Source organism: Paraburkholderia sp. RL17-368-BIF-A (assembly GCF_046054045.1).
GTDB classification, from domain to species: domain Bacteria; phylum Pseudomonadota; class Gammaproteobacteria; order Burkholderiales; family Burkholderiaceae; genus Paraburkholderia; species Paraburkholderia graminis.
Genome location: NZ_JARESN010000024.1, coordinates 1 through 56,311 on the forward strand (window position 1 = coordinate 1; position 56,311 = coordinate 56,311).

A 56,311-nucleotide genomic window follows, 5' to 3' on the forward strand; every position below is an offset into this window, starting at 1 on the left:
GCCGCCCTTTCTGTTTTTCGCGCGTTGTTTTGACGTGCCGCTTTTGACGTTCGTTGCCGCAAAAACGCCGGCTTATCGGAAACCCAGCGCGACGCGTCCCATCTGGTCGATGCCCACCGTGAAGAGGCGCGCAAAGAACGGAATCATGTTCGGGGTCATCAGTTGCAGAAGCAGCATACCGATCAGCATGGTGAGCGGAAAGCCGATCTGGAATACACCGATTTGCGGCGCCGCGCGGTTCAGGATGCCGAGCGCGAGGTTGGTGATGAGGAGCGCCGCGACCACCGGCAACGACAGCAGAAGCCCCGCCGAGAAAATCGTGCTGCCGAAGTTGGCGAGCGTGCGCCAGCCAGGCGAGCCAAGAATATTCGCCGACACGGGCAGCGTATTGAAAGTAGCCAGCAGCGCGCTGATCATCTGCAGATGACCGTCGATCACGAGGAACACCAGCATCGCGATCGTGTACATGTAGGTCGACAGCACCTGGCTCGAACTGCTCGCTTGCGCATCGAAGAAGGTGGCGAAGCCGAGCCCCATGCCGAGGCCGACGAAGTCGCCCGTTGCGCTGATCGCCTGAAACACGATCTGCATCGTCATGCCGAGCGCGATGCCGATCAGGAACTGGTTGACGATGATCCACACGCCCTCGGCGGAAAACACCGTGACTTGCGGCAACGCGCCGAGCGTCGGCGCGACGATGATCGTGACGAAAGCCGCCAGGCCGATCTTCACGCGCAGCGGCAGCGAGCGGTTGCCGAGCACCGGCGCGGTTGCGACCAGCGCGAGGATACGCACGAACGGCCACAGAAACGCGGTGAGCCAGGCGTTCAGTTGCGCGTAGGTGACGGAAAACATGGCGGCGTCGTAGCTCGATGCAGGAAGGACAACGCGGCGCTCAGTTGACGAGCGTCGGAATGTTGGTGAGAGTCTGGCGCAGATAGTCGAGCATCGTGGTGAGCATCCACGGACCGGCGATCACCATCGTGACCGCGATCGCGAGCAGTTTCGGAATGAACGACAGCGTCGATTCATTGATCTGCGTGGCGGCCTGGAACAGGCTCACCACGAGACCGACCACCAGCGCGACGAGCAGAAGCGGGGCGGCGAGCAGCAGGCCGACATACATGGCCTGGTGCGCGAGTGTCATGACGGATTCTGAATTCATGGCGATTCAACCGGAAGCATCGACAACGTAAGGGACGTGAACAACAACGCGAGCGCGCGTTGTTTAAACAAAACTTTGCGCGAGCGAGCCGAGCAGCAATTGCCAGCCGTCGACAAGCACGAACAGCATCAGCTTGAACGGCAGCGAAATCGTCGCGGGCGACACCATCATCATGCCCATCGACATCAGCACACTCGCCACCACCATGTCGATGATGAGAAACGGAATGAAGATCGTGAAGCCGATCTGGAAACCCGTCTTCAGTTCGCTCGTGACGAACGACGGCACCAGCAGCGACAGCGGCACATCTTCGGGACCTTGCATCGGCGCCGCGTGCGAGATGCGTGCGAACAGTGCGAGATCGCTTTCGCGCGTCTGACGCAGCATGAACGTCTTGAACGGCGCGAGGCCGCGGCTCACGGCCGTTTCCATCGGCATGGTGCCTTCGGAGAAGGGCTTGTAGCCGTCGGTATAAGCCTTGTCGAGCACCGGCGACATCACGAACAGCGTGAGAAAGAGCGCGAGGCCGACCAGCACCTGGTTAGGCGGCGTGGTCGTCGTGCCGAGCGCCTGGCGCAGCAGCGAGAGCACGATGATGATGCGCGTGAAGCTCGTCATCATCAGCACCATCGCGGGCAGGAACGACAGCATCGTGAGCAGCAGCATCGTCTGCACGCTCAGCGAATACGTGGTGCCGCCGTTCGGACCAGGACTCGTGTTGAAGGCCGGCAAGCCGGCGGTTTGCGCGAACGAAAGCGTCGGCAGCGCGAGCATTATCGCGGGCAACACCACGGGCAACGCGACGGGTGCCGCGCGGCGCAAGCCGCGAACTGCTGCGCGGGCGGCGCGGGAGGTCATCGACGTGTATGAGTTGCTCGAGGATGGCGCGCTCTGCGCCGATTGAAGACTGAACTGCATTACCGAACCCCGTTGCCTTGCCCGTTGAAACGTTTGCTCACTTCGCCTTTCAAGGCGTCGCGAAAGCGCTGGCCGAAGCTGCCAGACAATGTGGTGCCGCTCGCGCCGCTGCTGCCGGTGCCACCTGTTCCGCCCGGCGTGCCCGCTTGCGCGTTGCCGACCGTATCGATCGCGACCGAGCCGGCCGGCATCGTATGAAGCAGACGCACGTTGCCCGGCGCCGCGCCGAGTACGAGCCACGTATCGCCGATCTCGACGACCGCGACGCGCTCCTTGCCGCCGAGCGATGCGCCGCCGACCGTTTTCACGAGCCCGCTGCGGCTGCCCGGCTGCAAGCCGAAGCGGCGTGCGAGCCACGCGCAGCCGAACACCAGACCGATCACGACCACGAGGCCGACGATCGTTTGCAATACCGCGCCGACGCCGAGCGCCGGAACCGCAGTGCCCGCGCCGACCGTCGACGCCATCTTCGCTGCGTTGTTGACCGCGTTGATGTCGGCCGCGTGCGCGGCGAGCGGAGCGCAGAGCGCGCCGAAGCAGGCCGTTGCCGACAGCAGCGCGCGCATTGCCAGGCTGGATACGCGACGCGACGAAGGCAATACGGCGCAAACGACTGCCGGTTTCATCGATTCAACTTCCGGATACGTTCTGACGGCGTGATGATGTCGGTCAGGCGAATACCGAACTTGTCGTTCACCACCACGACTTCACCTTGCGCGATCAGGCAGCCGTTGACGAGCACGTCCATCGGCTCGCCGGCCATGCCGTCCAGTTCCACGACCGAACCTTGCGCGAGTTGCAGCAGGTTGCGGATCGCGAGCTTGGTGCGGCCGAGTTCGACGGTCATCTGGACGGGAATATCCAGAATCATGTCGATGTCGTTGCGCGTCGTGGTCGGCGCCACTTTCGACAGCGGCTGGAACACGCCGGCCGTGGTCGCGCTGATTTCGCTAGTGTTGTCGTTCTGCTCGGCGAGCGCGCTTGCCCAGTCGGCGAGCGCCGCTTCGTCCTCGGCGCTCGCCGCGTCGGCGGCAACCTGCGCCGCGGCGGCGCTCAGCGCTTCCTCGGGCTTTGCGTTCAGATCACTCATATCCACCTTCCTTCATCGTGTCGGCTGCGCTGATCATCTTCTGCACGCGCAACGCGTATTGACCATTGAAAATTCCGTAGCCGCATTCCATCACCGGCACGCCGTCGACTTTCGCCGTGATGTGCTCGGGGATGTTGATCGGCAGAACATCGCCTTTGCGCATGTTCAGGATCTGTTCGAACGTGATCGGCACCTGCGCGAGGTCGGCGGTCAGTTCGACTTCCGCCGCCTGCACCTGCTGCGACAGCACGCGGACCCAGCGGCGGTCGACTTCGAGCGCCTCGCCCTGGATCGGCGACGAGAGGATGTCGCGGATCGGTTCGATCATCGAGTACGGCATGCAGATGTGCAGCGTGCCGCCCGTCGTGCCGAACTCGATCGAGAACTGCGTGACGATGACGATTTCGTTCGGCGTCGCGACGTTCGCGAACTGCGTGTGCATTTCCGAGCGCATGTATTCGAACTGCAGCGGACGCACGCTTTTCCACGACGCCGCGTAGTGTTCGAACGTCAGGTTCAGCAGCTTCATGATGATGCGCTGCTCGGTCTGCGTGAAATCGCGGCCTTCCACTCGAGTGTGGAAACGCCCGTCGCCGCCGAACAGATTGTCGACCACGAAGAACACCAGGTTCGGGTCGAACACGAACAGCGACGTGCCGCGCAACGGCTTGATGTGGACCAGGTTCAGGTTGGTCGGGATCGGCAGGTTGCGGGTGAACTCGCTGTACTTCTGCACCTTCACCGGACCGACGGAGATTTCCGCCGAACGCCGCATGAAGTTGAAGATGCCGACGCGCAAGAGTCGCGCGAAGCGGTCGTTAATGATTTCGAGGCCGGGCATCCGGCCGCGGACGATCCGTTCCTGCGTCGCGATGTTGTAGGGACGTACGCCTACACGCTCGCTTTGCTCGGCTTCAGAGTCGGACTCGCCGGTTACGCCTTTGAGGAGGGCATCGACCTCCTCCTGGGACATGAACTCTTCGTGGCCCATTCCTTATTCCTCGTGCATACCGTGACGTTGGATGATGGCAGTGCGCAAGCGCGTCACTGCACGACGAATTCGGTGAACAGCACGTCCTGGACGTGGACCGGCGCCGCGCCCTTGTCGGTCGGCTGCTCGATCAGCGTGCGCAGTTCGGTGGCGAGCGCGTGCTTGCCTTCGAGCGGCGCCAGTTCATCGGGATGATGGTTCGACAGCGCGAGCAGAATGCGGCTGCGGATTTCCGGCATGTGCTCGGTGAGCTCCGGCGTCGTCTTCGGATCGGTGAGCTTGAGCGTGAGGCCGATGCGCAGGAAGTGCTGCTGGCCGTCGTCCGACTGGAGATTGACCGTCATCGATTCGAGCGGGAAAAACGTGGGTGCCGGAGCGGGCGCCGGCGCGGCTGCCGTGGCGGCGGCCGGAGCGCGCTTCGACATGAAGAACCACACGCCTGCGCCGGTCGCGCCCGCGGCGACGACAGCGATGAGGGCGATCAGGATGATGCGTTTCATGGGGCCCGGGGAAGCGGGCGCGACTTGCTGATTTGCGGGAGTGGTAGCCATGAGGTTTGCTGTGCTTGCCGTTAGTGCTGGTGATAGTGATTGTTGTTGATTTGCCTGCGGCGCGATGGGTCGAACAGAAGGGTTAATGCGGGCTATCTCTGGTTTTTGGGCCCTGCGGGCCGGCTTTGGTTTTTTGTTGGTCTGGATGGGGGTTGGGGGTTTTTTTGTTAACCCCTTTGGCCTTTCCTTGATTTCGCGGTGGTCTATTGGCGTTGCCCCTGTGCGGGGCGGCACTCACTTTCTTTGCCGCCGCAAAGAAAGTAAGCAAAGAAAGCGGGCTCACACCGCCAGCTTGTAGATGGCGCCCCCCGGGTCGCAGAGCGCAGTGGCGCGTCTTACATCCGTGTCCTCGCGCATTCGGCGCTCGTGACAAGGCAGTCATGCTTCCCGCCTCGCACTGCGTGCTCGCCGGAAGGGTTCGCTTACACCGCTCGCTTGCGTTTTTGCGCGGTGGGGCCATCGGCTTCGCCTCGGCGACGCGCCGTCGGGGGGGGATCGTTTTGCCCTGGCCGAAACCTTAAGTGCCTGCGTTCCAATCGAGCATTTGGGGCGAGGCGGCGGTGGAACGCAGAAAAGCGTGAGATGCCGCGATGGTTCGCGGCGCGGGAAACCGCAGAACCCTCGCGACGACTCGCGGCCCGCGACACGGCCGAACGAGCGATGGTTTTGGGAACGACCGCTGCGGCGCGCGAAGCGTCGCCGGAAGAATGACTGCCTTGTCACGAACGTCGAATGCGCGAGGACACGGATGTCAGGCGTGCCACTGCGCTCTGCGAACCGGAGGAGCCATCTAAAAGCTGGCGGAGTGAGCCCGCTTTCTTTGCTTACTTTCTTTGCGGCGGCAAAGAAAGTGAGTGCCGCCCCGCACAGGGGCAACGCCAATAGACCACCATGAAATCAAGGAAAGGCCAAAGCGAGCCAGTGGGACCCACTTATAAGCCACCGGTGCTTTGCGGCGGCAAAGAAAGTGAGTGCCGCCCCGCACAGGGGCAACGCGAAATAGACCACCGCGAAATCAAGGAAAGGCCAAAGGGGTAAAAAACAGCGCCCCCGGCAAAGCAAAAGCTCAGGCAAACGTATCCACAAGCCCAACACTACGCCGCCCACCGGCATCACCAGCAGCCACAACCACCCCGGCCCCGGCGGCCCCAGCCTCACCCCCAAAACCCCGCGCGGAGCGCCCCCCGCCAGAACTGGCACTCTGCTGCTGCTGCCCACCCTGCCGCCCAAACCCATCACTGACACTCGCGCTGCCGAGCCCAATCCCATTCGCCTCCATAGCCTCGCGCAGCTTCGGCAAAGCGGCCTCAACCGCCTCCCGCACCTGCTGATGCTGCGAAACAAACAACGCATGCGCATGGTTATCGGCGACCTGCAGCACAACCTGCAAAGGCCCAAGATCCTTCGGATTCAACGTCAGCTCAGCGCTCTGCGAATGCGCATTCGACAGGAACACCACCTTCTGGCTCAACGCCTCCTCCCAGTCGGTCGTGCCGACCTGCGGTCCCAATGCATTCGCCGCGACCGCCGCGCTCGCGGTGCCCGTCGTTTGCACGGCCGCCGTCGTGCTTGCGGCGCTCGCGGCCGCCTGGCTCGCGGCCAGCGCGGCCGTCGCCGCGTCGGCGGCATTCTTGAACGATGCCAGGTCGTCTGTCTGCGCGCCTGCCGCTCCCGTCGATGTCAACGCGCCCGCCGCAGCCGCCGATGCCGCCGCCGTCGGATCGGCAACAGTCGTACCGTTCGCCGCCGTCCCCATTGCGCCGCGCGCCGCGGCCGAGCCCTTGCCGCCGCCGGACGACCCGGCCTCCAGCGTCTTGCTCGTCGTGTCGTTCAGCGAAGCGTTCGCGCTCGCTAGACCGTTCGCCGCCGCGGCGGCTGCCGCGCCGCTCGCGAGAGCCTGCGACGGAGCCACAGCCTGGCCGTTCGCCAGCGCCGCGAGCGCGGCCTGCAACGAGTCCTGCAGCGATTTCGGATCGGTCGGCGCCTTCTTGCCGGGCGTGCCGGCAGGTGCGGTGTCGGTGGCCGCGCCGGTTGCGGTCGGGTCCGCGTTCGTCGATGCCGCCAGATTGACGCCGGCCGCATCGGCGGCGCTCGCGTCGGCCTGGGCTTGCGCCTGCGCCTGAGCGGCAGCGGCTGCCGCCGCGGCGCCGGCGTCGTTTGCGCTGGCGGCATTGGCCGGCTTCGGCGGCGTGTCGCCGTTCTTGTCCGTCGATGCCTGCTGCGGCTTGTCCGCCGACGCCGCGGACGATGCCGCGTCGGCCGTGCTGCTGTCGTTGCTGTCGCTCTTTGCGTCGTCGGCGCTCTTCGTCGTGGAATCGTCCGGCGGCGGCGCGTCGTGCACGCTCGAGCCCTGCGAGATGTCCGCGGAAGACGGCTGCGGCACGGCGGCCTTCACGCTTGCAGCGCTATTCGCGGCCGCATTTGCAGCCGCACTTGAAGCCGCACTGTTCTGCAAATCAATGTTCTGCTGCAGCGTTTGCGAAAACGGCTTCGCGCTAGCAGCGGCAAGCGCCGCCGCATTGCTGGGCTTACTGGTGGAGCTGCTGCCGGTCGAGCCGAGCAGCGAGCCGATCTGTGAAAGAAACGACATAAGTGTCCTGTCAATCCGTCAAAGGTACGGTGTCGAGTCAGTGTGTCGAGGCGGCGCGGGCGTCAGGCGCCTTCCGCGCGCATCCTCAGGATTCGTGCCGCGTGTTCGTCGGCGTCGCGCTGATCGCGCCGCGCCACGACCTTCGCCTCGGCGGCTTCGCCGCGCGCCTGCAGCACTTCGTACGAGCCGAGCTTCTGCTTCTGACGCTGCCAGTCGGGCTTGGCTGCCTCGACTCGCGCGTTCGCGGTCACGAGCAGGTTACGCTGCTGCTCGATGGCCGCGTCGAGTGTGTCGATGAACGCCTGGAAATTGCGCATGTTGCCGGCGGGCATGCCCGCTTGCGCGGTCGCCGTGAAACGCGCGTGGTATTCGTCGCGGTACTGCACGAGGGCGTTCAGCTGCGCCTCGACGTCGTTGCGCTCGCGCTGCGCGCGGCCAAGACGTTGAGCGGCGGCGTCGACATCGTCCTGCGCGAGGCCAATCAGCGTCTTGATCGGAAAGTGTTTCGCCATCGTCAGGCTCCTTGGGCAAACAGCGCGTCCAGCATTTCGATACTCGGTTCAAAGTTCGCGCACTCGCGAAAGCCCTGTTGCAGGAAGGCTTCCATCCGCGGATACAGCGCGATCGCGCGGTCGAGCAGCGCGTCGCGCCCGCTCGAATAAGCGCCGACGTTGATCAGATCGCGGTTGCGCTGATAGCGCGACAGCATCTGCTTGAACATACGCGTTTTGTCCAGATGGTTATCGTCGATCAGCGCGGTCATTGCCCGGCTAATCGACGCTTCGATGTCGATCGCCGGATAGTGGCCGGCTTCCGCGAGCGAGCGCGACAGCACGATATGGCCGTCGAGAATCGCGCGCGCGGAATCGGCGATCGGATCCTGCTGGTCGTCGCCTTCGGTCAGCACGGTATAGAACGCGGTGATCGAGCCGCCGCCCGCCGGCCCGTTGCCGGTTCGTTCGACGAGCGCCGGCAGCTTCGCGAACACCGAAGGCGGATAGCCCTTGGTGGCAGGCGGCTCGCCCACGGCGAGCGCGATCTCGCGCTGCGCCATTGCGTAACGGGTCAGCGAATCCATCAGCAGCAGCACATGCTTGCCTTGGTCGCGGAAATATTCGGCGAGCGACGTCGAATACGCGGCGGCCTGCATCCGCAAGAGCGGCGAAACGTCGGCGGGCGCGGCGATCACGACGGAGCGCGCGAGACCTTCCTCGCCAAGAATCTGTTCGATGAATTCCTTCACTTCGCGGCCGCGTTCGCCGATCAGGCCGATCACGATCACATCGGCGCTGGTGTAGCGCGCCATCGTGCCGAGCAGCACCGATTTACCGACGCCCGAACCCGCGAAGAGGCCCATGCGCTGCCCGCGTCCGACGGTCAGCAGCGCATTGATCGCGCGCACGCCGACGTCGAGCACCTTGTGAATCGGCTCCCGATTCAACGGATTGATGACCGGCGCGGACAGCGGCGCATCGGCGTGCGCGCCGAGCGGGCCGAGTCCGTCGAGCGGACGGCCGGACGCATCCAGCACGCGGCCGAGCAATTCCCAGCCGACCGGCAGACGCTTCGCGCCCGCCATCGGGTCGGCAATCGGCGCGCTCTCCAGCGGATAGACACGCGCGCCGGGCAACAGGCCGATCACTTCGGTGGTCGGCATCAGAAAGAGTTTGTCGCCGGAGAAGCCGACCACTTCGGCTTCGGCCATTGGCAGCGAACTGCCGAGTGGCAGTTCGATCATCACTTCCGCGCCAACCGAGAGGCGTAGGCCGACCGCTTCAAGCACGAGACCCGCGGCGCGCGTGAGGCGCCCGCATGCGCGCATCGGCTTGGCGATCGCGTTGCGCGCGCGCAGCGCGTCGAGCCGACCGCGCCACGCTTGCATGTGCGGATTGCTGTCGAGCGCGGGATCGTAGGGCGCGGCAGCCGTTGCTTTCGAGGCGGCGCGCGCGAGACCTGCTGCGTCCGGTGCCGACTCGCGGCTCGCGGCGGCGCCCGTCAGCGGATGCCCGTGATTGGCAGCAGCCGCGTCTTCAGTCGCTTGAGAGAACACCGCGGCGTCAGGAGCCGCGTCCGCGAACGACGTTTCGGCAAGCGCCTCCGCGCCGAACGACGCCAGCGCCAGCTCACGTTCGAGCGGCGTCAGGTCGCTTGCGCGGATTTCCTCGAGCGTCGGCTTCACCATGTACTCACTTTGCCGAGCGCCGCGGCGACGCGTTCCCAGCGTGTATCGATGCCGGCATCGACTTCGCCGCTCGCGGCCTGCGCGCGGCAGCCGCCGCGCTCCACGGCCGGGTCGGTGCGCACGGTCCAGCCGCGCGTTTGCAGTTCTTCCATCAGATACGCTTCGACCACAGGCAGATCGGCGGGACTCACGATCAGCGCGGGCGCGCCCGTCAACGCCGGTTCGGCGGCGAGCACTTCGCGCGCGGCGGCGATCAGCGCGGTCGGGTCGTGCTGCACATGCTGGCGCACCACCTGTTGCGCGATGTCGAGCGCGAGCGAGACGAGCGTCTCCGAGATCGCGCCTTGTGCGCCGTCGAGCGCGGCCTTGAACGTTTCGGCAAGCGCCGCAAGCCGCGCCGCTTCCTCGCGCGCTTCGCTTCGGCCTTGCTCGAAGCCCTGCGCGTGGCCTTGCTCGTAACCCGCCTGGTAGCCGAGCGCCTGACCGGCGACGTGGCCGGACGCGATGCCCTGCGCGTGCGCGGCTTCGCGCAGGCGCTCGAGTTCGGCTTCGAACGCGGCTTCGTCGGCCTCGGAATTCGGCGGCGCGGGCGGCACCGGATCGAACGAGGCCATCTCCCAGCGCTGGTAGGCCGAGAGGGTCGCCTTCGCCGCGGAGTTGCGATTAGACATATGCATCTTCCGCCTTGCCGCCAATCACAATCTGACCGCTTTCCGCCAGATTGCGCACGATTTGCAGGATGCGGCGCTGTTGCGTCTCGACTTCGGAGACACGGACCGGGCCGCGCGCGTCGAGGTCTTCGGCGAGCAGTTCGGCTGCGCGCTGCGACATGTTCGACAGGAACTTCTGACGCAGCGCGGGCGCCGCGCCCTTCAGCGAGATGATCAGCGCTTCGGACTCGACTTCCTTCAGCAGCAACTGGATCGCGCGGTCTTCCAGGTCGAGCAGGTTCTCGAACACGAACATCTGATCAACGATCTTCTGCGCGAGTTCCGCGTCGTACTGGCGGACGTTCTCGATGACGCCTTCCTCGTGATTGCTCGACATGAAGTTGAGGATTTCCGCCGCCGTGCGAATGCCGCCCATTGGGCTGCGCTTCAGGTTGTCGCTGCCCGACAGCAGGTGCGTGAGCACGTCGTCGAGTTCGCGCAGCGCGGCCGGCTGAATGCCGTCGAGCGTCGCGATTCGCAACAGCACGTCGTTACGCAGACGCTCCGTGAAGCACGCGACGATTTCCGAAGCCTGATCGCGGTCCAGGTGAACCAGGATCGTCGCGATGATCTGCGGATGCTCGTTCTTGATCAGCTCCGCGACCGCCGGCGAATCCATCCACTTCAGGCCCTCGATACCGCTGGTATCGCTGCCTTGCAGAATGCGGTCGATGATCGCGCCGGCCTTGTCGTCGCCGAGCGCCTTCGTCAGCACCGAACGGATGTACTCGTTCGAGTCGAGCGACATGCCGGTGTGCTTCTCCGCCTCGCGCACGAACTCGTGCAGCACGACGTCGATCTCCTCGCGGGTCACGGCCTTCATGGCGGCCATCGCGACGCCGATCTTCTGGACTTCGCGCGGTCCGAGAAACTTGAATACCTGCGCGGCTTCTTCTTCGCCGATCGACATCAGCAGAAGCGCGCTCTTCATTACGCCTTCAGCGCTCATCGGTCACCCAATTCTTGACGACAGTTGCAACGATCTTCGGATCCTGGCGCGCGATGCTGCGCGCGAACTCCAGGTTCCGCTCATATTTGTGTTTCGCGTTTTCCAGCGCCTGCAGCTCTGCGTCGCCGTTGTCCATTTCGAGCGCGGCGTTGCCGGCCCGCTCGGCGGCCGGAATGCCGTCGAGCAGAATCGGCTCGTCCGGCGACGGCAGCGCTGCGGCGACGACCGGCTCCGGCGGCGGGAACGCGCGGCGCAGCGCCGGCTTCACCATCACGAAGTACAGGAACAGGGCCACTGCGCCGATGCCGAGATACGTCGCGATCTGCTTGTACAGCGCCAGCATGTCCGGCGTGCGCCACCACGGCAGGTCGGCGTTCGGGTCGAGCGCGGTGGTGAACGGGCTGTTGACCACGTTGACCGAGTCGCCGCGCTGCGCGTCGAAGCCCATCGCGTCCTTCACGAGCTGGTTCACTTGCGCGAGCTTGTCGGCGGTGACCGGCTGCATCGTCGCGTGACCCTTGGCGTCGACCACGCGCAGATAGTTGACCACCACCGCCACCGACAGACGCTTGATGCCGCCCATCGGCTGCTCGAGGTGACGCACGGTTTTGTCGAGCTCGTAGTTGGTCGTCATGTCCTTGCGGTCGCTGACCGGCGTCGTCGTCACACCGCCGCTCGCGCCGGCGGGCGCATTGATCGGCGCGGAGGCGGGCTGGGGCGGCTGGTTCGACAGCGCGCCCGGCACGCCCGAGGCGCCGCCTTGCGACATTTCGGTTGCGGTGCTCGATTGCTGGCTGCGAATCGCGGCCTGTTGCGGATTGCCGTTCGGGCCGTAGTTTTCCGACGTCTGTTCGCTGCGCGAGAAGTCGATGTCGGCGCTCACCTGCGAATGCGCATTACCGGAGCCGAACAGCGGCGCGAGGATCGCGTCGATGCGCTGCTGCGTGCTGCGCTCGATCTGCTGGCGATACTTCAGTTGCGACGCGTCGAGCCCGCCGCCCACCGACGGCTGCGTCAGCAGATTGCCGTCCTGGTCGAGAATGGTCACGCCCTTGACCGGCATTTCCGGCACCGCCGACGACACCATATGCGTGATCGCAAGCACCTGGCCTTCGTCGAGCGCGCGGCCCGGATACAGATTGACGAGCACCGACGCCGATGGCGCTTCCTTGTCGCGCACGAACACGGAGGGCTTCGGAATCGCCAGATGGACGCGCGCCGACTTCACCGATGAAACCGATTCGATCGTGCGTTCCAGCTCGCCTTCGAGCGCGCGCTGATAGTTGATCTGCTCGGCGAACTGGCTGATGCCGAACTTCTGGTTGTCCATCAGTTCGAAGCCGACCGAGCCGCTCTTCGGCAATCCCTGCGATGCAAGGCGCAGGCGCATCTCATGCACCTGCTCGGACGGCACGAGGATCGCGCCGCCGGCCTCGGAGAACTTGTACGGAATGTTCGCCTGCTGGAGCGCCGTGATGATGGCGCCGCCGTCGCGGTCGGACAGGTTGCTGTAGAGCACCTTGTAGTCCGGCGCGCGCGACCAGAGGAACAGGCCCGCCACGATGGCGACGAGCAGCGCGACCGCGAAGATGAGCGGTGCGCGCGGGTTGCCGCGCATCTGCGCGAGACCGGACAGGCGCTGACCAAAATTGCCGCCGAGGCCGCCACCGAGGCCGCCCAGGTCTGCATTGCCGCCGGGCTGGCCGGCGCCCGCCGCCGCCGCGCCGGGCTGCGCGCCGGCGAGGCCCATGCGGGCGTCGGGGTTGATCAAAGAGTTGGCTGACGAATCCATGCGTCGGGTTTCTCCGGGATGCCTTTGCGTTCTGCCGCTATGTCGCGCCGAGAGCCGACGGGAGTATGGACAGAGACTTTCACGACTGAAATTATCCGCACGGCAGACGCGCCCGATTGCTTGAATAGAGCCGGGTTTCCCCCCTAGTTTCGGGGCTTTCCCGTAAAGCCCGCTGCTATGCTTTCGTCCAGATCGGTACGGTTTAGTCGTGCCGCTCGTCATTACTGGAGAGAACATGACTTTGCCCGTGAACGCGATTTCGTCGGCGCTGCAACAGTTGCATTCGATGGCTGCGCAGGCGACCGGCGGCAGCACCGCGGCGGCCGGCGCTTCGGCCGCAGGGGAGTCCGGCGCGGCCACGGCCGGCGGCTTTGCGTCGGCGCTCAAGGCCTCGCTGGACAAGATCAGCGGCGATCAGACCAAGGCGATCGGCGAATCGCAGGCGTTCGAGCTCGGCGCGTCGAACGTGTCGCTAAACGACGTGATGGTCGACATGCAGAAGGCCAACGTCGGCTTCCAGTTCGGCCTGCAGGTGCGCAACAAGCTGGTGTCCGCCTACAACGACATCATGCAGATGCAGGTCTGAACGCAAGCGGCCGCGGCGGCAAGAATGTTCCGCCCGCCACGGCCGCAACCTGCTGCATGCGCCGCGCCGCTCGCTTGAGCATGCGCGAGCACGCGCGGCCTGACCCCTTAATCCTCCTTACACCGGCCTAAAGCTTTCTCGCTGCGTATCCGATAACCAGATACAGGCATGAATCCGGGACGCGGCGACGCATCCCGATGGGCTGCCACGACCAACCGTAGTTGCAATTGAGGAGGAGCGCCGATGTTTTCCCCAGGACACTCTGGAGCCAATGCGTACGCACGCGTGGGCGTCGAGACAGGGGTGATGGGCGCGAGTCCGCATCGTCTGATCGTGATGCTGTATCAGGGAGCCAGGCAGGCTATCGCGCAAGCACGGATGCACGTGCAGCAGGGCAATGTCGCCGGTCGTGGAGAGGCGATCGGCAAGGCGATTCAGATCGTCGAAAGCGGGCTGCAGCAGTCGCTCAACCTTGAGGTGGGCGGCGAGATTGCGCAGCGGTTGAACGCGCTATATAGCTATATGTCGCGCCGGCTGCTGGAAGCCAATATAAAAGCGAGCGAGGCAATGCTGGTCGAGGTCGACGGTCTACTGGCGACGCTCGAAGAGGCATGGATCGGGATTGCCCCGGAGATAGCGCGGATGGCTGCCCAGCCGGCCGCGGAAAGCATGAGATGACATCGAACGCAGAATATTTTGCCCGCTACGAGGCCATCGCAGCGTTGTCCTGCCGCATGCTGATGGCTGCCCGACGCGCCCTGTGGAACGACCTGGTGCACTTGCAGGAAGAATACCGGCAACTCGTGGACGCGCTGAAAGAGGCGGAGACGGGCGTCAAGCTCGACGAGACGGAGCGCCTGCGCAAGTACGCGCTGATCCGCCAGATTCTCGCCGACGACGCCGCGATCCGCGACCTCGCCAATCCGAGCCTTGCGAAGCTGTCGGCGCTGTTCGGCGGACGGCCGTCGCGGGTGCTGAAGGAGCTTTACGGCGCGCGCTGACGGTGGCCGCGATCTAGCCGCGATGCAGCCGCGAGGCGCCTGACTGAACGAATTTGAGCGCGCTGCCGCCAATGTGACCAAGGAATCGGCATGAACGGAATCGACACGGCCCTCGCATCGCTGCTCGCGACCCGCGTCGACAGCCTGCTGAACATTGGTCCCGGCAGCGCCGCCACCACGCAAACCGGCGCGCCGGACGTCGAGACCGCGCCGACCACTTCGGCTCCTCTTGCCCCGCCAACGCCGCCGCAGCCATCGGCGCAAACGGCCTTGTCCGCTGTCGCGCTCACGCTCAACGCGATTGTGCGTTCGGGCGGCGAGGCGACTCCGGCGATTGTCGGCCAGACGCCGATCTGGCCCGCCGCTCCCGCGCTCGACGTCGAAGTCGGCGCTTTGCCGCTCTTCGACGCGCCTGCTGCTCCCAATCTCGCTTCGAACGCCGCTGCGTCGGCGGCCACGGCCAATGTCGCGGCGGCGCAAGTGCCCGTTGCGGCGCTCGCGGCCGCGCTCGCGCAGACGGTCGGCGATAGCGGTCTCTTCTACGAAGCGCATCTCGCCCAATGGCTGAGCGGCCAGCGCTCGCCGGAGACGCTCGCCGGCGAGGCGCAGAACAAGCTCGTGGCGGCGTCGGCGCAATTGCCGTTGAACTGGGGAAGCGCTGCCGGCGATGCGTCGTCCGCGGCTGCTGGTGCCGGTGCCGGCGCCAAGCCGGGCATGGGCGCGGCGCCGAACGGGGCGGCTGACGGTGCGGCGCCGAACGCCGGCAATTTCGCGAATTCCGCGAACGCGGCCAATGCGAATGCCGGCATGAGCGCCGGCCGCGCGATGCCGTCGATCGACACGGCGCACGCCGCGCGTTTCGCCGCCGGTGAAGTGCTCGCGAGTTCGCTGTCCGACCTGAACGGTCAATCGACGCATGCCGGTTTGCACAACGCCGCGTCGGCAGCGGCGGACGGCAGCTCGCAGCAGACGGCGCAAGCCGCCGCGGTTCATCCCGCGACCGTGCCGCTTGTGCGTCAGCAGCTCGATCTGCTTGCGACCGGCCAGTTCCGCTGGACCGGCGAAGCATGGCCCGGCGCGAAGCTCGACTGGACCATCGAACAGGACGGCGACGAGTGGGACCGCAGCGGCGGCGGCACGGCGAGCGAAGAGGATCAGCCGTGGCGCACGCGGCTGACGCTGTCGCTGCCGACGCTCGGCACCGTCGACGCCGAACTGACCTTGACCGGCATGCGCCTCGTCGCGCGCGTGCAGGCAAGTCCGGGCGGCGCGGCGCGGCTTGCGATGCAGGGCGAGGGCTTTCGTCAGCGGCTCGCGGCGGCGGGCATCCAGTTGCACGGGTTGACGATTCGCGAGATCGGCGGCGGCGCGCCCGCGACGGGCGCGGCGACGGCGAGCGCTGCGGCGGCCGCTCAGGCGGCGGCGTCGGCGTATGCGCGATCGGCTTCGGCGGGCGCGGGTGCTGCGGCTTCGTCGGCGGCGGGGAATGGCGGGGCAAACACGGCGGCAGAAAAGGGCCGGCGCGCGCCGCCCGACGATTTCGACTGGGACATGTGATGAGCCGCAAACATCGCCGCAGCGCGGCTGCGCTCGTCTACGACGCCAATGGCGGCGATCCCGCGCCGCGCGTGATCGCGAAGGGCTACGGCATGCTTGCCGACATGATCGTGCAGCGCGCGAAGGAAGCCGGGCTGTACGTGCATGAAGCGCCCGAAATGGTCTCGCTGCTGATGCAGGTGGACCTCGACGCGCGCATTCCGCCGCAGCTTTATCAGGCGGTCGCCGAATTGCTGGCGTGGCTGCATCGACTGGAAAGCGGAGCGGAGCGCGAGCCGCCGCAGGCCGCGTCGGCCGGCGCGAAGAGCGGTGTGGAGGATGTCACCGATGTTGTTGCGGTCGACATCGATGGTGCGGGTGACGGGCGGTGAGCTTCGGCGTAACCGCGCCACCACGCAACCATGCAGCGAGCCGCAATCAAAACCGCATCATCAACCTCAACAGCGCATTGACGCGCTTGCCGTAAGGTGGCGCGATCCATCCGCGCGCGTTCAGACGCGCCTGCGTCAACACCGGCTTCATCTTCGAAAACGTCACGAAGCCTTCGTAGCCGTGATAAGCGCCCATTCCGCTGGCTCCCACTCCGCCGAACGGCAGGCTTTCGCAGGCCAGATGCATCAGCGTTTCGTTGATCGCCATGCCGCCCGCGATGGTTTCGTGCGTGACGCGCTCGATGGTCGCGGCGTCGTCGGCGTACAGATAAAGCGCGAGCGGGCGCGGCCGTGCGTTTATCCACGCGATTGCGTCGTCGAGCGTGTCATACGCGACGATCGGCAGCAGCGGCCCGAAAATTTCCTCTCGCATCAACTCGCAATCGGCGGGCGCATTCGTCACGGCGACAGGCGGAAAGCGGCGGCTCGCAGCATCCGGCGCGCTGTCGGTGAGCGGATGCAACTGCGCGCCGGCGGCCTCGGCTTCGTCCGCGAGACGCTCGAGCCGCTCGAAGTGGCGCGGCGAAATAATCGACGTGTAATCCGGGTTGTGCGTGAAGCCGGGGTACATCTTCGCCATCCGCCCGCGCGCCCGCTCGATGAAAGTCTGCTCCTTGCCGCGCGGCACGAGCACGTAGTCTGGCGCGACGCAGGTCTGCCCGGCATTCAGCGTCTTACCGGCGATGAGGTTATCCACGGCATTCTCGAAACGCGCGTGCGCGCCGATGATCGCCGGCGATTTGCCGCCGAGTTCGAGCGTGACCGGCGTCAGATGCTCGGCGGCGGCGCGCATGACCTCGTGGCCGATTTTCGTCGATCCCGTGAACAGCAGATGATCGAAGGGCTGCGCGCTGAACGCAGCGGCGAGCGCGGCATCGCCGTTGACGACCGCGACGTGATCGCGCGCGAAGGTCTGGCCGATCAACTGCTCGAACAACGCGGACGTGCGCGGCGTTAGTTCGGACATCTTGACGATCGCGCGATTGCCGGCGGTGAGCGCGCTGATGAGCGGCCCGGCGGCAAGCAGCACCGGATAATTCCACGGCACGATGATGCCGACCACGCCGAGCGGCTGCGGCACCACTTTCGCGCGGGCCGGCAGCAGCCATTTGTTGGTGCGGCGGCGCTGCGCTTTCATCCACCGTTTGCCGTGGCGCAGGGCCGCGTCGATTTCCTCCTTCACCAGCAGGAATTCCGCAAGCAGCACTTCCTGTTTCGCACGATTGCCGAAGTCGGCGCTCATCGCGTCGGCGAGCGCGTCGCGATTATCGAGCAGCACTTTGCGCAGCGCTTGCAGATGCGCCGCGCGCGTTTCCCACGACGGATACGGCGCACGCAAATACGCATGACGCTGATCGCCAAGCAGCGCTTGCAGCGCGGCGACCTCGGGCAAATCGTTCTTCATTGTTCACCACTCCCTGATGAAAGATGCGCTTATCGGTGTTGTTGCGTCGTTGCTTGGTTGCGTGCCGCTGGCTGTGGTTTCAAACCGGAAAAGCGCGTTCGACGATCGCCGCGTGATCGAACGTGGCGGGGAGCGTGCCGTAGACGCGGCCGCTTTCGCCGCAGCCATCCGCGAGACGGGTGGCGATGAAGGCCTCCGCGACAACGGCGGGCGAATGCCTCACGAGCAGCGTGGCCTGCGCGATCAGCACGATCTGCTGCGCGATGCGCCGCGCCGAAGCCTCGCGATGTTCGGCCGGTCCGTTGAGCGTCGCGGCGAGTTTGCCGAGCGCGGCGCTCAACGCGGGATGCGCGGCGGCATCGGCCTGCCATTGCGCGAAGAGCGCCTGCGCCGCGTCGGGTTCGCGCTCCATCGCGCGCAGCACGTCGAGGCACATCACGTTGCCGGAGCCTTCCCAGATCGAATTGACAGGCGCCTCGCGATAGAAGCGCGCCATCGGACCGGTCTCGACGTAGCCGTTGCCGCCCCACACTTCCATCGCTTCGCCGGTGAATTCGAGCGCGCGTTTGCAAACCCAGTATTTCGCCGCCGGCGTCACGATGCGCCGCCATGCGCGCTCGGCGGAGGCAGCCGCTGAATCGGCGGCGGACGTCGCTGTGCCTGCATCGGCGGATTGCTCGAACGCCTGCGCGAGCCGCATGAACAGCACGGTCGCCGCTTCCGATTCGAGCGCGAGGTCGGCGAGCACATTGCGCATCAACGGCTGATCGACGAGATTGCGGCCGAACGCGCTGCGATGACGCGCGTGATGAATCGCCTGCACGAGCGCCGCGCGCATCAGCGCCGCGCTGCCGATCACGCAATCGAGCCGCGTGTAGTTCGCCATTTCGATGATGGTCGGCACGCCGCGTCCTTCGTCGCCGATCATGATGCCGAACGCGTCGAGGAATTCGACTTCGCTGCTCGCGTTCGAGCGGTTGCCGAGCTTGTCTTTCAGACGCTGGATTTGCACGGCGTTCTTGCTGCCGTCGGGCGTGAAGCGCGGCACGAAAAAGCACGACACCCCGACGTGATCGTGCGTGCGCGCAAGCACCAGATGCGCGTCGCATTGCGGCGCCGAGAAAAACCATTTGTGGCCGACCAGTTCATAGGCGCCGCCGCGGCCGCCGGCGGCGATCGCGCGCGCCTGGGTCTGATTGCTGCGCACGTCCGAGCCGCCCTGTTTTTCGGTCATGCCCATGCCGATCATCGCGGACGCTTTTTGTGGGAGCGGCACATCGCGTGGATCGTGCCCGCGCGCATACAGCTTGTCGCGCAACGTCTCGAACAGTTGAGGCTCGCGCTGCAATACCGGAATGCTCGCGAACGTCATCGTCAACGGGCACAGCGAGCCGGACTCGATCTGCGCATGCAGGAAGTACCCGGCGCAGCGCGCGGCCATCGCGCCCGGCCGCGGGTCGGAGAACGGCAACGCGTGCAATCCCTCGCGACGCAGCAGAGCGAGTAGCTCATGCCACGCGGGATGAAACTCGAGCGCGTCGATACGTTCGCCGCGCGGGCTGTGCGTCGAAAGCTCGGGCGTGTGACGGTTGGCGAGTTCGGCGAGCGCGAGCGTCTCCGGCGTGGTCAGCGCCGCGCCGTGCCGCAGCAGCGCGTCGCGATGCCATGCGGCGCCGTCGCGTTCGAGCGCGGCGGATAGCGCGGCGTCGGTGGAAAAGAGGTTGTAGTCCGCGAGCGGCGGCACCTGATTGGTGACCTCGTGAGTCTGGCCGAAGCTATGGCGTTGCATCTGCTGTCTCCGTTCGCCGCGTGTTCGCGGCAAGGGCGCCGGCGCGGGTTTTTTATCGCGCGGCGTTTGCGCCAAGTGGGCGCTTTGCGTGCGCTGTCTGTGCGCGCTCTATGCGTTTTCGCTGCGGCATCGGCGCGCAATCCGTGCGCAGTCGTTAGCATGCGTCCGCGCCGCGCCGTTTGATTGCGACCGACTCACCGTGCGCCAAAAGCACATCGCTCACGGACCCTGTTTGAATCCCGCAAGCCGCCGCGCGGCGGGCGTCTGCGGGTCTTTCATCATAGGGGCGCAGGGGCGTTCAGGTTTAGAGTAATCGCTCTGACGCGAAGCCGCCGCGGCCTCCGAACCGTCCCTACAATGCCGGGAAACACACGTAGACAAGTGTGCACGAGACAGGGTGCGCAGACAACGCACCCATCAGGAGGAGCGATGGAATACGACTACATCATCGTCGGTGCCGGCTCGGGCGGCTGCGCGCTCGCGAGCCGTCTCGCGGACAACTGTCCCGACGCGACGATTGCCCTGATCGAAGCGGGCCCGCATACGAACCGCAACCTGTTCGTCAATATGCCGGTGGGCGTCGCGGCGGTCGTGCCGAACAAGCTCAGGACGAACTACGGCTACCTGACGACGCCGCAACCAGGACTCGGCGGCCGCCGAGGCTACCAGCCGCGCGGGCGCGGCTTCGGCGGATCGAGCGCGATCAACGCGATGATCTACACGCGCGGCCATCCGCTCGACTACGACGAATGGGCGCAACTGGGCTGCGACGGCTGGTCGTGGCAGGACGTGCTGCCGTACTTTCGCCGCGCCGAGGGCAACGAGCGCGGCGCCGATGCGTGGCACGGCGACAGCGGCCCGCTCTCCGTGTCCGACCTGCGCTACCGGAATCCGTTTTCGAAGCGCTTCGTGCAGGCCGCGATGGAAGCCGGCTACAAGCCGAACGACGACTTCAACGGCGCCGATCAGGAAGGCATCGGCTTCTATCAGGTCACGCAGCGCGATGGCCGGCGTTGCAGTGTCGCGCGCGCTTATATCTACGATCGCGAGCGCGCCAATCTCCATACGATCGCCGATGCCACGGTGCTGCGCGTGGTGTTCGACGGCAAGCGCGCGAGCGGCGTGGACGTGGTGCGCGGCGGCCGTCGCGAGACGCTCGCCGCGCGCGCCGAAGTCGTGCTCGCGGCGGGCGCGTACAATTCGCCGCAATTGCTGATGTGCTCCGGCATCGGGCCGGCCGGGCATCTGCGAGCGCATGGCATCAAGGTCTTGCACGATGCGCCCGAAGTCGGCCAGAACCTGATCGACCACGTCGATTTCACGATCAACAAGCGCGTGTCGTCGATCGAGCCGACCGGTTTCTCGGTGCGCGGCATCGCGCGGATGGTGCCGCAGTTCGTCACCTTCATGCGCCACGGCCGCGGCATGCTGTCGAGCAACGTCGCCGAGGCGGGCGGCTTTTTGAAGAGCAGGCCGACGCTCGAGCGGCCCGACCTGCAACTGCATTTTTGCGCGGCGCTCGTCGACGACCATAACCGGCACATGCATTGGGGCCACGGCTATTCGCTGCATGTGTGCGTGCTGCGGCCGTTTAGCCGCGGCTCGGTGACGCTCGCGAGCGCCGATGCCCGCGTGGCGCCCGTGATCGACCCGCGTTTTTTCAGCGATTCGCGCGATCTCGATCTGCTGGTCGAAGGCGTGCAGATGGCGCGGCGCATTCTCGACGCGCCGTCGCTTGCGCTGCACGGCGGCCGCGAACTGTACACGCGGCCCGGACAATCCGACGAACAGTTGCGCCAGATCATCGCCGAGCACGCGGACACGATCTATCACCCGGTCGCCACTTGCCGGATGGGCGGCGACGCGCGCTCGGTGCTCGATCCGCAATTGCGCGTGCGAGGCGTCGAGGGACTGCGGATCGTCGATGCATCGGTGATGCCGACGCTGATCGGCGGCAACACCAACTCGCCCACGGTGATGATCGGCGAACGCGCGGCCGAGCTGATGACGGCGAGCCGTCGCCGGCCGCAGACGGTGGAGCAGGCCGGCGCAGTGGCAAGCGCCGCGCCGACGGCCAGCGCGGCGTGAACGTGTCGGTACGCCCGCTCGAACCGCCGCATTTCCGACGCCAATTATGAGAGAACCAGTGCGAACGTCGTCTAAATCGTCATAAATTGTGCCGTTCCTTTTATGAGACTTCCGGATACCTATAATCGCCGCGCAATTAGGGGCGCGTCAGGTGGCGGGTCCGGGAACTCCAGGAAGCGAAGGCATGAGCATCAATTTGATTCACGCGATCCAGTCCGCGTTGACGGACGAAGTGGTCGCGCAACTGGGCGAGCGCATCGGCTTGCCGCCGCAAGCGACGCGCGCCGTGGTGACCACCGCCGCGCCCGCGCTGCTGGCCGGGCTGATGCACAAGGCCGCGACGCTCGAGGGCGCGCGCTCGCTGTTCGCCACCGCCGTCTCGCCCGATGTCGACGCGCGAATCGCCGAACAGTTGCCGCATCTGACGGACAGTACGCGCGGCGTGAGCGAACTCGAAGGCGCGGGGCGCGCGTTGCTCGAACGTTCGCTCGACCGCCGCGCGGAGTCGCTCAGCGACGAGGTGGCCGTGCAAACCGGCGTGCCGGCGCACGCCACGCATGCGATCACGGGCATCGTCGGCGCGACCATGCTGGGCATGCTCAAACAGCATCTGCTGAAAAGCCAGGGCAGCGTCGGTCAACTGCCGGCGCTGTTGAGCCATCAGATGCCGCTCATCGCGCCGTATCTGAACGACCGGCTGCTCGGCGCGCTCGGGCTCGGCACGGTTGGCGCTTTTACCGGCGGCGTGCTCGGGCAGTTGAAGGCGGTGTCGGCGCATATCGAGCATCCGATGCCGGCAGCGAAACCCACGCCCGAAGTGACCGCGGCGGTTCATGTGCCGGCGGACGCGGTGGTCGGCGAAAAGCGCCGCTCGCACGCGTGGCTGTGGTGGCTGCTGTTGGCGCTCGGGCTCGGCGCCGCGTTGCTGGCTTATCTGTTTCCGGACAGCTTCGCGCAACTGCAACACCGTGCTGGCGATGCGGTCGGTGAGAGCGCGCAACCTGTAGCGGCGCAGCCGGCTTCGGCGGCGGTCGGGGCGTCCGGTGAGCTTGCAGCGGCAGTCGCGGCTAGCGACGGCGTCGCGTCGATGGTGACGGGCACCGTGCAGGACGCCGCGGCGTCGGCGGCTGTGGACGCGGCGTCTGCCGCTGCGTCGACGTCGGCGGCTGCGTCGGCGTCCGCGTCGGTCGTTGCGGCGAGCGGGGCGGGTGTTGCTGGTGGGGCGAGCGCGGCAAGTGGCGCGAGCGTCGGGAACGGCGCAAGCGGCCCGAGCGCCGCAAATGCCGCCAACGGCGCGGCCCGCGCAATTGCCACGAGCGACGCGCATCAGCCGGGCGTCGCCGCGGCGCCGTCCAAAAACAGCCAGTTCGCGTTCAGCGTGAACGAAGCGGGCAAGCCGACGTTCACCGCGACGGTCGGCAGCGAGGCCGAAAAGACGCAGCTCATCGACGAGTTGACCAAGCGCCTCGGCCAAAACAACTACAGCGCGAACATCACAGTCGACCCGGCCACCAAGCCGGCCGACTGGCTCGCGCGCCTCGTCGGCCTCGTGCCGCTGATGAGCGTGCCCGGCGCGGAACTGAAACTCGACGGCACGCGGATCGAACTGAGCGGCGCGGCTGCCAACGCCAAACTGGGCTGGCAGAGCGCGTTGAAGTCGCTATTCGGCGCCTCGTACGACATCGGCGCGTTCGACCCCGAACACGCCGTCGAACAGGCAACCGCGAATTTTCGCAGCGCGGTCAAGGCGCTGTTGACGGGCAACCCGACGTGCGTCGCGGCCGATATCGCCAAAGTGCTCAACCTCCAGGTGATCAACTTCGGAAGCTCGAGCGCGCGTGTGCCGGCGACGGCTAACGAAGACCTGGGCCAGTCGGCGCGCGTGCTGAACGCCTGCGCGCGCAACGGGCGCGTCGCAAAGCTCGAAGTGGCGGGCTATTCGGACAACGTCGGCGGCGAGCAGGCCAATCTGCAACTGTCGAAGGAACGCGCGGAAGCGGTTCGCTCGTATCTGGTCAAAGCCGGCGTACCGGGCGACTCGCTTCGCGCGCAGGGTTATGGCCAGGCGCACCCGATCGCCGGCAACGACACGGCTAGCGGACGCTTCGCCAATCGCCGCATTGAGTTCAGCGCGCAGCAGTGAGGGCGAGGGCGCGTGAGCCGCAGCCGTAAGGCGGTGCCGTCCGGCGCACAGCAGCGATGGCGGCGCTGAATCACGGGCAGCAGTAAAGGCCGCTGGCGCTCGGCGCGCAGCAGCATGCCCGGCGGGCGCCTCATGCGCAGCAAGAAGGCCGGTCGCGCTTCACGCGGAGCAGTAATGCCGGTGGCGCGTCACCGGCTGCAGCAAGGCGGGCGACGCTCAATCCCAACCACCATGCCCGCCCGGCTCCCGCCGGGCGGCATGGTCATTCCGCGCGCGGCGCCTGAAGCGGCGCGGCGATGCCCGTCAGGCCGAGCATCAGGTCGTCGCCGGCGCGGCCGGGCAGCGTTTCGCGGGCCACCTCCAGCCAGGCGCGCGCCGCGTGCGACAGATAGCCGTCGCGGCGCCAGCCCATCGCCATTTCCCATGGAATCTCCGGCTCGACCACCGGCAGGCAGGTGAACTGCGCGGGATCGAGCCGCCGGCAATAAGGCGCGGGCAGCAGCGCGATGCCGACGCCGGCAAGCACCAGCGCCGCCATGAAATCCCAGTGTCCGCTGCGTCCGACGATAGTCGGCGCGAATCCGGCGACGCGGCACGCGTTTAGCACGACGTCGTTGAGCGCCAGGCTCTCGCCGTAGAACACGAACGGCTCGTTCGCGAGCTGTGCGAGCGGCACTTCGCGCAATTCGTCCCAGGGCGAGCCGGTGCGCGCGACGAGCCAGAGCAATTGACGAGTGATCGGCAGCACGTCGATATTGGCGGGGTCCACCGGCTGCAGCACGCCGCCGAGTTCCAGCTCGCCGTTGATGAGCGCCGTCTCGATGGCGCGCGAGCCCTGCTCGAACAGCTTCAGCTCGATCTTCGGGTAGCGCTGGCGGAACGTGGCAATCGCGGGCGTGAAGAGCGAGCCGCCCATCGGCGGAATACCGATGGTGAGTTCGCCGCGCCCGAGCGTGCCGAGATCGTTCAGTTCGGCCTGCAACTGCGCGTGCGCGGCGAGCACCTCCTGACCGCGCTGATAGACGATGCGGCCGGCGTCGGTGAGCACCATCTGCCGGCCGTCGCGCAGCAGCAGCGGCGAGCCGATCTCGTCTTCGAGCGACTTCACCATCTTGCTGATGGTGGGCTGGGTGACGAACATCTGCTCGGCGGCGACGGTGAAGCTCTGCTGACGAACGACTTCGACGAAATAGCGCAGCGCACGCAGTTCCACGGTCGGGCTCCCGATTCCATATTGGAATGAATCGGGCGATTGTAAGTCATGGCATTTATGACGGCGAGGGCGGCTTCGACAATCGCTCGGCCTTGCAACGCGCGCCTAATATTGAGACGTGCGGTGCGAACCGCGAGCTACGATTGCCACCTTTGACGCGACCGGCTGCCGCCGCTTCCCCATGACGCCCGCTTCTGCTATCTGCATCGTTATTCCCTGCTACAACGGCGCGTCGACGCTCGCTCGCGCGCTCGATAGCTGCCGCATTCAGCCGGAGACCGCGCAGATCATCGTGGTGGACGATGGTTCGACCGATGCGTCCGCGGAGTTGGTCCAGCAATACGCAAACATCGACCCGCGCGTGCAACTGCTGCGCATGCCGGGCAACGGCGGCGCTGCGCGGGCGCGCAACTGGGGCGCGCTGCACGCGTCGCACGATCTGCTCGCCTTTCTCGATGCCGACGACGAATATCTGCCCGGCGCGCTGACTGCGGCAAGCGGGTTTCTCGCGCACTATCCGAAGCAGGTGTCGGTGCGGCTCGACGTCGAGTACGTCGATTTCCCCGCCGACATCACCGGCCACCCCGATTTTGCGCAGCACGCGGCGACGCTCAGCAACACGGTGCCGAGCAGTCTCGTGGTGCGCCGTGCGGTGTACGCGGCGCTCGGCGGCTTTCCGATGGATGACGCGTTTCGCCGTATCGGCGGCGAGGATGGCGCGTTCTCGTGGGCGCTGCGGGAGATGTTCGGCAATCCGCGGCTGCCGGACGTGAAGCGCGTGCGCATGCATTACCACGCGGGCATTCACGCCGAGCGGTACTTCCGCATTGCGTTTGGCTGGTTGACGCCGTCGCCCGCCGACGTGACCGACGCGTTCTCTTTTTCGCTTCGGTTTCTCGAGAGGGCGCAAGCGGGCATCGCGCAGTTGCGGGGCGCGGATCTCGCCGCCGAGGCCACGACGCCGGCGGCGGGCGAGGCCGCTGCCACGGCGGGAGGAAAGCCGTCCTGAAGTTGCGCGGTTAGGTGGGGCGGCGTCTGTCTGTAACTGCGCCGGCAACCAAGCTGTGGCCTGAGCCTTAGCAGCGGCCCGACGGCGCCGCAGTCAAACAAACACGAGCCTGAAGTCACAAGCCGCCGCGGCTTCGCAGCGGTCATCCACGGGCCCACAAGCGCCTCCGCCCCGCGCCCCACACCCATCCCAATTTGCTACAATCGCCGTTCGTCTTCGAGGAGCGTTGCGACGGGTACCGCGAATCAGCATATATTCGCCGGCCGCCCGCCAGGCTCGAAGGCTTCAATCGGAGGGCCCGGATGCGCAATTGCGCTGTCCTATCCACCGCATCGAACCGCGCTCACGTCAAATTTCTAGTCACTATTTAGAAAGGAGGGCGTGATGAACGCCGCAGTTATCGATTCCCAGGCTTCCCAGGATTACATCGTTGCCGACCTGTCGCTCGCCGACTGGGGCCGCAAGGAACTCACCATTGCAGAGACCGAAATGCCCGGCCTCATGCAAACGCGCGACGAGTACAAGGCGCAGCAGCCGCTGAAGGGCGCGCGCATCGCCGGTTCGCTGCACATGACCATCCAGACCGGCGTGCTGATCGAAACGCTGACGGCGCTCGGCGCGGACGTGCGCTGGGCCTCGTGCAATATCTTCTCGACGCAGGATCACGCCGCCGCCGCCATCGCCAAGGCCGGCACGCCGGTGTTCGCGTTCAAGGGCGAGTCGCTCGACGAATACTGGGAGTTCTCGCACCGCATCTTCGAATGGCCGAACGGCGAGTTCGCCAACATGATTCTCGACGACGGCGGCGACGCGACGTTGCTGCTGATCCTCGGCTCGAAGGCGGAGAAAGACCGCTCGGTGATCGCCAAGCCGACCAACGAGGAAGAAGTCGCGCTGTACAAGTCGATCGAACGTCATCTGGACGCCGATCCGACGTGGTACTCCACGCGCCTCGCGCACATCAAGGGCGTGACGGAAGAAACCACGACGGGCGTGCATCGTCTGTATCAGATGGAAAAGGAAGGCCGCCTGCCGTTCCCGGCGATCAACGTCAACGACTCGGTCACCAAGTCGAAGTTCGACAATCTGTATGGCTGCCGTGAGTCGCTGGTCGACGGCATCAAGCGCGCGACCGACGTGATGATCGCGGGCAAGATCGCGGTCGTGGCCGGTTACGGCGACGTGGGCAAGGGCTGTGCGCAATCGCTGCGCGGTCTCGGCGCGACCGTGTGGGTCACGGAAATCGATCCGATCTGCGCGTTGCAAGCGGCGATGGAAGGCTACCGCGTCGTGACGATGGAATACGCAGCCGACAAGGCCGACATCTTCGTGACGGCAACCGGCAACTATCACGTGATCAACCACGATCACATGAAGGCGATGCGCCACAACGCGATTGTCTGCAACATCGGTCACTTCGATTCGGAAATCGACGTCGCGTCGACGCGTCAGTACCAGTGGGACAACATCAAGCCGCAAGTCGACCACATCATTTTCCCGGACGGCAAGCGCGTGATCCTGCTGGCCGAAGGGCGTCTCGTGAACCTGGGCTGCGCGACGGGCCACCCGTCGTTCGTGATGTCCAACTCGTTCACGAACCAGACGCTCGCGCAGATCGAACTGTTCACGCAAGGCGACAAGTACGAGAACCGCGTGTACGTGCTGCCGAAGCATCTGGACGAGAAGGTCGCACGCCTGCATCTGGCGCGCATCGGCGCAACGCTGACCGTGCTGTCCGACGATCAGGCCGGTTACATCGGCGTCGACAAGAACGGTCCGTTCAAGCCGAATCACTACCGCTACTAAGCACGTGCGTTGCGGTGCGCCTTCGCGCTGCAAAACATGACGGTATGACGACGGAGCGGCGCGCATGCGCCGCTTTGTTCACCATGCCCGCTTCCCATCGATTAACGGACATTCTGCCTGCAAGGAGCTTGACATGACCGTGCTGCTGACCTGGCTGATCAATGCGCTGGCGCTCCTGATCATCACCTATCTCGTTCCGTCGATTCATATCCGCAGCTTCGGCACCGCGCTGATCGTCGCGGTCGTGCTCGGACTGATCAACACGGTCCTGCGCCCGGTGCTGATCCTGTTGACGCTGCCCGTCACGATCGTGACGCTGGGGCTCTTCATTCTGGTGGTCAATGCGCTGTGCTTCTGGCTGTGCGCGTCGCTGCTGAAGGGTTTCGAGGTCTCGGGATTCTGGTCTGCGTTCTTCGGCTCGATTCTGTACAGCATCGTTTCATGGCTGCTGTCCGCGCTTATTTTCGGCAACCGCAGTCTCGGTTGACATACTGATCATGAACCCGATCGAACTTTCATTCGAATTCTTCCCGCCGAAGACGCAGGAAGGCGTCGACAAACTGCGCGCCACGCGTGCGCAGCTTGCGACGCTCAAGCCCAAGTTCGTGTCCGTCACGTTCGGCGCCGGCGGCTCGACGCAGCAGGGCACGCTCGATACCGTCGTCGATATGGCGAAGGAAGGGCTCGAGGCGGCACCGCATCTGTCGTGCATCGGCTCGTCCAAAGAGAGCCTGCGCGCGATTCTCAACCAGTACCGCGCGCATGGGATTCGCCATATCGTCGCGCTGCGCGGCGACCTGCCCTCGGGCATGGGCGAAGTCGGCGAGTTGCGTTATGCGTCGGAACTGGTGAGCTTTATCCGCGCCGAGTTCGGCGACTGGTTCTGGATCGAGGTGGCCGGCTATCCGGAATATCATCCGCAGTCGCGCTCGCCGCGTCACGATCTGGAAAACTTCGCCCGCAAGGTGAAGGCCGGCGCAAATTCCGCGATCACGCAGTACTTCTTCAACGCGGACGCGTACTTCCGTTTCGTCGACGACGCACGCAAGCTCGGCGTCGATGTGCCGATCGTGCCGGGCATCATGCCGATCACGAACTTCTCGCAACTGATGCGCTTTTCGGAGATGTGCGGCGCGGAAGTGCCGCGCTGGATCGCGCGCCGGCTGGAGAGTTTCGGCGACGACCGCGAGTCGATCCGCGCATTCGGCCTCGACGTGGTGACGGACCTGTGCAAGCGTTTGGTCGATGCCAAGGTGCCCGGTTTGCATTTTTATACGCTGAACGGGGCGGCGGCGACCAAGGCGATTTGCGAGCGGTTGAAGGGCTGAGCGTCGAACAACCAACGGTTATCGCTTCCGTTGGTCCTCCGCAGACCGCCGCGCGAATGACGCGCGGCGCGTCTCGCGGACATTTTTCTTCCCGTGTTTTTCCGAGCCCTGCGGCAGAACACTCAAACGATTCCCCCAAAACCGCCCCAATCACCTACTCTGAAAGTCATTCGAAAGAGCGCTGCAAATATCCGCCGGGGCGCGCCAGCGGCGGCATCGCCGATAATTTCCTCTGCTTGTGACACCGGGGAAAGCTCAGTAATATCGCGCTACGCTGGCGTCAGCCAGCCCCGAACCTGGAGGAAACATGAAGCAAAACAATCTGTTGCGCGCCGCGCGTGTTACGACGCTCGTCGCAGCTGCAGCGGCATCGCTGGTGGGCGCAAACAGCGCGCGCGCCGAGATTCCGAACAAGACACTCGTCTACTGCTCAGAAGGCAGCCCCGCGGGTTTCGATCCGGCCCAGTACACCACGGGCACCGATTTCACGGCCAATACGTTCACCGTCTATAACCGCCTCGTCGAATTCGAGCGCGGCGGCACGAAGGTCGAGCCGGGCCTCGCCGAAAAGTGGGATGTCTCCGCGGACGGCAAGACGTACACGTTCCATCTGCGTCACGGCGTGAAGTTCCAGACCACGTCGTTCTTCAAGCCGACGCGCGAATTCAACGCGGACGACGTCCTGTTCACGTTCGAGCGCATGCTCGACACCAATCAGCCGTTCCGCAAGGCCTACTCCGTGCAGTTTCCGTACTTCACGGACATGGGCCTCGACAAGCTGATCACGAAGGTCGAGAAGGTCGATCCGTACACGGTCAAGTTCACGCTGAAGGAAGTCAACGCGCCGTTCATCCAGAACATGGCGATGGAATACGCGTCGATTCTCTCGGCCGAATATGGCGACCAGCTGCTGAAGGCCGGCAAGGCGGCGGACATCAACCAGTTCCCGGTCGGCACCGGTCCGTTCATCTTCCGCAGCTATACGAAAGACGCGACGATCCGCTTCGACGGCAATCCGGATTACTGGAAGCCGAACGCAGTCAAGATCTCGAAGCTGATCTTCTCGATCACGCCGGACGCCGGTGTGCGCGTGCAGAAGCTCAAGCGCGACGAATGCCAGGTGATGAGCTATCCGCGTCCCGCCGACATCGCGCCGCTGAAGGCTGAATCCAGCCTTGCGATGCCGTCGCAGCCGGGCTTCAACCTCGGCTATCTCGCGTACAACGTGACGCACAAGCCGGTCGACAAGGTCGAAGTGCGTCAGGCGCTCGACATGGCGATCAACAAGAAGGCGATCATCGACTCGGTGTATCAAGGCGCAGGCCAGGCCGCCACGAATCCGATGCCGCCGACGCAATGGTCCTATGACAAGAACCTGAAGGGCGCATCGTACGATGCGGACAAGGCCAAGGCGCTGCTCGCGAAGGCCGGTTATCCGAACGGCTTCGACATCACGTTGTGGGCCATGCCCGTGCAACGCGCGTACAACCCGAACGCCCGCCTGATGGCGGAAATGATCCAGGCCGACTGGGCCAAGATCGGCGTGAAGGCGAAGATCGTCACCTACGAATGGGGCGAGTACATCAAGCGCGCGCACGCTGGTGAAGACGACACGATGCTGATCGGCTGGACGGGCGACAATGGCGATCCGGACAACTGGCTCGGCACGCTGCTCGGCTGCGACGCGGTGAACGGCAACAACTTCTCGAAGTGGTGCCACAAGCCTTTCGAAGAGTTGATCCAGAAGGGCCGCGCAACGTCCGATCAGGGCGCGCGCACGGCGGCCTACACGAAGGCGCAGGAAATCTTCGCGCAACAACTGCCGTTCTCGCCGATCGCTCACTCGACGGTCTATCAGCCTGTCAGCAAGAAGGTGAACGACATGCGCATCGAGCCGCTCGGCTATGCGCGCTTCGACGGCGTGAGCGTCAAGTAAGGCGCCCGCCAACCTGTCGGGCAAGTCGTAAAATTCGCGCAGTACGCTTTTCGCACGGTTAGAAAACTGGTCGAAATGGTCCGGCGACCGGGGTCACGAGCCCTCGTCGCCGGTTGCGTTTTTTCTTCATCAAGACCATAGGGACGAACCATGTTCCGCTTTGTTTTGCGCCGCATAGGCATGGTGATACCGACGTTCATCGGCATCACGATCCTTGCATTCGCGCTGATTCACCTGATACCGGGCGATCCCATCGAAGTGATGATGGGCGAGCGCGGCGTCGATCCGGCCATGCACGCCGCAGCGATGCACCGGCTGGGACTCGACGAACCTCTGCCGATGCAGTACGTCCACTACATCGGCCGCGCGCTTCACGGCGACCTCGGCACCTCCATCATCACGAACACCAGCGTCATGGGCGAATTCCTCGCCCGTTTCCCCGCCACCGTCGAACTGTCGATTTGCGCGATGCTGTTCGCGCTGATAGTCGGCTTGCCCGCGGGCGTGTTTGCTGCGCTCCGGCGCGGCACGGCGGTCGATCACGGCGTGATGGGCACGGCGCTCACCGGCTATTCGATGCCGATCTTCTGGTGGGGCTTGATCCTCATCATGGTGTTCTCGGTGAAGCTCGGCTGGACGCCGGTGTCGGGCCGCATCGCCGTCGAATACGACATTCCGCACGTGACCGGCTTCATGCTGATCGACGCGATGATGTCCACCGACGAAGGCGCGTTCAAATCCGCGTTGAGCCATCTGATTTTGCCGGCCATCGTGCTCGGCACGATTCCGCTCGCGGTCGTCGCACGCATGACGCGTTCGTCGATGCTTGAAGTGCTGCGCGAGGACTATATCCGCACGGCGCGCGCGAAGGGGTTGTCGCCTGGGCGCGTGATCGTCGTTCATGCATTGCGCAATGCGTTGATCCCGGTGGTGACCGTGATCGGTCTGCAGGTCGGTACGCTGCTTGCGGGCGCGGTGCTGACGGAGACGCTGTTCTCGTGGCCGGGCATCGGCAAGTGGCTGATCGACGCGATTGGCCGCCGCGATTATCCGGTCGTGCAGGGCGGTATCCTGATGATCGCCACACTGGTTATCTTTGTGAACCTCGTCGTCGATCTGTTGTACGGCGTGTTGAATCCGCGCATTCGCCATACGAGGTAAGACATGAACCCCCACGCTCACATTCGTTCGCTGCCCCCCGAGGGGGCGCATGCCTCCCTTGAGGCGGCTCCGCGGGAGGCATGACGATGGCAGACATCCAAAACACAGTTCCCACAGCAGTAACTCCGCCCAGCGGCCGCGCTATCGCCGCCCGCGAATTCTGGGCGAATTTCTCGCGTAATCGCGGCGCGGTTGGCGCCGGCATCATCGTGTTGCTGCTGATCGTCGTGGCGATTTTCGCGCCGCTTCTCGCGCCGCATAGCCCGATCGAACAGTATCGCGACTTCGTGAAAATTCCGCCCGCGTGGCTCGAAGGCGGCAACTGGCGCTTCGTTCTCGGCACCGACGAAGCCGGCCGCGACATCCTCTCGCGTCTCATGTACGGCGCGCGGCTGTCGTTCTGGATCGGCTTCGTGTCGGTCGTGCTTGCATTGATTCCGGGCATCGTGCTCGGCCTCATCGCGGCGTTCTTCGACAAGTGGGCCGACACGCCGATCATGCGCATCATGGACGTGCTGCTCGCGCTGCCGTCGCTGCTGCTCGCGGTGGCGGTCGTCGCGATCATCGGTCCGGGTCTCGTCAATACGATGCTCGCAATTGCGATCGTCGCGTTGCCGGGCTATGTGCGTTTGACGCGCGCGTCTGCGCAAGGCGAGTTGCAGAAGGAATACGTGACGGCTTCGCGTGTGGCGGGCGCCGGCACCTTGCGCCTGATGTTTTCGCAAGTGCTGCCGAACTGCACCGCACCGCTGATCGTGCAGGCCACGCTCGGTTTTTCGTCGGCGATTCTCGATGCGGCCGCGCTCGGTTTTCTCGGGCTCGGCGTGCAACCGCCATCGGCGGAGTGGGGCGCGATGCTGGCCTCGGCGCGCGATTACATCGACAGTGCATGGTGGATCGTCACGATGCCTGGTTTGTCCATCCTGATCTCGGTGCTCGCGATCAATCTGCTCGGCGACGGGCTGCGCGACGCACTCGATCCGAAACTAAAACGGATGGCATAAATGAGCAATAACCTACTGACCATCCGCAATCTGGCGGTGAACTTCAACGGCTTGCCCGCTGTCGACCGTATCAATCTCGACGTCGCGCCGGGCGAAGTGCTGGGGGTCGTCGGCGAATCGGGCTCGGGCAAAAGCGTCACGATGATGGCGCTGATGGGCCTGATCGACGCGCCGGGCAAAGTCACCGCGGATGAAATCACGTTCAACGGACGCGATCTGCTGAAGGCATCGGCGAAGGAACGCCGCAAGATCATCGGCAAGGACATCGCGATGGTGTTCCAGGACGCGCTCACGAGTCTGAACCCGAGCTACACGGTCGGCTACCAGATCAAGGAAGTGCTGAAGCTGCACGAAGGCCTGCGCGGCAGCGCGCTCGACAAACGCGCGCTCGAACTGCTCGATCAGGTCGGCATTCCGGACGCGAAGAATCGCATCACGTCGTTTCCGCATCAGATGTCGGGCGGCATGAACCAGCGCGTGATGATCGCGATGGCGATTGCCTGCAACCCGAAGCTGCTGATCGCCGACGAGCCGACCACCGCGCTCGACGTCACGATCCAGGCGCAGATCATGGAACTGCTGATGCGCCTGCAGAAGGAGCGCGGCATGGCGCTCGTGCTGATCTCGCACGATCTCGCGGTGGTGTCCGAGGTCGCGCAGCGCGTCGCGGTCATGTACGCTGGCGAAGTGATCGAAACCAACAAGGTGCCGGACATTTTCGCCGCGCCTCATCATCCGTATACGGAAGCATTGCTGGCCGCGATTCCCGAGCACAACGTGGGCGCAGTGCGGCTCGCTGCTTTGCCGGGCATGGTGCCGGGCCGCGACGATCGTCCGAAAGGATGTCTCTTCGCGCCGCGCTGCAAGTACATGGTGGACGACTGCAACAAGGCGCGACCACCGCTGGAGGCCATGCAAGGTCACGCGGCAGTGGCGCGCGTGCGCTGCATCAAGCCGCTGAATCTGGTCGGCGACGCGAACGTTCACACACATGGAGGCGCACGATGAATGCAGTACCCGAAACGCGGCGCCAGTCGGACCATGCGGGCGATCACGTGCTCGTCGCCGACAAGCTCGCGCGTTACTACACGGTCAAGCGCGGCATGTTCGCGACGGGCACGGTGAAGGCGCTCAACGGCGTGTCGTTTGCGCTCGAGCGCGGCAAGACGCTCGCCGTGGTCGGCGAATCCGGCTGCGGCAAGTCGACGCTTGCGCGCCAGCTCACCATGATCGAATCGCCTAGCGCGGGCCGCTTGCTGATCGACGGCGAAGATGTGGCCGGCGCCGATCACGCGAAAATCGCCGCGCTGCGGCGGCGCGTGCAGATGGTGTTCCAGAATCCGTTTGCGTCGCTGAATCCGCGCAAGACCGTCGAGCAGACGCTCGGTGAACCGCTCGCCATCAACACGCAACTGAGCGCGACGGAACGCGCCGAACGCATCGCGCAAATGATGCGCACCGTCGGCCTGCGCCCCGAACACGCGAAGCGTTATCCGCATATGTTCTCGGGCGGTCAGCGTCAGCGTGTGGCGATTGCGCGCGCGATGATTCTCGATCCGCAAATCGTGGTCGCCGATGAACCGGTGTCGGCTCTTGACGTGTCGATCCAGGCTCAGATTCTGAATCTGTTCATGGATCTGCAGCAGCAGTTCAAGACCAGCTACGTGTTCATCTCGCACAATCTGTCAGTGGTCGAGCATATCGCCGACGATGTGATGGTGATGTACTTCGGCGGCATCGCGGAACTCGGCGACAAGAAGCGCATTTTCTCGAAGCCGCGGCATCCGTACACGCGGGCGTTGATGTCGGCCACGCCGTCGATCTTCGAGGCGGATCGCACGATCAAGATCAAGCTGCAAGGCGAAATGCCTTCGCCGCTGAATCCGCCGTCGGGTTGCACGTTCCATCTGCGCTGCCCGTATGTGATCGACCGCTGCCGCAGCGAGGAGCCGAAGCTGCGTGAAGTGGATGGCCGTCTGGTGTCGTGTCACCGCGCCGAGGAGGTGGGGGACGTGGATGCCTGATGCGCTGGCGGCGCGTCGTCTTGCGCGCCGCTCGCGTGATGGCGGCCGCCGCGCTGCCTTCACGCGACGCTTGCGGGCGCGTGCACTGACCGGTGCCGCGCTCGTCGGCGTTTTCTGTTTCGGCGTCGGCCTGCCCCGCATGGCGTATGCCGCGGGCGCCGCGGCCAATACCCCAACGGTTTCCGCCGACGCCAACGCCAAGGCTGCGCGCCCCACGGTGCCGCTGCCGCATTCGCCGGCTCCGCATTCGCCGGCGCCGCCACGCGCCGCGCTGCCGGGCTTCAATCCGCCGCCGGCGACGCCGGGCACGAGCACGAGCGGTCCGGTACGTTTGCAACCGGCGCGCATGCCGTTCTACGTCGCGACGCGCGGCACGACCACGGTCTACGTGCTCGGCACGCTGCATGTCGGCGATCCCGCCGATTACCCCGCGGCTCAGCCGTTTCGTCCGCCGATCATGGGCGCACTGGCGGCCTCGCCGACGCTCGCGCTCGAACTCTCGCCCGACGAGTTGCTGGTTTCGCAAGACGACGTGTCGAAATACGGCGTATGCCGCCGCGACTGTCTGCCGGGTCTCTTGCCCGAGCCGCTGTGGCGCAAGCTCGCGTTTCGTCTGCGCGGCAATCCCGCGGCGCTCGATGAGATCAAGAAGATGCGGCCGTGGCTCGCGTCGCTCCTGGTGGAAACCTACGACTCGCTCAGCGCCGGTTTGCAGACCGAATACGGCACCGAGGCGCAACTGCAAAATGTTTATCTGCGCACACGCGGCAAGATTGTTGGGCTTGAAACCTTGCCGCAGCAGATGCGCGCGTTCACCGGACTCTCGCTCGCGCAACAACGCGAAATGCTCGCGCAGGATCTGGTGCAAACACCCGCGCAAAACGTCGAGGACGTGCGCACGTTGCACCGCCTGTGGCGCGTTGGCGATGCCGATGCAATCGCCGCGTGGGAGGCCGCGAAAACGGAAAAGCTCGCGCGCGACAAGCGCGTGTCGAATTCGATCGACGAAAGAATCGTCTACGCGCGCAACCGGCGCTTCGTCTCGCGGATGCTGCTGATCGCCGCGCCCAACAAGCCTGTATTCGTGGCGATCGGCGCGTTGCATCTTGGCGGACGCAAAGGCGTGCTGCAATTGCTGCGGCAGCATGGCTTCGCGGTCGAGGCAGGATAAGAACAGCGGCGCCGTTATCTACCCGTCTTTAATGCGCTGGCCACTTCTCTCACCACTCCCGCCCAATCGCCCAACACCTGCTGCCTGAAGAGCCGCATGCGCGGATACCACGGCGAGTCGCTGCGCGCTTCGAGCCAGCGCCAATCCGAATTGGCCGGCAGCAGCAGCCACACCGGCTTGCCGAGCGCGCCGGCCAGATGCGCGACGCCAGTATCGACGGCGATCACCAGATCCAGGTTCATGATGAGCGCTGCCGTGTCCTCGAAGTCATTCAGTTCGCCGCTGAAATCGTGCGCGCGGAATGCCTCGGGTGCGTCGGCCAGTTGTGCGTGCGCCGGACCTTTTTGCAGCGGATACCAGCTCACCTTCGCGACGTCGGCCAGCGTATGCAAGTCGGCAAGCGCCATCGAGCGGTAGCGGTCGTTGCCGAACACGGGACTGCCCGCCCACACGAGGCCGACCTTGCGCTTCGTCTTGCCGCTTGTCTGCAGTTTCTTGCGCCAGGCTTCGACCTTCGCGTTGTCGGCGAATAGATACGGTATTTGCGCCGGGATGCTGGAAAGCTCGGTGCCGACGCACGACGGCACGCTCATCATCGGCACCCAGAAGTCGTATTCGGCATCCGGTTTGCCGGCGAACGCGCGATGCACGCCCGGCACGCGTTGAACGAGCCGCAGCAACGGCTCGCGCACGCACACGTCCACGGTCGCGCCGCGTTCGTGCAGCACGCGCGCGTAGCGCAGGAACTGGAAGTGATCGCCAAAACCCTGTTCGCCGACGATCAGCAAACGCCGTCCCTCCAGTGGTTCGCCGCCCCATTCGGCCACGCCCGGCACCGCCAGCGCGTCGTAATCGCTCGTGCGCCAGCGCAGCGCGAACTCGGCCCAGCCTTGTTTGTAGTCGCCGCGCTTGAGCAGCAGCCACGCCAGGTTCTGATGCGCGTCGGCGTAGTCCGGTTCGCGCGCGAGCGCGTCGCGATAGAACGTCTCTTCTTCGTCGAGCCGTCCTTGTGCGCCGAGCGAGCCGCCCAGGCACACGAGATTGGTCGGATTCGGGTTCAGCGCAACCGCGCGCCGATAGTGCGACTCCGCGCCCGCATAGTCGCCGCGCTTGCCGATCGCGCTGCCCAGATTGATGTGCGCTTCGGCGTAATCCGGCCGCAGCGCGAGCGCGCGTTCGAAACTGGCAACCGCCGCCTCGTGCTCGCCGAGCGCGTTATACGCATTGCCCGCGTTGAAGTGCGCTTCCGCCGAGTTCGCATCGAACTGCAAGGCGTCGCGATAACACGCGAGTGCTTCCGTGAAATTGCCGAGCTTGCCGAGCGCCGTGCCGAGGTTCAGATGCGCGTCGACAAACGCAGGGTTCGATGCGATTGCCAGCCGGTATTGCTCGACCGCTTCGCTCAACGCGCCTTGCGCCTGCAACGCGACGCCGAAGTTATTGCGCGCGTCGGCGAAATCGGGCTGGAGTTGCAGCGCCTGGTCGTAGCAGATGGTGGCTTCGTCAAGATAGCCGAGCGCGGCGGCGGCAAGACCGCGGTTGCTCCAGCAGGCGGCGTCATGACGATCGTGCTTGAGCGCGTGGCTCATCAGCGTGGCGGCGTCTGCGTGCTGTCCGCGCTGATAGTGCAGTACGCCGAAGTAATGCAAGGCGCGGGCATTCGCCGGATCGATTGCGAGGACTTCGCGGTAGATCGAATCGGCCGTGTCGAGCCGGCCGGCCTGATGCGCGTCGAGCGCGGCATTCACGAGCGAGTCGACGCCCGACGCCGGTGAAGACGATGGCGACGCGGTGCGCCCGCCGGGGCGCTTGGATTGAGGTTCCATGAACACCTGCGGGAAAAGCCACGGCGGCGCGCGCTCTACGCGCCCGCGCGTGTGGATAGGAGATCGTCCAGCATCTTAGGGGCGCGCTGATGGCGCCGACGTTCGGACGCATCCCATTTCCGTTGCAGGCTTTTCCTCTTTTGAGGTGCTTCGCCGATGTGCCACCGAAACCTCGCGTGGCACATCGGAACCGGCTGCATTCCTGCTGCAATCTTCTATATGAACATCAGGAAATTGAGCAGGAAGATGTTCACGACCAGCAGGGTCAGCGCAGTCGGAATCTGCACTTTGATCACCGCGTTCTTGTCCGGCAGTTCGAGCAGCGCGGCCGGCACCATGTTGAAGTTCGCGGCCATCGGCGTCATCAGCGTGCCGCAGTAGCCCGAGAACATGCCGATCGCCACCATCACGGCCGGATTGCCGTGGAACACGCCGACCAGAATCGGCACGCCTACGCCGCCCGTCATCACCGGGAACGCGGCGAAGCCGTTGCCCATGACCATCGTGAAGAGTGCCATGCCGATGCAGTACACGGCCACCGCGATGAAGCGGTAATCGAGGCTGATGTACGCAGTCGTCACGTGAGCGACGGCCTTGCCGACACCCGCATCGGAGAACACGAGGCCGAGCATGCCGAGCATTTGCGGCAGCACCGCGGCCCACGAGAGCGCGTCGACGAGGCGGCGCGCTTCCTTCATCGACTGGCCGACCGTGTCGCGCGTCAGCACGCAGGCAATCGCGAGCGCGATCACGCAGCCGATGCCGAAGCCGATCAACGTGACGTTGGCCTTTTCGATCAGCGGCAGCCCGCCGAACACGAGGTGGCTCGCCGACAACGTGACGATTACGGTGATCACCGGAATCGTCAGCGCGGGCACGAACAGCTTGTTGCGAAGACGCGCGGCGCTCGCCTTGCGCGCTTCGAGCGACAGCACGCGCGCTTTGCCGGCGGTGACGCCGCCAAAGCCGGCAATCAGCGCCATCGCGATCACCGCGACGCCGACCACGGCGGGCGGCAGCTTGTCGCCGATCAGAAAGATCAGCGCGTAGAGAATCCAGAAACCGCCGGCCGTGAGGCGGCGCGGGTGTTCCTTGTCGGTAACGATCATGCCGCCGATGATCAGCAGCACCACGCCCAGCAGCCAGAACAGATAGGTAATCGTGAGCGTCATGCTTTATCTCCTGCAGCCGGTTGAGCACGTTGAGCCGGCGCTGCGGCATTGCCCGCATTCGCATTGCCGCGCAATTCGCGGTCGAGTTTGCGGTCGAGCAGATACAGGCGGAAGCCGTGAATGAGGAACGCGCAGATCGCGGTCGGAATGCCCCACACCGCAACATGAATCGGCTCGACGATGATGCCGGCTTCTTTGAGGAACGTGGTCATCAGCACGATCGCGCCGAACGCGACGAAAATGTCCTCGCCGAAGAACAGGCCCACGTTGTCCGTTGCCGCCGAGAACGCGCGCAGCTTGAAGCGCACCGCGTCGCTGATCTTGCCGAAGCGCGTTTCGGTCGCGCCTTCGGCCATCGGCGCGATGAGCGGACGCACCATCTGCGGATGTCCGCCGAGACCCGTCAGGCCGACCGCCGCGGTGAGCTCGCGCACGAGCAGATAGACGATCAGAAGACGCCCGGCCGTGGCGGCCTTGATGCCGCTGATCCACGTCTGCGCGCGCTCGCGCAGGCCGTGCCGTTCGAGCAGCCCGATCACCGCGAGCGGCAGCAGAATGATCAACGGAATGTTGCGCGTCTTGATGAATCCCGTGCCGATTTCGGCGAGGATTTTCTCAGGCGGGAAGTGCGCGGCCAGGCCGGTGATGATCGCGGCGACCGCCACGATCAACATCGGATTGAACCGCAATAAAAAGCCAACGATGATGACGGCCACGCCGATCAGCGGCCATAAACTGACTGTTGTCTGCATCTGGATCTCCAAACAGGTTTTCGACCTTGCCGCTTGTGGCGGCTAACATGAGCCGGCGCGGGCGATCCCCGCGCCGTGTTTTGCGCGGCTCTTGGCGGCCGCGTTGCTGCGTACTGCGACTTCAACTGCAACTGCGCTTGCAACTTCATTTGCAACTTCATCTGCTGCGAGAATCCGCCGCCGATACGGGCAACGATTCATCCAATCGTCCCGTATCTGGCGAACGCCCCGCTTAAAGCGGGGCGTCGGAGAAAGTATTCAATGCATCATAAAAAAGCGTTCGCGCCGGCTTCAGACGCTTGCCGCGCCGGCCGCGTGCACTTCGATGCCGGCCTGCTCGAGCGCAGTGCGAATGCGCCGCGCAAACGCGAGCGCATGCGGACCGTCGCCGTGCAGGCAAATGGTTTGCGCGTTGAGCGGCACCCATTGGCCGTCGACGGCGCGCACCCGCTGTTCGCGGACCATCGCGAGCGTGCGTTCGAGCACTTCGTCTTCGTCGTCGAGCAGCGCGCCCGGCTCCTTGCGCGGCACCAGCGAGCCGTCGGCGCGATAGCCGCGATCGGCGAAGACTTCTTCGATGGCGGTCAGCCCCGCGTTGCGCGCGGCCGTCACGAGCCCGCTGTTGGCGAGCGCGAACACCGCGACCGACGGATCGAAGTCATGCACTGCCGAGACGATCGCGTCCGCGATCTTCGGATCGCGCGCGGCCTGGTTATACAGCGCGCCGTGCGGCTTGACGTGCGCGATGCGCCCGCCCTCGGCCTGCGCGATCGCCGACAGCGCGCCGAGCTGATACAGCACGCCCGCATAGATCTCGCTCGCCGGCAAGTCCATCTCCTTGCGGCCGAAATTTTCCGGATCGTTAAAGCTCGGATGCGCGCCGATCGACACGCCTTTTTGCACCGCCCAGCGCACGCAGTCGCGCATCGCGTTCGCGCCGCCCGCGTGCCAGCCGCATGCGATATTCGCGGAGCTGACGAGGTCGAGCAGCGCCTCGTCGGAGCCGCAGCCTTCGCCGAGATCGGCGTTCAGATCGATTTCCATGGTGTTCCCCTGCCTGGTTACAGCGCCGCGACGGCCATCTGCCGCGCACAGCGTTCTTCATGCATTGCGATAGCGGCGTCGATCTGCCGCAAATACGTGCGCTCGTCGAGCAGAGCCTGGCGCGCCTCGTCGGGTGTGGTCGGAATGAAGCGCACCGCCGCGTTCAGGCGCACCTGCGCGAGCTTCCACAAGTCGGCCTGGATCACCGCGCCGATCTTCGGATAGCCGCCGGTCGTCTGCGCATCGCTCATCAGCACGATCGGCTGGCCGTTCGGCGGCACCTGGATCGTGCCGGGCAGCACCGCGTGCGACAGCAGATCGGCCTTCTGCTTACGCTTCAGCTCGCTGCCGGCGAGCCGGTAGCCCATGCGGTTGCTGTTCGGCGTGACGAGCCACTCGTCGGACCAGAACGACTCGTGCGCTTCGTCGGCGAAGCTGTCGTATTCCGGGCCGCGCAGCACGCGAATCGGCACGGCCCACGGCACGCCCGTCGGATGACGGCCGCGCCGCAGCGGTTCGTCGACGAGCACGAACTTGCACCACGCGGGCGCCTTCACGCCGAATTCCGGCGCTTCCGGCGAGAAGCCGACCTGGCCGCGCTGCGGCGGGGCGCCGAGCGGCACGCGGTCGCCGTCGCGCAGCGCCCGGCCGCCGAGGCCGCCGAAGCGGCCCGTGAGGTCCGTGCTGCGCGAACCGAGCATCGGCAAGACGTCGATGCCGCCCGCGATGCACACGTAGCCGCGCATGCCGCGCTTCGCCGCGTTCAGCACGAGTTCCTGCCCGGCTTTGACCGGCAGACTCCACCACGAGTAGACCGGCTTGCCGTCGAGCGTCGCGCCGAATTCCGTCCCGGTGATGGCGACGCGCGTCGCGCGAAGAAAACGCAGCACGGTCGGGCCGAAGGTGATTTCGAGGCCGGCCGCGTCGGGCCGGTTGCCGACCAGCCGGTTGCCGACTTCCAGCGACAAGCGGTCGAGCGCCCCGCCCATCGCGACGCCGAGATGCCGGTAGCCGTGACGGCCGAGGTCCTGAATGGTGGTCAAAAGACCTGCGCGGATCACGTCGATCATGCGTGTATCCCCGCGATGGTGAAGCGCACCCGGTCGCCCGGCTGCAACAGCGTGGGCGGGCGGCGTGCGGGATCGAAGAGCGGCAGTTCGGTGCGGCCGATCAACTGCCAGCCGCCAGGCGACGTCGCCGGATAAATGCCCGTCTGCTCTCCGCCGATGCCGACCGAACCCGCCGGCACCTCGAGCCGCGGCGACGCGCGGCGCGGCGTATGCAGCACCGCTTCGAGCCCGCCCATGTACGCGAAGCCCGGCTGGAAGCCGAGGAAAAACACCACGTATTGACCGCCCGAATGCCGCTCGATCACTTCCCGCGTGCTCAGGCCGGTGTGGTTCGCCACGGCGGCCAGGTCGGGGCCGAACTCGCCGCCGTACTGAACCGGAACGTCGACGTCGCGGCCCGCAGCCGGCGCCTGACCGGCTGCGTCCCAAGCTTGCTGCAAGCGCTCCGCGAGCGCCTCGCGATCGGCTTCCAGCGGATCGAACACCAACGTCAGGTTGTTCATGCCCGGCACGACTTCCAGCACATGCGGCCAGTCGCGCGCGAGTTCGGCCGCCGCCCACACGCGACGCTGGCAGTCGAGCGTCGCGGGCGGGGGCGCCTCGCAGACCAGCGCGGCGTCGCCGAGCGGAAAGATTTTCGGTTGGCTCATGGCTTGAAGACCCGGAGAAGTCGAAGAGTTCTGCATTGCGCACCGTCGGGAAAAACGCGGCAGGACCGTTGCGCGATGTCTGGAGCGTACATTGTCAATAAAATATCAACAATTTATCAATAAGAGTTTTCGCCAGGCTCGCCGCCGCGCGCTCGTCGTCGTACACTCCCGACAACTCTTGACCCTTCTTCACACCGATTCCCGAGAAACACACATGTCGCGGCATCCCACCAAGATCGTCTCGTCGGAACATCTCGTGTCCGACACGAGCGCGGAGCTGTCCGAGCTCGAGTACGCGCTCATCATGGCCGGCAACGCATTCAACCGATGGATGGTGCGCTGCATGTCGGCGGCCGGGGAAAAGGACATGACGGCCATCGAGGTCTCGCTGCTGCATCACGTGAGTCATCGCGAGCGACGCAAGAAGCTGGCCGACATCTGCTTCGTGCTGAACATCGAGGACACGCACGTTGCGACCTACGCGCTGAAGAAGCTCGTAGCTAGAGGGTATGTAAAAAGCGAAAAGACCGGCAAGGAAGTGTTTTTTTCCGCGACCGACGCGGGCCGCGCGCTCTGCCTGAAGTACCGCGAAGTGCGCGAGAGCTGCCTGATTTCGACGCTGAAGGAAAGCGGCCTCACCAACGAACAGATCGGCGAAGCGGCGCAGTTGATGCGCAATGCGTCCGGCATGTACGACACGGCCGCGCGCGCGGCGGCGTCGTTATAAAGACGAGGCGGCGGCGCGTCGTCGTTGAAGGTAAGCGAAGCTCGAACGGGTGCGTGCTGTTGTCTGCGCCTCGGGCCATTTCTCGCTGTGCCTAACGCCTAACCCGCGGCCCGCGCGTGCAGCCCGCTTTCGGTGACGATCATATCGAGCGGAATGTCGTGAGCCTCGCGCTCCAACGCCGCCGTGCGGCACGCCTCATAGCCGACGCCCACCGTGATCGGCTTCGTCGGGCCGGGCCAGCCAGCGAGCGTGCGGTCGTAATAGCCGCCGCCGTAACCGAGCCGGTAGCCGTCGGCATCGAAACCCACGCAGGGCACGAGCAATAGCTCGGGAATCACCAGTCGTTCGGTCGCGGGTTCAGCGATCTTGTGATGGCCGATCTTCATCGGCGTATCCGGCGACCATGCGTGAAACTCGAGCGGCACGCCGCGTTCCCTGATGATCGGCAGACTGGCCTCGCGCGCCGAGCCGCCCGCGAGCCAGATCGAGATCGCTGCGCGCGCATCGAATTCGCCCGCGAGCGGCCAGTAAAAGCCGACGCTTCGCACGTCGAAATGCTTCAGCGCGTCGAGCACGCGGCGCGCGAGCGCGGCATTGTTCGCCGGCTCGGAAGCCGCTTGCAGCCTTGTTTCCAATAGCGTCCGGCGCAGTGTCTTTTTCGATTCCGCCGAAGGGTTGCATGCTATGCTTGGGTTCAATTCGCGCTCCAGAAACAACGATGTCAAAAAGTCTTTATCGAGTATATCGCGCGGCCGGTATGGCGCTTGCCGCAGCCGCTCTCGTCGCATGTAGCACCGCGTCAGCCGTCAAGCCTCTTCCCATTTCGCAGCTCACCAACGACGACCAGATTTTCGTCCAGTTGCGCGAGGCTGCCCGCAATAACGACGCGGCGCGCGCGGCGCAGCTCGCGAGCATGATTCCGGGCTATCCGGCGCCTTCTTATCTGGAGTACTTCCAGATCAAGCCGCAGCTCTTCGATTCGGGCGGCCACGCGCGCGTCGACGCACCCGACGCGCCGGTGCTCGCGTTCCTGCAGAAGTACGACGGCCAGGCCATTGCCGACCGCATGCGCAACGACTACCTCACGGTGCTCGGCTCGCGCCACGACTGGCGCAACTTCGACCAGCAATACGCGCGCTTCGTGCTGAACGACGACACGCAGGTGAAGTGCTACGCGCTCGAATCGCGTGCGTCGCGCGGCGAGAATGTCGCGGACGCGGCGCGCGCGCTGCTCGTCGATCCGAAATGGTACGGCGACGGCTGCGTCGATCTGATCACGATCCTCGGCGTCAACAAGCAGTTCAGCACCGACGACGTCTGGCAGCAGATCCGTCTCGCCTACGAACAGAACTACACGAATACCGGCAGCAAGCTCGTCGACGCGCTCGGCAGCCAGGCGCCCGATCCCGTGCTGTTCGGCCAGGCCACCAGCACGCCGCCGCTGCTGCTCGCGCGCGGCGTCGGCGCCGATCCGCAATCGCATCAACTCGCATTGCTCGCGATCACGCGCATGGCGCGCAACGATCCGGCCATGGCCGCGGCTACGTTTGCGTCGGTGGCGCCTTCGCTGAATTCGCCGGAGCGGGCCATCGGCTGGGGCACGATTGCGTATCAGGCGGCGGCCAAGCAGATGCCGAGCGCCGCGGACTGGTATCGGCTGTCGGCCAACGCGCCGCTCTCGAATCCCGCCTACGAATGGCGCACGCGCACCGCGTTGCTCGCCGGAGACTGGAACATGGTGCGCTGGTCGATCGAACAGATGCCGGCCGCGCTGCGCAACCAGCCTTCGTGGACTTACTGGCATGGCCGCGCGCTCAAGCAGGCGGGCGACACGACCACGGCTAACCAGGAATTCGAGTCGATCTCGCAGGGCTTTAACTTCTACGGCCAACTCGCCGCGGAAGAACTCGGCCAGAAGATCGCGGTGCCGCCAAAAACCACGGTCACCGATTCCGAAATCCAGCAGGCCGGCAATACGCCAGGCTTCGATCTCGCGCAGCGCTTCTACGCGCTGAATCTGCGGCTCGAAGGCAATCGCGAATGGAACTGGCCGCTGCGCAACATGAGCGACCGTCAGTTGCTGGCCGCCGCCGAATACGCGCGCCGTATCCAGTTGTACGACCGCGCGGTGAACACGGCGGATCGCACGAAAACCGAACACGACTTCTCGCTGCGCTATCTGTCGCCGTTCCGCGACATTGTCGAGCGCGATGCGCAGTCGAACGGGCTGGACGTGGAATGGGCCTACGGGCTGATCCGCCAGGAATCGCGCTTCATCATGAACGCGCGCTCCGAAGTCGGCGCGAGCGGCCTGATGCAGTTGATGCCCGCCACCGCGCAACTGGTCGCGAAGAAGATCGGCCTCGGCCCGATTTCTCGCGAGCAGATGAACGACATCAATACAAACATTCTGCTCGGCACCAACTACCTGTCGATGATCTACAATCAGTTCGACGGTTCGGCCGTGCTGGCCACCGCGGGTTACAACGCCGGTCCGGGCCGTCCGCGCAACTGGCGGCAGACGTTGCAGCACCCGGTTGAAGGCGCGATCTTCGCCGAGGCGATTCCGTTCCAGGAAACGCGCGACTACGTCAAGAATGTGTTGTCCAACACGGTCTACTACGCGGCATTGTTCGAAGGCCGTCCGCAATCGCTGAAGGCGCGTCTGGGTTACATCGCACCGTAAGCGCCGTGCCGCCGCTGCCTCGCTGCAATTGCGAGGCGGCGGTGCGCCACGCCAGCCGTTGCCGCGGCTTCCACCAGGGAGTCGAAAATGCGACATAAAGCCATTGCGATCATCGGCGGTTCCGGGTTTATCGGAAGCCATCTCGTCAACGCCCTCGTTGAAATGGGCAAGGACGTGCGCATCGCCACACGGCGGCGTTACAACGCGCGCCATCTCACGCTGCTGCCCATCGACGTGATCGAAACCGATGTATTCGATCCGGTCCAGCTCGCGCGTTTTGTCGAAGGCGCAGACTGCGTGATCAATCTCGTCGGCACGCTGCATGGCAAACGCCGCACGCCGTATGGTCCCGAGTTCGCGCGCGCGCACGTCGAATTGCCCACTAAAATCGCGGCGGCTTGCGAAGGCAAGGGCGTGCATCGGCTGATTCATTTGAGCGCGCTCGGCGCCGATTCGAACGGCCCGAGCATGTACGCGCGCTCGAAGGGCGACGGCGAGAAAGCGGTGCACGCGGCGAATCTCGCGTGGACGGTGTTCCGGCCTTCCGTCGTGTTCGGCGCGGAAGACCAGTTCCTCAACAAGTTCGCGTTCTTGCAGCGCATCTTTCCGGTGATTCCGCTCGCCATGCCGGACGCGAAGTTCCAGCCGGTCTATGTCGGCGACGTCGCCAAGGCGATCGTCAACGTGCTCGACCTCGATGCGGCCAACGGCAAGACCTATGAACTCGGCGGCCCGAGCGTCTATACGCTCGAAGAACTCGTCAGATATTGCGGCGACGTGATCGGCCGGCATGCCAGCATCATCCGTCTGCCCGAAGCGCTCGCGCGTATGCAGGCCATGACGTTCGAGTTGGCGCCGGGCGAACCGGTCATCACGCGCGACAATCTCGATTCGATGAAACAGGACAACGTGCTAAGCCGCCCGCTCGCGCCCGAGCTCGGCCTGGAGCCGGCCAGCATCGAAACGATCGCGCCGGTGTATCTGACCGGCGCGTCGGCACGTTCGCGTTTCGACACGTTCCGCGCGAGCGCGGGCCGCTGACTTTTTCTCTACTTCTCATACGAACCCGCATGAAGCTGCTTATTGGTGACAAGAACTATTCGTCGTGGTCGATGCGGCCGTGGCTGCTGTTCAGGCATTTCGGCATCGCATTCGACGAAGTGCTGATCCATCTGAATCAGCCCGGCACCAATGCCGCGGTGCTCGAGCAGGCGCCGAACGGTCCCGGCAAGATTCCCTGTCTGATCGACGACGCGGGTCTTGCCGTGTGGGACTCGCTCGCCATCGCCGAAACGCTCGCCGAGCGCTTTCCTCAGCACGCGCTGTGGCCGCGCGATGCGGCGGGGCGCGCGCATGCTCGCAGCGTCAGCGCGGAGATGCATTCGGGCTTCGGCGAACTGCGCTCGAATATGTGGATGAACATTCGCGCGTCGTTTGCCGGCAAGAACGCGACGCCGGGCGTGCTGGCCGACATCGCGCGTATCGAGGCGATGTGGCGTGACTGCCTCGATACCTATGGCGGTCCGTTCCTGTTCGGCGAGTTCAGCATTGCCGACGCGATGTATGCGCCGGTGGCCATGCGCTTCAGGACGTGGCAGCCGCCGTTGTCCGAGACGTCGCTGGCTTATGTTCGCCGACTGAGCGCACAGCCCGCAGTGAAAGCCTGGATCGACGACGCGTTGAGCGAGACGCACACCATCGCGTATCTAGACGAATGCCCATGAATATCTATGCAGTAGGCGGCGCGATTCGCGACGAATTGCTGGGCGTGCCAGTGCAGGACCGCGATTACGTGGTGGTCGGCGCGACGCCCGAGCAGATGATCGCGCAGGGTTACCGTCCGGTGGGCAAGGACTTTCCTGTGTTCCTGCATCCGCAGACGCATGAGGAGTACGCGCTCGCGCGAACCGAGCGCAAGACCGCGGCCGGTTATCACGGCTTCCAGTTTTTCTATGCGCCCGACGTGACGCTCGAGGAAGACCTGGCGCGCCGCGATCTCACCATCAACGCGATGGCGCGTGAAGTGCGCCCCGACGGCGAGCTGACAGGGCCGGTCATCGATCCGTTCGGCGGTCAGCGCGATCTCGAGGCGAAACTTTTTCGCCACGTCAGCGACGCGTTTCTCGAAGACCCCGTGCGCATCCTGCGAATCGCGCGCTTTGCCGCGCGTTTCGCCGATTTCAGCGTCGCGCCCGAGACGCTCGCGCTGATGCGCAAGATGGTCGCCGACGGCGAAGTGGATGCGCTCGTCGCCGAACGCGTGTGGCAGGAGGTGTCGCGTGGCCTGATGGAAAAGAAGCCGTCGCGCATGTTCGACGTGCTGCGCGAGTGCGGCGCGTTGGCGCGCATTCTGCCGGAAATCGATGCGCTATTCGGCGTGCCGCAGCGCGCCGACTATCACCCCGAGGTCGACACCGGTGTGCACGTCATGATGGTGCTCGACCACGCCGCGCAGCAAGGCTACGCGCTGCCCGTTCGGTTCGCCGCGCTCACGCACGACCTCGGCAAAGCCACTACGCCTGAAGACATCCTGCCCCGGCATCTAGGCCACGAAGGGCGCAGCGTGGATCTGCTCAAGCCGCTGTGCGAGCGCCTGCGCGTGCCGAACGAATGCCGCGATCTCGCATTGCTGGTGGCGCGCGAGCACGGCAACATTCATCGCGTGATGGAAATGGGCGCGGCCGCGCTCGTGCGCCTGCTCGAGCGCAGCGACGCGATTCGCAAGCCGTCGCGTTTTGCCGAAGCCTTGCAGGCTTGCGAAGCCGACGCGCGCGGGCGGCTCGGTTTCGAGGCGCGCGACTATCCGCAGGCCGAGCGCTTGAGAGTCGCGCTCGTCGCGGCGCGCGGCGTGGATGCGGGTGCGGTCGCGAAGCAACTCGCCGATGCGCCGGCCGGCATCAAGGACGCGGTGCATCAGGAGCGTGTGCGGGCGGTGGCGGCGGCGCTGGAGTGAAACGCTCGATGCACGGGCCGCCGTTGCCTGTCAGCGCAAACCGCGTTCGAGAAACCGCAGCTACAAAAGCCGCGCGATAAACGACAGCAGCATCGACAGCAACAGCGTCGACATGAACGGGAAATGATATTCGCGTCCGAAAAGACGCACGGTCACGTCACCGGGCATGCGTCCAATGCCGAGCTTGCGAAGCCACGGCCAGCAGGCCGACAGCACCGCGAGAGCAACGAACGTGGTCAGCAGCCAGCGGATCATGACGTGTATCCCGGCGTCACAACGTATGCGACCGGTCGCCGCTTGCAAACGCCTGCAGCGTGTCTTCGAGTCCGCGCGAGAACGCGATCACCTTGAAGAGCTCGCCCATCTCGGCCTCCGACAACAGCTTCTGCACCGCATTCGCCGCGGGCAGAAAGCGTGCGGTGTCGGCGGGATCGATTTCGGAAAGCGCATCCGTAATGCCCGCGTTCAGCAGGAAGCGGGCTTGCGATGTGAAGCCCAGCAGGTCCGCGCCGGTCTCGACGCCCGCTTCGGCAATGCCGGTAAATTCCACGTGCGCGGTAATGTCCTGCAAGCCCGGATAAACAAACGGATCGCCGTGCGCGCGATGCCGGTAGTGGCACATCAGCGTGCCTTGCGCGCGCTGCGCATGGTAGTACTCGTGACGCGGGAAGCCATAGTCGATGAAAAACGCCGCGCCGCGCGCGAGCATCGTGCAGATGGTCCGCGTGAAGGCACGAGCGGCGTCGTGCGTCTCCGCGACGTAGTCGCCGCCGCCGGTGTCGATTTCCGAGAGCAGCGCCGTATCGGCCGACGCGGACATTTCACGGTCTTCAAATGCGAACCGGCCGTCGCGCCAGACGACGCCGCGTTCGCGCCACGCGCCGTCGACGGAAGCGAACAGCCGCACCGGCATCGCGTCCAGCACCTCGTTGCCGATCACCACGCCTTCGAAGCGCTCGGGCAACGCGTCGAGCCAGCGCACTTTGGCGGCGAGCGCGGGCGCCGCGGCTGCGATGGTTTCGCGCTGACGCTCGCGCAATTCGCCGGAAAGGTCGACGATCGAATAGCTGTCGAACTCGGCGCCGAGTGCAGCCAGTGCGTTGAGCAGGCCGGCCGCGAGTTTGCCGGTGCCCGCGCCGAACTCCATCACGTCGCGCGTGCCGCTTGCCTGCAACGCTTCGGCGATGGGCCGCGCAAGCGTGGCCGCGAAGAGCGGCGACAGTTCGGGCGCCGTGACGAAGTCGCTGCCGTCGTCGCCGCGCAGCCCGAATTTGCGGGCGCCGCCGCTGTAATAGCCGAGTCCGGGCGCGTACAGCGCGCGCTCCATGTAGCGGTCGAACGGCAACCAGCCGCCGGCATCGTCGAGTTCCGCGCGAATCCGGGCGACGAGCGCTTCTGACTGCGCGAGCGCGCTTGAGCCGGGAGCAGGTAAACTATCGGGTTGGTGAGCTTTCGGATTCATCCCCGCATTGTAAATGACCGCTTCCACGGACACTGCCGGCGCCCGCGCCCCTGAAACGCCGCGCGTCGTGCTGATTACCGGCGCCGCGCGCCGCATCGGACGCGCGCTCGCGCTTGGCTTTGCCGCGCGCGGCTGGGACGTGGCGGTCCACTACGGCGCCTCGCGGCACGAAGCCGAAGAGGTGGTCGCGGAAATCGTCGGCATGGGCCGCCGAGCGGTGGCCTTGCACGCCGAACTGGGCGATGAGGCCCAAGTCACGGGCCTGTTGCCGGCCTGCATCGCCGCGCTCGGCCGGCCGGCGTGCATCGTGAACAACGCCTCGCGCTTCGAGGAAGACACCGCGCTCGACGTCGGCTATGAACTGCTGCTGAAGCTGACCGCGATGAACCTCGGCGCGCCGCTCGTGCTCGCGCGCATGCTGTACGACGCGACGCCGCAAGCCGCGCTGACGGACGAAACGCAGCGCAGCGTGGTCATCAACGTGCTGGATCAGAAGCTGTACAACATGAACCCGGACTACCTGTCCTATACGCTGTCGAAGGCGGCGTTGCAGACCGCCACGGTCGCGCTTGCGCAGGCGTTGGCGCCGAAGGTGCGGGTGGTCGGGCTTGCGCCGGGCCTCACGATGCAATCCGCCGATCAGACGCCGGAAAGTTTCGCGGCGGCTCACACGGTTACGCCGTTGGGTCGCGCGTCGCGGCCCGAAGATGTCGTCGCCGCCGCGCTGTATCTCGCGGATGCAAGCGGCGTCACTGGAACGACGCTGGTTGTCGACGGCGGGCAGCACCTCGTGCCGCTGCCGCGCGACGTGATGTTTTTGACGGGCGCCTGAAGCACCGCTTGCGCCCCCTTGCGTGCCACGCACGCTTTTTTGGACTGGAACGAACATGTTTGCCGCTCTTTCGCATCCCCGGCTTGCCGATTGCCGCCGGCTCTTTCTGCGCAATTACGAAGTGCACATCAACATCGGCGTGCACGACTTCGAAAAGCGCGGCGAACAGCGCGTGGTGATCAACGTCGAACTGTTCGTGCCGCTCGCGCTGTCCACGCCGGTTGAAGACAAGCTGGCCGAAGTCGTCGACTACGACTTCATGCGATCCACCATTTCGCGCCGCGTCGAGCAAGGTCATATTCATCTGCAGGAAACGCTGTGCGACGATCTGGTGAAGACCATGCTCGAGCATCCGCAAGTGCGGGCCGCGCGCGTGTCGACGGAAAAGCCCGATGTGTATCCCGACTGCGACGCGGTGGGCGTCGAAGTATTCCGAATCAAAGAGGACTGAGCCATGAACGCTCCCGAAATCATGGACGCCGCCGCGCCCGCCGCTCGCGAAAAGTCGCCGCTCACGCGCCGCGAGCAGAAAGAGGCGTACGAGAACAACAAGCTCTTCAAGCGGCTCGCGCGCCTGGTGGGCCAGGCGATCGGCGACTTCAACATGATCGAGAACGGCGACAAGGTGATGGTGTGCCTGTCGGGCGGCAAGGACAGCTACGCGATGCTCGACGTGCTGATGCGCCTGCGCGAGCGCGCGCCGATCAACTTCGACATCGTCGCGGTCAACCTCGATCAGAAGCAGCCCGGCTTTCCCGAACACGTGCTGCCCGAGTATCTGAAGCAACTGGACATTCCGTTTCATATCGAGAATCAGGACACCTACAGCATCGTCAAGCGGCTGGTGCCCGAGGGCAAGACCACGTGCTCGCTGTGCTCGCGGCTGCGGCGCGGCATTCTGTACCGCGTGGCGGGCGAACTCGGCGCGACCAAGATCGCGCTCGGCCATCATCGCGACGACATTCTGCAAACGCTGCTGCTCAACATGTTCTACGGCGGCAAGCTGAAGGGCATGCCGCCCAAGCTGCAATCGGACGACGGCAAAAACATCGTGATCCGTCCGCTCGCTTACGTGAAGGAAACCGATCTGGAAAAGTACGCCGAGCTGCGTGAATTCCCGATCATTCCGTGCAATCTGTGCGGCAGTCAGCCGAACCTGAAGCGTGCGGAAATGAAGGCGCTGATTCGCGATTGGGAGAAGCGCTTTCCGGGCCGCATCGAGAACATGTTCAATGCGTTGACGAACGTCGTGCCGTCGCATCTGATGGATCACAAGCTGTTTCCGTTCGCGGATTTGCGCGCGACCGGCGAGGCCGACCCGCAAGGCGACATCGCATTCGACGAAGAACCGTGTTCGACCGATGCGAGTGACGGTGCGCCGCTCGGTGCGGCGCGGCCTATCTCCATTGTCCAGTTCGACGATCTGTGACCGGAAGTCCCGCATAAAAGGCGCTTCTTCGCTTACTTTCGCTTGCAATGTGGCCGCTTTCGCGGCCATTTTCGCGAGAGGGTGCGTGATAGAATCGTCGGCTCCAAACTAGTCTATATGCCGACGCCATGAACATCGTGATTTTGGCGGCAGGCACCGGTAAGCGCATGCGTTCCGCGCTGCCCAAGGTGCTCCATCCCCTGGCCGGCCGGCCGCTCCTCGCTCATGTCATCGACACTGCCCGCACGCTGAAGCCCACGCGCCTTGTCGTGGTAATCGGCCACGGCGCCGAGGCGGTTCGCGAAGCGGTCGCCGCGCCCGACGTCCAGTTCGCCGTGCAGGAGCAACAGCTCGGCACTGGCCACGCCGTGCAGCAGGCGTTGCCGCTTCTCGATCCTTCGGTGCCAACGCTCGTGCTGTATGGCGATGTGCCGCTCACGCGCGCCAGCACCTTGCAGGCGCTTGTCGAGCGCGCGGGCGAGGGTGCAGGCGAGGGCACAGGTGGCGGCGCTTATGGCGTGCTCACCGTGAAGCTCGCGGACCCGAGCGGCTACGGCCGCATCGTGCGCGATCCGCAAGGCAATGTGTCGCGCATCGTCGAACAGAAAGATGCGAGCGCCGATCAGCTTCTCATCGACGAGATCAACACCGGCATCGTCGTTGCGCCGACCGGCCCGCTGTCGGGCTGGCTCGCCGCGCTGAAGAACGATAACGCGCAAGGCGAGTTCTATCTGACCGACGCCGTGGAACTCGCGATCGAAGCGGGTCTCGACGTCGTCACCACGCAGCCGCAGGACGAGTGGGAAACGCTCGGCGTGAACAGCAAGCAGCAGCTTGCCGAACTCGAGCGGATTCACCAGCGCAATACAGCGGACGCGTTGCTCGTGGCAGGCGTGACGCTGGCCGACCCGGCGCGCGTGGATGTGCGCGGCACACTCGAATGCGGCCGCGATGTGTCCATCGACGTGAATTGCGTATTCGAAGGCCGCGTCACGCTTGCCGATAACGTGACGATCGGACCGAACTGCGTGATCCGTAACGCGAGCATTGGCGCAGGCACGCGGGTCGATGCGTTCACGCATATCGAAGGCGCGGAAGTCGGCGCGCACGTCGTGCTCGGACCGTATGCGCGGCTGCGCCCAGGCGCGTCGCTGAAGGACGAATCGCACGTCGGCAACTTCGTCGAAGTGAAGAACGCGGTGCTCGGCCACGGCTCGAAGGCGAATCACCTCACCTATATCGGCGACTCGGATATTGGCGCACGCGTGAATATTGGCGCGGGCACCATCACCTGCAATTACGACGGCGCGAACAAGTTCCGCACGATCATCGAAGACGACGTGTTCGTCGGCTCCGACACGCAACTCGTTGCGCCGGTGCGCGTGAAGCGCGGCGCGACAATCGCGGCGGGCACGACGGTCTGGAAGGATGTCGAAGCGGACGCGCTCGTGCTGAACGACAAGACGCAAACCAGCAAGACGGGCTATGTACGCCCGGCCAAAAAGAAGAATTGACGAAGAGCGTGGGCGCCGCGACGCGCGCCTTCGCACATTCCAGCACTGAATAGGAACAAGACCATGTGCGGCATTGTCGGCGCGGCAGCGCAACGTAATATCGTCCCCGTCCTGATCGAAGGACTGCGGCGGCTCGAATATCGCGGCTACGATTCGTGCGGCGTCGCGGTGCTCGGCGAAAGCGGCCCGGCGCGCGCGCGCAGCGTGGCGCGCGTCGCCGATCTGGACGAGCAGGTGCGCGAGAGCCAACTCGGCGGCATCACCGGTATTGCGCATACGCGCTGGGCGACGCACGGCGCGCCCGTGACCGACAACGCGCATCCGATTTTCTCGAAAGATGCGCTGGCGTTGGTACACAACGGCATCATCGAGAATTACGAGTCGTTGCGCGAGATGCTGCGTGGCAAGGGTTACACGTTTGTCTCGCAGACCGACACAGAGGTTATCGCGCATCTGATTCACAGCCTGTATCGCGGCGATCTGTTCGCGACCGTGCGCGAGGCCGTCGGGCAACTGCACGGCGCTTATGCGATCGCGGTGCTGCATAAAGACCAGCCGCATACGGTGGTCGGCGCGCGCCAGGGTTCGCCGCTCGTGGTCGGGCTTGGCGACGGCGAGAACTTCCTCGCGTCCGACGCGCTCGCGCTCGCGGGCAGCACCGAGCGCTTCATTTTCCTGGAAGAAGGCGACGTCTGCGAGTTGACGCTCGAAGGCGTGCGGATCGCGGATCGCGAGGGCAACGAAGCGCTGCGCGAAGTACGTCAGGTCGCGGCGTACGGCGGCGCGGTCGAGCTCGGCCCGTATCGCCACTTCATGCAGAAAGAGATTTTCGAGCAACCGCGCGCGATCTCGGACACGATTCCGCCGTCCGATTCGTTCGACGCGTCGCTGTTCGGCGAGGGCGCCGGCAAGGTGTTCGCGGACATCGACAATCTGCTGATCCTCGCGTGCGGCACGAGCTACTACTCGGGGCTCACGGCGAAGTACTGGCTCGAGTCGATCGCGAAGATTCCGACGCAAGTCGAAATTGCCAGCGAGTATCGCTATCGCGAGTCGGTGCCGAATCCGAAGTCGCTCGTCGTGGTGATCTCGCAGTCGGGCGAAACCGCGGACACGCTCGCGGCGCTCAAGCATGCGCAGACGCTTGGGCATCGGCATACGCTGGCGGTGTGCAACGTCGGCACGAGCGCGATGGTGCGTCAGACCGAGCTCGCGTTCCTCACGCATGCGGGCCGCGAAATCGGCGTCGCGTCGACGAAGGCATTCACTACTCAGCTCGTCGCGCTATTCGTGCTGGCCGTCACGCTTGCGAAGCTGCGTGGACGTGTGAGCCCGGAGCAGGAGGCCGAATACTTCAGGCAACTGCGCCATCTGCCGGCTGCGCTCAATAGCGTGCTGGCGTTGGAGCCGCAAATCATCGCGTGGTCGGAGGAATTTTCGCGCAAGGAACATGCACTGTTTCTCGGACGCGGCATGCATTATCCGATCGCGCTGGAAGGCGCACTTAAGCTGAAGGAGATCTCCTACATTCACGCGGAAGCTTATCCCGCTGGCGAGTTGAAGCACGGGCCGCTCGCGCTCGTGACCGAGGCGATGCCGGTGGT

General features: G+C 65.1%; 52 protein-coding genes and 1 riboswitch (1 of these 53 cut by a window edge). Of the genes, 27 read left to right on the plus strand and 25 right to left on the minus strand.

Features of this window, described 5'->3' with window-relative positions; all coding sequences use genetic code 11:
- Window positions 1–72: 72 nt before the first annotated feature.
- The 13 genes from fliR to fliF all read right to left on the minus strand — a co-directional run bounded on the left by fliR (window position 73) and on the right by fliF (window position 12,938).
- Entirely contained in the window at window positions 73–855 is a 783-nt protein-coding gene (fliR, locus tag P0D87_RS28490; RefSeq protein ID WP_006050932.1) for a flagellar biosynthetic protein FliR, read from the minus strand.
- Window positions 856–895: 40 nt separating this feature from the next.
- Window positions 896–1,165: a flagellar biosynthesis protein FliQ gene (gene fliQ, locus P0D87_RS28495; RefSeq protein WP_013340831.1), complete on the minus strand. Its 270-nt coding sequence runs from the start codon at window positions 1,163–1,165 to the stop codon at window positions 896–898.
- A 63-nt stretch (window positions 1,166–1,228) separates the two neighbouring features.
- Entirely contained in the window at window positions 1,229–2,023 is a 795-nt protein-coding gene (gene fliP, locus P0D87_RS28500) for a flagellar type III secretion system pore protein FliP (RefSeq protein ID WP_408637091.1), read from the minus strand.
- A 59-nt stretch (window positions 2,024–2,082) separates the two neighbouring features.
- Complete coding sequence (gene fliO, locus P0D87_RS28505) at window positions 2,083–2,709, minus strand: flagellar biosynthetic protein FliO (RefSeq protein WP_321175752.1); 627 nt, start codon at window positions 2,707–2,709, stop codon at window positions 2,083–2,085.
- Window positions 2,706–3,173 carry a flagellar motor switch protein FliN gene (gene fliN / locus P0D87_RS28510; RefSeq protein WP_006050936.1) on the minus strand — a complete coding sequence of 156 codons (468 nt, stop codon included), beginning with the start codon at window positions 3,171–3,173 and terminating at the stop codon, window positions 2,706–2,708. The genes fliO and fliN overlap by 4 nt, the downstream gene beginning before the upstream one ends.
- Window positions 3,166–4,164 carry a flagellar motor switch protein FliM gene (fliM, locus tag P0D87_RS28515; RefSeq protein WP_006050937.1) on the minus strand — a complete coding sequence of 333 codons (999 nt, stop codon included), beginning with the start codon at window positions 4,162–4,164 and terminating at the stop codon, window positions 3,166–3,168. The genes fliN and fliM overlap by 8 nt, the downstream gene beginning before the upstream one ends.
- 53 nt (window positions 4,165–4,217) lie before the next feature.
- A complete protein-coding gene (gene fliL / locus P0D87_RS28520) occupies window positions 4,218–4,715 on the minus strand; it encodes a flagellar basal body-associated protein FliL (RefSeq protein ID WP_053858868.1) in 498 nt (165 codons plus the stop codon).
- 1,066 nt (window positions 4,716–5,781) lie between these two features.
- Window positions 5,782–7,305, minus strand: a complete 1,524-nt coding sequence (locus P0D87_RS28525) for a flagellar hook-length control protein FliK (protein WP_053858867.1) — start codon at window positions 7,303–7,305, stop codon at window positions 5,782–5,784.
- Window positions 7,306–7,367: 62 nt separating this feature from the next.
- Window positions 7,368–7,817, minus strand: coding sequence for a flagellar export protein FliJ (gene fliJ / locus P0D87_RS28530; RefSeq protein WP_006053241.1), 450 nt, complete (start codon window positions 7,815–7,817; stop codon window positions 7,368–7,370).
- 2 nt (window positions 7,818–7,819) lie between these two features.
- Complete coding sequence (gene fliI / locus P0D87_RS28535; RefSeq protein WP_053858866.1) at window positions 7,820–9,487, minus strand: flagellar protein export ATPase FliI; 1,668 nt, start codon at window positions 9,485–9,487, stop codon at window positions 7,820–7,822.
- On the minus strand, window positions 9,481–10,164 hold the full coding sequence (fliH, locus tag P0D87_RS28540) for a flagellar assembly protein FliH (RefSeq protein WP_171800253.1): 684 nt from the start codon (window positions 10,162–10,164) through the stop codon (window positions 9,481–9,483). The genes fliI and fliH overlap by 7 nt, the downstream gene beginning before the upstream one ends.
- On the minus strand, window positions 10,151–11,146 hold the full coding sequence (gene fliG, locus P0D87_RS28545) for a flagellar motor switch protein FliG (RefSeq protein WP_006053244.1): 996 nt from the start codon (window positions 11,144–11,146) through the stop codon (window positions 10,151–10,153). The genes fliH and fliG overlap by 14 nt, the downstream gene beginning before the upstream one ends.
- Complete coding sequence (fliF, locus tag P0D87_RS28550) at window positions 11,136–12,938, minus strand: flagellar basal-body MS-ring/collar protein FliF (RefSeq protein ID WP_029970933.1); 1,803 nt, start codon at window positions 12,936–12,938, stop codon at window positions 11,136–11,138. Before fliF ends, fliG begins: the two co-directional genes overlap by 11 nt.
- Before the next feature lie 235 nt (window positions 12,939–13,173).
- Between fliF and fliE the strand changes: the two genes are divergently transcribed.
- From fliE to P0D87_RS28575, 5 genes are all read left to right on the plus strand, one after another.
- Window positions 13,174–13,524, plus strand: a complete 351-nt coding sequence (gene fliE / locus P0D87_RS28555) for a flagellar hook-basal body complex protein FliE (RefSeq protein ID WP_053858865.1) — start codon at window positions 13,174–13,176, stop codon at window positions 13,522–13,524.
- A 243-nt stretch (window positions 13,525–13,767) separates the two neighbouring features.
- Entirely contained in the window at window positions 13,768–14,202 is a 435-nt protein-coding gene (gene fliS / locus P0D87_RS28560) for a flagellar export chaperone FliS (RefSeq protein ID WP_029970932.1), read from the plus strand.
- Window positions 14,199–14,525: a flagellar protein FliT gene (locus P0D87_RS28565; RefSeq protein WP_006053248.1), complete on the plus strand. Its 327-nt coding sequence runs from the start codon at window positions 14,199–14,201 to the stop codon at window positions 14,523–14,525. The genes fliS and P0D87_RS28565 overlap by 4 nt, the downstream gene beginning before the upstream one ends.
- 90 nt (window positions 14,526–14,615) lie before the next feature.
- A complete protein-coding gene (gene fliK, locus P0D87_RS28570) occupies window positions 14,616–16,082 on the plus strand; it encodes a flagellar hook-length control protein FliK (RefSeq protein WP_053858864.1) in 1,467 nt (488 codons plus the stop codon).
- Window positions 16,082–16,453 (plus strand): EscU/YscU/HrcU family type III secretion system export apparatus switch protein, encoded by a 372-nt coding sequence (locus P0D87_RS28575; protein ID WP_053858863.1) that lies wholly within the window; start codon window positions 16,082–16,084, stop codon window positions 16,451–16,453. Before fliK ends, P0D87_RS28575 begins: the two co-directional genes overlap by 1 nt.
- A 46-nt stretch (window positions 16,454–16,499) precedes the next feature.
- On the opposite strand, the gene P0D87_RS28580 is transcribed toward P0D87_RS28575, so the two are convergent.
- Window positions 16,500–17,918: a coniferyl aldehyde dehydrogenase gene (locus P0D87_RS28580; RefSeq protein ID WP_053858862.1), complete on the minus strand. Its 1,419-nt coding sequence runs from the start codon at window positions 17,916–17,918 to the stop codon at window positions 16,500–16,502.
- 79 nt (window positions 17,919–17,997) lie between these two features.
- On the minus strand, window positions 17,998–19,707 hold the full coding sequence (locus P0D87_RS28585; protein WP_053858861.1) for an isovaleryl-CoA dehydrogenase: 1,710 nt from the start codon (window positions 19,705–19,707) through the stop codon (window positions 17,998–18,000).
- A 429-nt stretch (window positions 19,708–20,136) separates the two neighbouring features.
- On the opposite strand from P0D87_RS28585, the gene P0D87_RS28590 reads away from it, so the two are divergent.
- Window positions 20,137–21,795, plus strand: a complete 1,659-nt coding sequence (locus tag P0D87_RS28590; RefSeq protein WP_408637092.1) for a GMC family oxidoreductase — start codon at window positions 20,137–20,139, stop codon at window positions 21,793–21,795.
- Between the two features lie 184 nt (window positions 21,796–21,979).
- Window positions 21,980–23,938, plus strand: coding sequence for an OmpA family protein (locus P0D87_RS28595; RefSeq protein ID WP_053858859.1), 1,959 nt, complete (start codon window positions 21,980–21,982; stop codon window positions 23,936–23,938).
- A gap of 262 nt (window positions 23,939–24,200) precedes the next feature.
- Here P0D87_RS28595 and P0D87_RS28600 read toward each other — a convergent pair whose 3' ends face one another.
- Window positions 24,201–25,151, minus strand: coding sequence for a LysR family transcriptional regulator (locus P0D87_RS28600; protein ID WP_006052546.1), 951 nt, complete (start codon window positions 25,149–25,151; stop codon window positions 24,201–24,203).
- A gap of 181 nt (window positions 25,152–25,332) precedes the next feature.
- On the opposite strand from P0D87_RS28600, the gene P0D87_RS28605 reads away from it, so the two are divergent.
- The 10 genes from P0D87_RS28605 to P0D87_RS28650 all read left to right on the plus strand — a co-directional run bounded on the left by P0D87_RS28605 (window position 25,333) and on the right by P0D87_RS28650 (window position 36,590).
- The gene (locus tag P0D87_RS28605) at window positions 25,333–26,160 is read left to right on the plus strand and encodes a glycosyltransferase family 2 protein (RefSeq protein ID WP_053858858.1); all 828 of its coding nucleotides are present in this window, start codon (window positions 25,333–25,335) and stop codon (window positions 26,158–26,160) included.
- Between the two features lie 212 nt (window positions 26,161–26,372).
- Window positions 26,373–26,512: riboswitch (S-adenosyl-L-homocysteine riboswitch) on the plus strand.
- 32 nt (window positions 26,513–26,544) lie between these two features.
- A complete protein-coding gene (gene ahcY, locus P0D87_RS28610; RefSeq protein ID WP_006052548.1) occupies window positions 26,545–27,966 on the plus strand; it encodes an adenosylhomocysteinase in 1,422 nt (473 codons plus the stop codon).
- Between the two features lie 133 nt (window positions 27,967–28,099).
- The gene (locus P0D87_RS28615) at window positions 28,100–28,453 is read left to right on the plus strand and encodes a phage holin family protein (protein WP_006052549.1); all 354 of its coding nucleotides are present in this window, start codon (window positions 28,100–28,102) and stop codon (window positions 28,451–28,453) included.
- Window positions 28,454–28,463: 10 nt separating this feature from the next.
- A complete protein-coding gene (gene metF, locus P0D87_RS28620; protein ID WP_053858857.1) occupies window positions 28,464–29,294 on the plus strand; it encodes a methylenetetrahydrofolate reductase [NAD(P)H] in 831 nt (276 codons plus the stop codon).
- Window positions 29,295–29,601: 307 nt separating this feature from the next.
- On the plus strand, window positions 29,602–31,230 hold the full coding sequence (locus P0D87_RS28625; protein ID WP_006052551.1) for an ABC transporter substrate-binding protein: 1,629 nt from the start codon (window positions 29,602–29,604) through the stop codon (window positions 31,228–31,230).
- 150 nt (window positions 31,231–31,380) lie between these two features.
- A complete protein-coding gene (locus P0D87_RS28630) occupies window positions 31,381–32,391 on the plus strand; it encodes an ABC transporter permease subunit (protein ID WP_006052552.1) in 1,011 nt (336 codons plus the stop codon).
- Window positions 32,392–32,477: 86 nt separating this feature from the next.
- Window positions 32,478–33,395, plus strand: a complete 918-nt coding sequence (locus P0D87_RS28635; RefSeq protein WP_006052553.1) for an ABC transporter permease subunit — start codon at window positions 32,478–32,480, stop codon at window positions 33,393–33,395.
- Complete coding sequence (locus tag P0D87_RS28640) at window positions 33,396–34,403, plus strand: ABC transporter ATP-binding protein (RefSeq protein WP_006052554.1); 1,008 nt, start codon at window positions 33,396–33,398, stop codon at window positions 34,401–34,403.
- Window positions 34,400–35,419: a peptide ABC transporter ATP-binding protein gene (locus P0D87_RS28645; RefSeq protein WP_053858856.1), complete on the plus strand. Its 1,020-nt coding sequence runs from the start codon at window positions 34,400–34,402 to the stop codon at window positions 35,417–35,419. Before P0D87_RS28640 ends, P0D87_RS28645 begins: the two co-directional genes overlap by 4 nt.
- Window positions 35,412–36,590: a TraB/GumN family protein gene (locus tag P0D87_RS28650; protein ID WP_053858855.1), complete on the plus strand. Its 1,179-nt coding sequence runs from the start codon at window positions 35,412–35,414 to the stop codon at window positions 36,588–36,590. The genes P0D87_RS28645 and P0D87_RS28650 overlap by 8 nt, the downstream gene beginning before the upstream one ends.
- Before the next feature lie 14 nt (window positions 36,591–36,604).
- Here the strand turns inward: P0D87_RS28650 and P0D87_RS28655 are convergent, their stop codons facing one another.
- From P0D87_RS28655 to pxpB, 6 genes are all read right to left on the minus strand, one after another.
- Window positions 36,605–38,416 (minus strand): tetratricopeptide repeat protein, encoded by a 1,812-nt coding sequence (locus P0D87_RS28655; RefSeq protein ID WP_053858854.1) that lies wholly within the window; start codon window positions 38,414–38,416, stop codon window positions 36,605–36,607.
- A 215-nt stretch (window positions 38,417–38,631) separates the two neighbouring features.
- Window positions 38,632–39,588, minus strand: a complete 957-nt coding sequence (locus tag P0D87_RS28660) for a DUF979 domain-containing protein (RefSeq protein WP_053858853.1) — start codon at window positions 39,586–39,588, stop codon at window positions 38,632–38,634.
- Entirely contained in the window at window positions 39,585–40,340 is a 756-nt protein-coding gene (locus P0D87_RS28665) for a DUF969 domain-containing protein (protein ID WP_053858852.1), read from the minus strand. The genes P0D87_RS28660 and P0D87_RS28665 overlap by 4 nt, the downstream gene beginning before the upstream one ends.
- 291 nt (window positions 40,341–40,631) lie before the next feature.
- Window positions 40,632–41,384, minus strand: coding sequence for a 5-oxoprolinase subunit PxpA (pxpA, locus tag P0D87_RS28670; RefSeq protein ID WP_006052560.1), 753 nt, complete (start codon window positions 41,382–41,384; stop codon window positions 40,632–40,634).
- Between the two features lie 17 nt (window positions 41,385–41,401).
- A complete protein-coding gene (locus P0D87_RS28675) occupies window positions 41,402–42,454 on the minus strand; it encodes a 5-oxoprolinase subunit C family protein (protein ID WP_029970918.1) in 1,053 nt (350 codons plus the stop codon).
- Complete coding sequence (pxpB, locus tag P0D87_RS28680) at window positions 42,451–43,104, minus strand: 5-oxoprolinase subunit PxpB (RefSeq protein WP_029970917.1); 654 nt, start codon at window positions 43,102–43,104, stop codon at window positions 42,451–42,453. Before pxpB ends, P0D87_RS28675 begins: the two co-directional genes overlap by 4 nt.
- Window positions 43,105–43,318: 214 nt before the next feature.
- On the opposite strand from pxpB, the gene P0D87_RS28685 reads away from it, so the two are divergent.
- On the plus strand, window positions 43,319–43,831 hold the full coding sequence (locus P0D87_RS28685; protein WP_006052563.1) for a winged helix DNA-binding protein: 513 nt from the start codon (window positions 43,319–43,321) through the stop codon (window positions 43,829–43,831).
- A gap of 98 nt (window positions 43,832–43,929) precedes the next feature.
- On the opposite strand, the gene P0D87_RS28690 is transcribed toward P0D87_RS28685, so the two are convergent.
- Window positions 43,930–44,529: a 5-formyltetrahydrofolate cyclo-ligase gene (locus P0D87_RS28690; RefSeq protein WP_082367067.1), complete on the minus strand. Its 600-nt coding sequence runs from the start codon at window positions 44,527–44,529 to the stop codon at window positions 43,930–43,932.
- Between the two features lie 20 nt (window positions 44,530–44,549).
- Here P0D87_RS28690 and P0D87_RS28695 point away from each other — a divergent pair, with 20 nt between their 5' ends.
- From P0D87_RS28695 to P0D87_RS28710, 4 genes are all read left to right on the plus strand, one after another.
- A complete protein-coding gene (locus P0D87_RS28695) occupies window positions 44,550–46,517 on the plus strand; it encodes a lytic transglycosylase domain-containing protein (protein WP_053858851.1) in 1,968 nt (655 codons plus the stop codon).
- An 87-nt stretch (window positions 46,518–46,604) separates the two neighbouring features.
- A complete protein-coding gene (locus P0D87_RS28700) occupies window positions 46,605–47,558 on the plus strand; it encodes a complex I NDUFA9 subunit family protein (protein WP_053858850.1) in 954 nt (317 codons plus the stop codon).
- A gap of 29 nt (window positions 47,559–47,587) precedes the next feature.
- Complete coding sequence (locus tag P0D87_RS28705; protein ID WP_053858849.1) at window positions 47,588–48,241, plus strand: glutathione S-transferase family protein; 654 nt, start codon at window positions 47,588–47,590, stop codon at window positions 48,239–48,241.
- Window positions 48,238–49,470: a multifunctional CCA addition/repair protein gene (locus P0D87_RS28710; protein ID WP_006052569.1), complete on the plus strand. Its 1,233-nt coding sequence runs from the start codon at window positions 48,238–48,240 to the stop codon at window positions 49,468–49,470. The genes P0D87_RS28705 and P0D87_RS28710 overlap by 4 nt, the downstream gene beginning before the upstream one ends.
- Before the next feature lie 60 nt (window positions 49,471–49,530).
- Here P0D87_RS28710 and P0D87_RS28715 read toward each other — a convergent pair whose 3' ends face one another.
- Window positions 49,531–49,725, minus strand: a complete 195-nt coding sequence (locus P0D87_RS28715) for a DUF2905 domain-containing protein (RefSeq protein WP_006052570.1) — start codon at window positions 49,723–49,725, stop codon at window positions 49,531–49,533.
- Window positions 49,726–49,741: 16 nt separating this feature from the next.
- Entirely contained in the window at window positions 49,742–50,932 is a 1,191-nt protein-coding gene (locus P0D87_RS28720) for a class I SAM-dependent methyltransferase (RefSeq protein ID WP_053858848.1), read from the minus strand.
- A gap of 13 nt (window positions 50,933–50,945) precedes the next feature.
- Between P0D87_RS28720 and P0D87_RS28725 the strand changes: the two genes are divergently transcribed.
- From P0D87_RS28725 to glmS, 5 genes are all read left to right on the plus strand, one after another.
- Window positions 50,946–51,764 (plus strand): SDR family oxidoreductase, encoded by an 819-nt coding sequence (locus P0D87_RS28725; protein ID WP_029970911.1) that lies wholly within the window; start codon window positions 50,946–50,948, stop codon window positions 51,762–51,764.
- 55 nt (window positions 51,765–51,819) lie between these two features.
- Window positions 51,820–52,215, plus strand: a complete 396-nt coding sequence (locus tag P0D87_RS28730; RefSeq protein ID WP_006052574.1) for a dihydroneopterin aldolase — start codon at window positions 51,820–51,822, stop codon at window positions 52,213–52,215.
- 3 nt (window positions 52,216–52,218) lie between these two features.
- A complete protein-coding gene (ttcA, locus tag P0D87_RS28735; RefSeq protein ID WP_006052575.1) occupies window positions 52,219–53,193 on the plus strand; it encodes a tRNA 2-thiocytidine(32) synthetase TtcA in 975 nt (324 codons plus the stop codon).
- A 128-nt stretch (window positions 53,194–53,321) separates the two neighbouring features.
- Window positions 53,322–54,707: a bifunctional UDP-N-acetylglucosamine diphosphorylase/glucosamine-1-phosphate N-acetyltransferase GlmU gene (glmU, locus tag P0D87_RS28740; RefSeq protein ID WP_053858847.1), complete on the plus strand. Its 1,386-nt coding sequence runs from the start codon at window positions 53,322–53,324 to the stop codon at window positions 54,705–54,707.
- Window positions 54,708–54,770: 63 nt separating this feature from the next.
- On the plus strand, window positions 54,771–56,311 hold the 5' portion of the coding sequence (glmS, locus tag P0D87_RS28745) for a glutamine--fructose-6-phosphate transaminase (isomerizing) (RefSeq protein WP_029970908.1). The gene runs 277 nt beyond the window's last position; only the first 1,541 of its 1,818 coding nucleotides appear in the window; it begins with the start codon at window positions 54,771–54,773; its stop codon lies beyond the right edge, outside the window.

Excerpts from the sequence above, each read along its gene's own strand:
- fliR (WP_006050932.1), bottom strand. The coding sequence starts at position 855 with ATGTTTTCCGTCACCTACGCGCAACTGAACGCCTGGCTCACCGCGTTT.
- fliQ (WP_013340831.1), bottom strand. The coding sequence starts at position 1,165 with ATGAATTCAGAATCCGTCATGACACTCGCGCACCAGGCCATGTATGTC.
- fliP (WP_408637091.1), bottom strand. The coding sequence starts at position 2,023 with ATGACCTCCCGCGCCGCCCGCGCAGCAGTTCGCGGCTTGCGCCGCGCG.
- fliO (WP_321175752.1), bottom strand. The coding sequence starts at position 2,709 with ATGAAACCGGCAGTCGTTTGCGCCGTATTGCCTTCGTCGCGTCGCGTA.
- fliN (WP_006050936.1), bottom strand. The coding sequence starts at position 3,173 with ATGAGTGATCTGAACGCAAAGCCCGAGGAAGCGCTGAGCGCCGCCGCG.
- fliM (WP_006050937.1), bottom strand. The coding sequence starts at position 4,164 with ATGGGCCACGAAGAGTTCATGTCCCAGGAGGAGGTCGATGCCCTCCTC.
- fliL (WP_053858868.1), bottom strand. The coding sequence starts at position 4,715 with ATGGCTACCACTCCCGCAAATCAGCAAGTCGCGCCCGCTTCCCCGGGC.
- P0D87_RS28525 (WP_053858867.1), bottom strand. The coding sequence starts at position 7,305 with ATGTCGTTTCTTTCACAGATCGGCTCGCTGCTCGGCTCGACCGGCAGC.
- fliJ (WP_006053241.1), bottom strand. The coding sequence starts at position 7,817 with ATGGCGAAACACTTTCCGATCAAGACGCTGATTGGCCTCGCGCAGGAC.
- fliI (WP_053858866.1), bottom strand. The coding sequence starts at position 9,487 with ATGGTGAAGCCGACGCTCGAGGAAATCCGCGCAAGCGACCTGACGCCG.
- fliH (WP_171800253.1), bottom strand. The coding sequence starts at position 10,164 with ATGCATATGTCTAATCGCAACTCCGCGGCGAAGGCGACCCTCTCGGCC.
- fliG (WP_006053244.1), bottom strand. The coding sequence starts at position 11,146 with ATGAGCGCTGAAGGCGTAATGAAGAGCGCGCTTCTGCTGATGTCGATC.
- fliF (WP_029970933.1), bottom strand. The coding sequence starts at position 12,938 with ATGGATTCGTCAGCCAACTCTTTGATCAACCCCGACGCCCGCATGGGC.
- fliE (WP_053858865.1), top strand. The coding sequence starts at position 13,174 with ATGACTTTGCCCGTGAACGCGATTTCGTCGGCGCTGCAACAGTTGCAT.
- fliS (WP_029970932.1), top strand. The coding sequence starts at position 13,768 with ATGTTTTCCCCAGGACACTCTGGAGCCAATGCGTACGCACGCGTGGGC.
- P0D87_RS28565 (WP_006053248.1), top strand. The coding sequence starts at position 14,199 with ATGACATCGAACGCAGAATATTTTGCCCGCTACGAGGCCATCGCAGCG.
- fliK (WP_053858864.1), top strand. The coding sequence starts at position 14,616 with ATGAACGGAATCGACACGGCCCTCGCATCGCTGCTCGCGACCCGCGTC.
- P0D87_RS28575 (WP_053858863.1), top strand. The coding sequence starts at position 16,082 with ATGAGCCGCAAACATCGCCGCAGCGCGGCTGCGCTCGTCTACGACGCC.
- P0D87_RS28580 (WP_053858862.1), bottom strand. The coding sequence starts at position 17,918 with ATGAAGAACGATTTGCCCGAGGTCGCCGCGCTGCAAGCGCTGCTTGGC.
- P0D87_RS28585 (WP_053858861.1), bottom strand. The coding sequence starts at position 19,707 with ATGCAACGCCATAGCTTCGGCCAGACTCACGAGGTCACCAATCAGGTG.
- P0D87_RS28590 (WP_408637092.1), top strand. The coding sequence starts at position 20,137 with ATGGAATACGACTACATCATCGTCGGTGCCGGCTCGGGCGGCTGCGCG.
- P0D87_RS28595 (WP_053858859.1), top strand. The coding sequence starts at position 21,980 with ATGAGCATCAATTTGATTCACGCGATCCAGTCCGCGTTGACGGACGAA.
- P0D87_RS28605 (WP_053858858.1), top strand. The coding sequence starts at position 25,333 with ATGACGCCCGCTTCTGCTATCTGCATCGTTATTCCCTGCTACAACGGC.
- ahcY (WP_006052548.1), top strand. The coding sequence starts at position 26,545 with ATGAACGCCGCAGTTATCGATTCCCAGGCTTCCCAGGATTACATCGTT.
- P0D87_RS28615 (WP_006052549.1), top strand. The coding sequence starts at position 28,100 with ATGACCGTGCTGCTGACCTGGCTGATCAATGCGCTGGCGCTCCTGATC.
- metF (WP_053858857.1), top strand. The coding sequence starts at position 28,464 with ATGAACCCGATCGAACTTTCATTCGAATTCTTCCCGCCGAAGACGCAG.
- P0D87_RS28625 (WP_006052551.1), top strand. The coding sequence starts at position 29,602 with ATGAAGCAAAACAATCTGTTGCGCGCCGCGCGTGTTACGACGCTCGTC.
- P0D87_RS28630 (WP_006052552.1), top strand. The coding sequence starts at position 31,381 with ATGTTCCGCTTTGTTTTGCGCCGCATAGGCATGGTGATACCGACGTTC.
- P0D87_RS28635 (WP_006052553.1), top strand. The coding sequence starts at position 32,478 with ATGGCAGACATCCAAAACACAGTTCCCACAGCAGTAACTCCGCCCAGC.
- P0D87_RS28640 (WP_006052554.1), top strand. The coding sequence starts at position 33,396 with ATGAGCAATAACCTACTGACCATCCGCAATCTGGCGGTGAACTTCAAC.
- P0D87_RS28645 (WP_053858856.1), top strand. The coding sequence starts at position 34,400 with ATGAATGCAGTACCCGAAACGCGGCGCCAGTCGGACCATGCGGGCGAT.
- P0D87_RS28650 (WP_053858855.1), top strand. The coding sequence starts at position 35,412 with ATGCCTGATGCGCTGGCGGCGCGTCGTCTTGCGCGCCGCTCGCGTGAT.
- P0D87_RS28655 (WP_053858854.1), bottom strand. The coding sequence starts at position 38,416 with ATGGAACCTCAATCCAAGCGCCCCGGCGGGCGCACCGCGTCGCCATCG.
- P0D87_RS28660 (WP_053858853.1), bottom strand. The coding sequence starts at position 39,588 with ATGACGCTCACGATTACCTATCTGTTCTGGCTGCTGGGCGTGGTGCTG.
- P0D87_RS28665 (WP_053858852.1), bottom strand. The coding sequence starts at position 40,340 with ATGCAGACAACAGTCAGTTTATGGCCGCTGATCGGCGTGGCCGTCATC.
- pxpA (WP_006052560.1), bottom strand. The coding sequence starts at position 41,384 with ATGGAAATCGATCTGAACGCCGATCTCGGCGAAGGCTGCGGCTCCGAC.
- P0D87_RS28675 (WP_029970918.1), bottom strand. The coding sequence starts at position 42,454 with ATGATCGACGTGATCCGCGCAGGTCTTTTGACCACCATTCAGGACCTC.
- pxpB (WP_029970917.1), bottom strand. The coding sequence starts at position 43,104 with ATGAGCCAACCGAAAATCTTTCCGCTCGGCGACGCCGCGCTGGTCTGC.
- P0D87_RS28685 (WP_006052563.1), top strand. The coding sequence starts at position 43,319 with ATGTCGCGGCATCCCACCAAGATCGTCTCGTCGGAACATCTCGTGTCC.
- P0D87_RS28695 (WP_053858851.1), top strand. The coding sequence starts at position 44,550 with ATGTCAAAAAGTCTTTATCGAGTATATCGCGCGGCCGGTATGGCGCTT.
- P0D87_RS28700 (WP_053858850.1), top strand. The coding sequence starts at position 46,605 with ATGCGACATAAAGCCATTGCGATCATCGGCGGTTCCGGGTTTATCGGA.
- P0D87_RS28705 (WP_053858849.1), top strand. The coding sequence starts at position 47,588 with ATGAAGCTGCTTATTGGTGACAAGAACTATTCGTCGTGGTCGATGCGG.
- P0D87_RS28710 (WP_006052569.1), top strand. The coding sequence starts at position 48,238 with ATGAATATCTATGCAGTAGGCGGCGCGATTCGCGACGAATTGCTGGGC.
- P0D87_RS28715 (WP_006052570.1), bottom strand. The coding sequence starts at position 49,725 with ATGATCCGCTGGCTGCTGACCACGTTCGTTGCTCTCGCGGTGCTGTCG.
- P0D87_RS28720 (WP_053858848.1), bottom strand. The coding sequence starts at position 50,932 with ATGAATCCGAAAGCTCACCAACCCGATAGTTTACCTGCTCCCGGCTCA.
- P0D87_RS28725 (WP_029970911.1), top strand. The coding sequence starts at position 50,946 with ATGACCGCTTCCACGGACACTGCCGGCGCCCGCGCCCCTGAAACGCCG.
- P0D87_RS28730 (WP_006052574.1), top strand. The coding sequence starts at position 51,820 with ATGTTTGCCGCTCTTTCGCATCCCCGGCTTGCCGATTGCCGCCGGCTC.
- ttcA (WP_006052575.1), top strand. The coding sequence starts at position 52,219 with ATGAACGCTCCCGAAATCATGGACGCCGCCGCGCCCGCCGCTCGCGAA.
- glmU (WP_053858847.1), top strand. The coding sequence starts at position 53,322 with ATGAACATCGTGATTTTGGCGGCAGGCACCGGTAAGCGCATGCGTTCC.